Origin of the sequence: Methylovirgula sp., assembly GCF_037200945.1 — a bacterium.
GTDB lineage: Bacteria > Pseudomonadota > Alphaproteobacteria > Rhizobiales > Beijerinckiaceae > Methylovirgula.
In genome coordinates this window covers 2,533,317-2,589,812 of record NZ_JBBCGP010000001.1, presented here as the reverse complement: position 1 = coordinate 2,589,812, position 56,496 = coordinate 2,533,317, and the positions used below count along the sequence as shown (strand labels likewise).

The following is a 56,496-nucleotide window of genomic DNA, read 5'->3' as shown; positions in this document are numbered from 1 at the left end:
AGTCACGGGCGCCATTGGGTTCCAGTAATTTCCTAACGGATGAAGCCGAACTCAAGCCTCGCGACACCTTCGCTGTGGAGTTGGCGAGGATATCAAAGTCAGGGTTTGAGATACATTGAGCTAGCAGATCATTTGGCCAAGGATGGATGCTTCTGGTCAATGACTCACGCCGCAGTCCGCGGGATCCCAGAATAAAATCAAACACGGGTTGGGGCTGCCCAGCAGCTGTTGCCTGTACCGCAGTGGAATTTCCTACGGCCGCTTCGGCGTTTTCAGCGAGGGTCGAGGGTGACATGCCGAGTGCGCGCTCGAAGGCGGGGTCCGGTGTCAGGCGACGAAGCCGCTCCGCGGCGCGTCCGGCGTGATGCACGGCCGCGGCATCTTTGTCCGCTCGGATCTTCACGCCGGCCGCCGACAACAGGATCAAACCCTTGAAGAGGATACGCAATGGGTCGCCCCGACGTGCGATCTGCCAAAGACCTTCCCAGGCTTCATGCGCTTCCCAGTAATAACCGTGATTGAAGAGGTCGAGACCCCAGAGGAACGGGTCAGAGTCAAGCGTCGCCTCCACCGAAACCACAGGCTCGACTTGGTAGCTGTGCCCCGCAGGGTCGCGTACGGGATGCGGTTGCCTGCCGGGCAGGTACGCATACGGTGGAAAGCTTCTCTTCGGAAGCCAACGCGGACGCAATGTAGAACGAATGGCCATGAAAATGTATATCACGCCAATGACCACGGTCTGATGCGAAGGTTGCCTTGGATCGCAGTCTGCTTAAAAGCGGACGGCGGCGGCCCTTTTCTAATGAGCGAGACTAGCGAAAGCTATGTAGCTGGCTGAAATGCCCATTCGACCAATCGCAAGAATCGACTGTTCAAGCGCGTCCAAACAGACGATGACAGTTCGACCCGAACCCGGCGTTCTTCTGTCGCTGGAACTCTTCAATTGAACGACGTTTGAACATTTGCGTATGCGATCCTGTCGGCCGACGTCTCGATTCCCACGGAGGACGCTTTGGGCTCTTCAATCCGGTTCGTACTTCATAATCTGCCCGCCATTTTAAGCCGTCGAGGACCGTTTCCCGAGCGTTTGCTCGGCTGTCCGACCGCGCCCGGCCAGACATCCTCCGGTTGCTGTTCGACATGACCGGTGACCTGACGGACGCAAAGTCCAACTTCGCCGACGTGAGGGCGGAGTTCGCGAACGGCCGCCTTATCCGCACTATCCTCGATCGCGGCATCGCGCGAGGCGAAGTCGATCCTGACCGTCTCACGCCGCGCATCGCCGCGCTGCCGACCGACCTGGCTCGCCACGAGATGCTGATGACGTTCGAGCCGCTATCGGACGAGATCATCCGGGAGATCGTGGGCGAGATTTTTCTGCCGCTCGTCCGCCGATGATAGGCTCCCAAGCTAGGATAAGTTTGTAGGCGCCAACAAATACCTGTCAGCTTTATCCGTCGCGGGGCCGTTCCAACAATTGTACGCTCGCCGGCGAGACAGCTGATGGATCATTGAGCCCAAATTCTCAGTTACCGCGCGGCTGGCGGCAGGGATTGGGCCTGTGTGGACCGACGGCTCTCGGCTAACGATTGTGCAAAGCGGACATCTGCCTCCCCACTTTGTGAGAGGCGCCGACGGCTCCGAAAGGCGAGCACGCAGCAAAGTTTAATGCTCAAACCGAACTGTCCTGCTATTCGTGTTTTGACGACCTCAGAGGTCGGTCTCGCCGAATTGGTACATTGGCTCGTACGGCAGCGATAAGCACCGGTTCGGTTGACGCCGCTCGAACTCGTAAGCGGCGAAAGTTGGCTGTTCGTGTTCGCCGTCAGCACCCCTGAGACAAATTGAGGGTCTTCACGAAGGGAGGATTTCTGGTTCATCGTAGCCGTAAGGAGCGAAGATGAAGCAGAAATCCGGACCGGGCAAAGCGCCGGCAGAACAAGTACTGAAGGACATCCGGCGCCAGACGCGTCGGCAATACTCTGCGGAAGAGAAGATCCGCATCGTGCTGGAGGGACTGCGTGGCGAAGAGAACATCTCCGAGCTGTGCCGGCGGGAAGGCATTGCGGCCTCGATGTATTACGGCTGGTCGAAAGAGTTCCTCGAAGCCGGTAAGCGCCGGCTGGCGGGCGACACAGCTCGTGCCGCGACGTCCGGCGAGGTGAAGGATCTCCGTCGCGAAGCCACCGCATTGAAGGAGGTCGTGGCCGATCTGACCCTGGAGAACCGCCTGCTCAAAAAAAGCATGAACGGGGATGGGGAGGACGAGGCATGAGATATCCTGCATCCGAGAAGGCCGAGATCATCGAGTTGGTTGAGCAGTCGCATCTGCCTGCCAAGCGCACGCTGGAAAAGCTCGGCATTCCCCGCGCTACCTTCTACCGATGGTACGATCGCTATCGTGCGGGAGGGCCTGAGGCGTTGGCCGATCATCGCTCACGACCGGATCGCGTCTGGAACCGTATCCCGGACGACGTCCGCAGCCAGATCATCGATCTGGCGCTGGAGGTCCCTGAGCTATCGCCGCGAGAGCTGGCCGTGCGATTCACCGACGAGAGAAAGTACTTTGTCTCCGAGGCCTCGGTCTATCGGTTGTTGAAGGCACACGACCTCATCACCAGCCCGGCCTACGTGGTGATCAAGGCGGCGAACGAGTTCAAGGACAAGACCACCACTATCAACCAGCTCTGGCAGACCGACTTCACCTACCTTAAGATCACTGGCTGGGGCTGGTACTACCTCTCCACGGTGCTGGATGACTTCTCGCGCTACATCGTGGCCTGGAGGCTTGGTCCCACAATGTGCGCTTCCGACGTCACGGCCACGCTCGACCAGGCACTGGCGGCATCGGGCCTTGATCACATCACCGTTGTACACCGGCCGAGGCTTCTCAGCGACAATGGGGCGAGTTACGTGGCAGACGACCTGGCCAGGTGGCTCGAAGGCAAGGGCATGCAACATGTGCGCGGCGCACCATATCATCCTCAAACCCAGGGCAAGATCGAGCGCTGGCACCAAACCTTGAAGAACCGCATTCTACTCGACAACTATTATCTACCCGGCGATCTCGAGCGGCAGATCGGCGCCTTCGTCGAGCACTACAATCACGTCCGTTATCATGAGAGCATCGAAAACGTCACACCGGCCGACGTCTACTTCGGCAGAGCAGAGACGATCATCGCAGAACGCAAACGCATCAAGCTTGCTACCATCGCAAACCGCCGCTTGCAGCACCGACTGCAGGCCGCTTAAACTCTAACCCCTGATGAGCCAGCGCCTCTCTTCTCGAAACGCCTGATCAGTCTCAAATTATCTGACGACGGACAGTGGTCTGCTGTGGCATTCCGCATTTCGCCGCGTCGCCACGCCGGGCAACGAAGACTTTCGTTCAATGACGCTGCGCCGGGCAGGTTAGTCTTTCGATTTGCCGCCGCTCGCAAAAGTGTCGATATCGAGAGATTTGGTCATGACAAACAAAAAGCCGGACGCAGACGTTACCAGGGATTGGCAAGCAACGCAGGGTCAGAAGTCCGCCGCGACGCGCCTCCGCCTTTTCGCCTTGCTCTGCTGGATCGTCGCCATTGGCGGCGAGATCGCCGGAATCTACCTGCTCTACCAGCACAAATTCGACCATGGGAACATGCCGCTGCTGATCGGCTTGCTCGTCGGGATCGCGGTCTTCGCAATCGCCGGCAACTTGCTGTGGAAGGCGGCCAACACGCACGATCCGGCCCGCGCATCCGACACGGCCAGATTCTTCTTCCAAAACCAGCTCGGCGCGATCATCACGCTGATTGCGTTCCTCCCGCTGCTTTTCCTGATCCTGACCGACAAGGACATGGATCCGGAGACCAAGAAGATCGCTGGCGGCGTCGGCGTCGTGCTGGCCGTGATCGCGGCTCTGACCGGGGTCAGCTACCACCCCCCGTCGGTCGAGCAGTACACCCAGGACATGAACGCCTGCGCGACCCAGATCAAGACGGGGCAGCCGACCACAGCCTGTTCGCCCGACGTCGCCACCCAGGCGAAGGAAATCGCCGCGGACTCCTCCACGGTGACTGCGGCGACGAAAGACGCGGCACACCCCGCCGGTCAGGACGTCGTCTACTGGATCGCGCCGGAAAACGGCGCCAAGAAGTCCACGACGCCGCATGTCTTCCACCTTTGCTCAGGTGTGAGTCCGCTGAAAGGCAAGAGCGTGAACAGCGGCTCCGTGACCAAGGCCTACGCGCAGAACGCCGTCCGCATCACGAAGCAGATCGGGATGGAACAGAAGCAGTGCGGGTTCGCGGTTTCCCAATAAACCTGTCCGCTTTCCATCGCGCCCCGAGCAAAGAAAAGCGCCCCGAAACGATGGTTTCGGGGCGCTTCATGTTTTGATGATTTCGATGTGTGCCCGGCCTTAGCCGAACTGGTTCATCGTGTTGTGGGTGCCACCGGCCTTCAGGGCCGCCTCGCCAGCGAAGTATTCCTTATGGTCGTCGCCGATGTCGGAGCCGGCCATGTTCTGATGCCGGACGCAGGCGATACCCTGACGAATTTCCGCACGCTGAACGTTCTTCACATAGCCGAGCATGGCCTGCTCGCCGAAATATTCCTTGGCGAGATTGTCGGTCGACAGAGCTGCCGTGTGATAGGTCGGCAACGTGATCAGATGGTGGAAGATGCCGGCGCGCTTGGCTGAATCGGCCTGGAACGTACGGATACGCTCGTCAGCCTCGATCGCCAGTGGCGTGTCGTCATATTCAGCCTTCATCAGCTCGGCGCGGTTATACTGGCTCACATCCTTGCCGGCTTTCTTCAGCGCGTCATAGACCTGCCAACGGAAGTTCAGCGTCCAGTTGAAGGACGGCGAATTGTTGTAGGTCAGCTTCGCGTTCGGAACCACTTCGCGGATGCGATCGACCATCTCGGCGATCTGCTCGATATGCGGCTTCTCGGTTTCGATCCACAGCAGGTCCGCGCCGTTCTGCAGCGACGTGATGCAGTCGAGCACACAGCGATCCACACCCGTGCCGGGGCGGAACTGGTAGAGGTTGCTGGCCAGCCGCTTCGGACGCAGCAGTTTGCCGTTGCGATTGATGATGACATCGCCGTTGCGGGCATCGGCGGCCGTCACTTCCTCGCAATCCAGGAAGGCGTTGTACTGATCGCCGAGATCGCCAGGCGTGTGGCTCACGGCAATCTGCTGCGTGAGGCCGGCGCCGAGCGAGTCGGTGCGGGTCACGATGATGCCGTCTTCGACACCGAGTTCGAGGAAAGCGTGACGGCAGGCACGGATCTTCGCGAGGAAGACCTCGTGCGGCACAGTCACCTTGCCATCCTGGTGGCCGCACTGCTTTTCATCGGAGACCTGGTTTTCGATCTGCAGGGCGCAGGCGCCCGCCTCGATCATCTTCTTGGCAAGAAGGTAGGTCGCCTCGGCATTGCCGAAGCCGGCATCGATATCGGCGATGATCGGCACGACATGCGTCTGGAAATTGTCAATCTTCTCGATCAACGCCTTTTCCTTCGCCGTGTCGCCTTCCTTGCGGGCAGCGTCCAGGCTGCGGAAGATGTCATTCAGTTCGCGGGAATCCGCCTGACGCAGGAAAGTGTAGAGTTCGGCGATCAAGGCCGGCACCGAGGTCTTCTCGTGCATCGACTGATCGGGCAGCGGTCCGAACTCGGAGCGCAGCGCGGCGATCATCCAGCCGGAGAGGTACATATAGCGGCGATCGGTCGAGCCGAAATGCTTCTTGATCGAAATCATCTTCTGCTGGGCGATGAAGCCGTGCCAGACGCCGAGCGACTGGGTATACTTCGTGCTGTCCGCGTCATAGGCGGCCATGTCAGCCCGCATCAGCGCCGCAGTGTAGCGGGCGATATCCAGGCCGGTCTTGAAGCGATTCTGCAAGCGCATGCGCGCCACGGCTTCGGCGCTCACGCCGTTCCAGGTCGCCTTGTCCTTGAGGAGCGCTTCAGCCGCCTCAACCTCGGTTTGATAGGACCCCGGTCCCTGGATGGCGGGGTCGTTGATCCCGCGCGGTTGGAAGTTCATGTCGATCGATCCCTTAGTAACGAAAAAATCTGCTGCGTTTGTACGCGAAATGTCGGCGGTCACAAGCCGTTTGAAAGAAAACTTGTCACTCTTTACAAGAATATGTTGTATATCTGTAAAAACATTACACAAACGCAAGGACTGGACATGACAACCTCCGGCACCCGCTCGATTTTCATGGGGCCACGACTGCGGCGGCTTCGGCGCGAGCTGGGGCTGACCCAGGCCGACATGGCGGCCGATCTCGAGATTTCCGCCCCCTACGTCGCGCTTCTGGAGCGCAATCAGCGGCCGGTCACGGCGGATATGCTGCTTCGTCTGGCCCGCACCTACAAGATCGACCTTGCCGACCTCGCCGGCGACGGCGGCGCCGATCACACGGCGCGGATGCAGTCCATCCTGAAGGATCCGATGTTTTCTGACATCGATATCCCTCCGCTCGAAATCAGCGACCTTGCCGTCAGCTATCCCGGAATGACCGAAGCCTTCCTTCGGCTCTACACGGCGTATCGCGAAGAGCAGCTTGCGTTGGCGGAGCAAAGGGCGCCAACGATGAAGGGCGTCGCGCCACGTTGGGGTCAGGGCAAGCCTGACGCCAACGATCCCGTCGCCGACGTCAGACGATTTCTTGCCGCACGCCGCAACAACTTTGCCAATCTCGACGATGCGGCGGAACGCCTTGTCCTGGCGCCTTCGGGGCCGGCCGGATTCATCGAACGGCTTCGCCTTCGCCACAACCTTCACGTCCGTTATCTGCCACCCAGCGTCATGCTCGGATCGGTGAGGCGTCTCGACCTGCATCACAAGCAACTCCTGATTGAGGACTCGCTCGATACTGCAAGCCTCAACTTCGAGTTGGCCAAGCAGCTCGCCTATCTTGAAATGGAAGATGAAATCGATGCGGCGCTGGAGGCCGGCAAGTTCGCGAGCAAGAGCGCCGAGTTGCTGGCGCGCCGCGCCCTCGCCGCTTACGCCGCTGCCGCGATCATCATGCCCTATTCCGCCTTTGCAAAGGCCGTCGACACGCGGCGTTACGACCTCGAAGCGCTTGCGCGTCAATTCGGCACCAGCTTCGAGCAGACCGCGCATCGCGTCACAACCTTGCAGAGGCCGGGTCTCGAGAAGGTCCCGTTCTTTCTGATCCGTGTCGATCCGGCCGGCAACATTTCCAAACTGCTGGACGGCGCCGGCTTCCCGTTTGCCAAACACGGCGGCGCCTGCCCGCTGTGGTCGGTTTATGGAATCTTCAAGACGCCGCGCCAGATCGTCACGCAATGGCTGGAATTGCCCGATGGCCAGCGATTCTTTTCGATCGCGCGCACCGTGACCGCGGGAGGCGGCTCGTTCGGCGCAACTCGCGTTGAGCGGGCCATGGCGATCGGTTGTGCGGCTGAGCATGCAGGACAGCTGATTTACACCGCTGGCGGTCAGGCACTGCGTGTCGACGAGCCCACACCGATCGGCGTGGCATGCCGTGTCTGCCACCGTCCCAAATGCGCGGCACGGTCGGCGCCCCCGATCGGGCGCGAGATCCTTCCCGATGACTTCAGGACCTCGAGCGTCCCGTTTGGATTCTCCGCGGATTGAGGGTTCTGAGCTAGACGACAGCCATCGCGTATGCGTTAAGGCGTCTCAAGGAGCGTGGTGGCCAATCGAAGGAGACGAGTTGGGGGGAGCATGTTTTGCTGACGGCGTATCGCGAAGATGGAAACGATTGGCGCGTCGAGGGCGCGAAACTTCCGGACAACATCATCTGGCTCGATCTGCTTGATCCCACGCCCGAAGAACAGCAGCTTGTTGAGACGCGCGCGAAAATACGCGTCCCCTCGAAAGAGGCGCTGAGCGAGATTGAAGCCTCCAGCCGCCTGATCCTTCAACGTGGCGTCCTCTACTTGAGCACGCCGATGGTTGCGAGGGGCGAATTGCAGACGACTGAAATCTCACCGGCCGGATTTGTGCTGACTCCAAATCTTCTGGTGACCGTCAGATTCAAAGATTTTTCATCTTTTGATAGTGTCGCTGAAAGGGTACGCACCGACGAAACGCTTGATTGCAGCGTCGCGATTTTTACGGCCCTTCTCGAAGCGATCGTCGATCGCGGGGCTGATGCGCTCGAGCATCTGGGAACAGCGGTCGACAAGATTTCGAAATCGATTTTTCATGCGGATTCGTCAGGCCCCAAGCATCGCCAGCGATCAACGGCTCGCCTGCACCAGATACTCAGCGACATTGGCATAAATAGTCACCATCTGGATCAGGCACGGGACTCCCTGTTGGGCGCCGGACGGCTGGCCGCCTTTGTCGGAGACGTCGGCCGCGAGTGGATACCCGAACCCTTTCGCACCCGGTTGCATGCCATCTCCAAGGATGTGACCAGCCTGAGCGATTACGAAACACATCTGTCCGACAAAGTGCAATTCCTGCTTGACGCGACGCTGGGCTACATCTCGATCGAGCAGAATGATCTGTTCAAGGTGCTGACGATCGTCTCTGTGATTGGCGTGCCGCCGACGTTGCTAGCCGGCATCTGGGGCATGAACTTCAAGAACATGCATGAGCTGGACTGGGCGTGGGGGTATCCATTGGCGTGGCTCGCCATCATTCTAAGCGCGATATTGCCACTCATCTGGTTCAAAAGGCGCGGCTGGTTCTAGCGCTCGCTGCCATTATCGTGCACACATTCTGATGCTCGCGACCGGCGGTAAATTGAAATTGCTTTTCGGAACAGAGGCATGATAGGGCCGCCTGGCTAAGCTAGAGGCGTCCCTGATCGCGCGTGCGTGCGGCGCCGGCAGGCAGAACGGGCGAGGCGATGCCGGACATCAGCATTTCTGACAAGCTCTATGAGCCGACAAAACTCGCGGCCATCGTCGATACGATCGTCAGCGAGGGGGTGCCGCTGGCCGAAGCGCTCCGCAATGTCGGGGTGCCAGCCGACACGCTGCACAACCCCGCGACGCAGATTTCGATCAAGCAGCTTTTGACCGCCTGTCGGAACGCCGCCCGCCTGTCGCGGAACCAGCATTTTCCTTACGCCGTCGGCGAGAACGTTCACGTCTCGGCCTATGGCATGTACGGCTACGCTATTCTCTGCAGCACGAACTTTCGCCGCGCGATGGACTTTGCGACGAACTATCATCCGCTGGCAACGCCGCTCGCGGCCATTTCCTATTCGGAAGAACCGGGGCGTGCGATCTGGACGCTGGAACCGGTGGAGCACGCCGAGATCGACGAACAACTTTATCGCTTCATCGTCGAGTTGCAGATCGGAATTCATACCTCATTGCATCGCGACATCATGGGGCAGACATTCGCGCCGCGCGAAATCACGCTCGCCTATCAGCCGGGCAGCGACTTTCACCTGACCGAAGATTTGGCCGGTTGTCCTTTGCGCTTCGGCCAATCGGCAAACCGGATCATCTTCGATTCGAAATGGCTCGACGAACCGCCGCGGTTTGGAAATCGCATCACTTACGCCACCACCCTCGCCGCCTGCGACGATCTCCTCGCCGACCTGTCATTCCGCAGCGGCGCCGCGGGCAAGGTGAGAGATATCTTGCTCCGCAATCTTGCCGGCCGGAAGACACTTTCGGATGCCGCGCAGCTTCTTGGAACGACGTCCCGCACCTTGAGCCGGCAATTGCGCGATCAGGGCACATCCTTTCGCACGCTTTCGGACCAGCTGCGCAGCCAGGCCGCGATGAAGTTTCTTCGCGAAACAACGATGACAAACGAGCACATCGCGTCAGCTCTGGGCTTTGTCGACGAGGCGAATTTCCGGCATGCGTTCCAACGCTGGACTGGAAAGACGTCAAGCGAATATCGGCGCGCGCGACGACCATAGCCCGCGATTTGCATAATTTCCGCACCGACCATGCTGTAAAATGCAACCTATGTTGGCGATATAAGTAGCGCCACGCAGGTTCCTTTCGCCGCCTCTCATCCAAGACGCCGAATGCTGCGGCTCGACATCAGCGACAGCCGGACAAAAATCCATTTTGTCCCAATCGCACCGATAAACGTCCTCCCGCAACCTTCACAAATTTCCGTCCGAACGCGATGCTGCCTGCGCATCTGGCGAGCACGCGCATCCGCGCATCATTGTCCGATCGAAAATATCGTCACCCGATTTGAGAGTGGACTCATGGACGAGCGCCTTTCCGAACAATTGAGCGACCTTTCGGCCCGCGTCAGGAGCGCCAAGGACGCGATCGAAATTGCGAAAACAGAAGCAGGCGAAAAGCTCGCCGCACGCAAAGAAGAAGCGCGGGCGGCCGCGGCCGCCGCCATCGAGAAAATAAGCACCGAGATCAAATCGATGCGCGGCACGGTGGACAAAAACTGGAATGTCATTCGCGCCAAGATTGATGCCGATATCGACGCTCTGATCGCGCGCGTGACGGCAGATGAGCATGACCTCGAGGTGACTCATCTGGCGAACCGTGCCGACGAATCTGAGTGGGATGCCGGCTTCGCCATCGACTATGCCGCGGCGGCGATCGAGCAAGCCAAATTCGCCGTTCTGGATGCGATCGAGGCGCGGCTGAAAGCCGAAGATGCCCAACACGCGCGGACTTGATCGGACAAGGGAGGTTTCTGTGAAAATTGCGCATGTGTTGGCAATAACTTTTATCGGTCTGAGCATACCTTTACCGGGAAAGGCGCAGGTTGCGGGGACCACCCTCCTTGGCGTCAGCGTCGCCGAATTGCGGAGCGTCGCGCTCGGCTGGAGCGCCAAGCACCAGATTCTCGGCCAATCGGTCTACAACGACAAGAACGAGCGCGTCGGCTCGATCGACGACATCATTATCGCCGGCGATAAGGCGGTCTCTTATGCCATCGTCAATGCGGGCGGATTCCTCGCCGTTACCAAGCATGACGTCGCAATCCCCGTCTCGCAGCTCAAGCTCGTCGACGACAAATTCATCCTGACCGGCGCGACGAAAGAGGCTCTGAAGGCGAGCCCGGTGTTTGAATACACGCACTAGCAGGCGGCATTTAATGGGGGAATTCCGATGGCAAACACCGCTGGCCCGGTAAGGGCGCTCGCCGAACGTGCGTTGTTCAGTTCGCTCGCCGACAATTGGTGGCTGTTTTTATTGCGCGGCTTCGTCGCAATCGCCTTTGGCGTCCTGGCGTTTCGCTGGCCGGGCCTCACTTTGCTGACCCTCACATACCTTTGGGGCGCCTACGCGCTGCTTGACGGTATCATCGCGTTGTCAGCCGCGATATTCGGCCCCGGCGATGCCGGACCGCGCTGGTGGCTCGCACTCGCGGGATTCTGCGGCGTTCTTTCCGCCTTCATCGCGTTCTTCTGGCCCGGTATGACCACCCTAATCCTCCTGATGTTCATCGCCGGTTGGGCGATCGCCGTCGGCGGCTTGCAAATATGGGGTGCGTTCGAGCTTCGGCGGATTCTGGGCGACGCGTGGCTGCTCAGCCTCAGCGGAATATTATCGCTCGCCTTTGGCATTCTGATGATTGCGCAACCCGGCGCGGGCGCTTTATCGCTCGTCTGGATCATCGGCTGGTATGCGATACTGGTCGGCTGCAGCTTCATTGCGTTCGCCTTGCGCCTCAAGCAATATCAACGACCTGCCTGAAGCTTCGATTCGGACGAGGGTCCAGTGCGGGCGCTGTCTTCCACGTCTTCGCGTAAGCCCGCGGCAATAAAAATATCATCCAAAGAAAATGAAATGGAATCGAGTGATGCTGGCGAAGCAAAGAATATCTTTTCAGAATTCGCGTCTTGGGAATATCGCATCGCCCGCGCGGGCGCTAATGGCGACGGTCTTCATGCTTCAACTGTCGGGCGCAGTCTCTGCTGAAGAAGGCTCGTCCTGGCGACGCCACGCCTGCACGCCGGATGTCTTCCGCCTCTGTAAGGATTTTATACCCGACCATGCGCGGATCACCGCGTGCTTGCTGCGCCACCGGCGGATGCTGAGCCACGATTGCCGAATTGTGTTCTCCTCGGCGGGCTGAATCGCGCAGCGCGGTCGGCACGGCGGCCCAGAGGGCCGTCGTTTCGCCTTCACTCTCATCTGGAAGTTCATTCCAGGCTGTCCGTGCTACAATATCTCGACGGTGATGGTCGGGAGGTTTGATATGGACGACCGAGAGATTCGGGCGGCTTTAGATCGCCACTGGGCCGCCTCCGATGCCAACGACTTCGACGAAGAGCACCAGATCTATCGAGAGGACGCGGTGCTTGAATATCCGCAATCCGGCGAGCGCATCCGCGGCCGGCGGAACATTCAGTCGTCTCGCGCCGCCCAGCCGAACCAGAAGCGCTTCACAGTGCGGCGGATCATCGGTGCAGGTGACCTCTGGATCACAGAATATATCCTGACCTATGACGAGCGGCCGTCTTACACCGTGAGCATCATGGAGTTCGTCGATGGAAAGGTGGCGCGCGAGACGCAATATTTCGGCGATCCGTTTGCGCCCGGGCCTTCGCGCACCCAATGGGTCGAGCGGATGCCTTGAAACCTCCGAACCACAAGCATGGCCATCGGCTTCTGGCACGCTCCGAGCTGCCAATCGATACGGCGACGCTCGCCCGCTATCTCATTGGCAAATTGTTGGTGCGGGAATTACCGGAAGGCATCGCCAGCGGTCGTATTGTCGAAACCGAGGCCTACATCATCGGCGATGCTGCCGGGCACGCCTTCCGCGGAATGACACAGCGCAATCGTTCGCTGTTTCTCGAGCCCGGACACGCCTATGTTTATCTCGCCTACGGTGTCTCATACATGCTGAATGTCTCGAGCGAAGCGGCCGGGATTGGCGCCGGCGTCCTGATAAGGGCGATCGAGCCCCTTGAAGGTATTCCGATCATGCAGCTCAATCGCAGAATCGAGCGCGTGCGCGATTTGGCGCGAGGCCCGGGACGGCTCGCTGCGGCGTTGCGGATCGATCGTGGGCTCGATGGGCTCGATCTTTGCTGGAAAGGCCCGCTGTGGCTGGCGCATGGTGACGACGAACTTCGCGAAATCGGACAGAGTATCAGGATCGGCATTTCACAAGATGCGGATCGTCCCTTGCGATTTTATCTTCGGAACAGTCCGTTCGTCAGCGGACGAAAATCGCTCAATGAATAAGAAACTAGTGCTATCAACGCGTCGACCGGGGGTTCGAACGTGACTCCGACGTTTTAGATTTTGTAGGCGCCTCCACGCGCCGGGTTTTCCGCAAAGGCGACGGGTCTGGCCGAGAAGTCTGACGGGTTTTAAACTCATCCGAGACCCTGCGGATTGCCTCGCGAATCTCGTCTTCGCTCAAGGCAGCATAGCCCAGTATGATTGAGCGATCCCTGAAGCGGCTGGCGTGACCATATTCAAAAGCAGCCGCTGAAAAGAGCGGGTACAGCCCCACCCCGCATGTCAGCGCGCGGCGTTGCAACTCCTCTGGCGTCGGTAAACTATCCGGAATCTTCCACATCATATGCATGCCGCATTCAACACCTGACAGCGTGCTTCCCGGAAAGTGTTCGTTGATTTCTTCAATGAGCGCATCCCTCGCAGACATGTACGAACGACGAATTCGCCGAAGATGCCTGAGAAATGCGCCCTCCTTTATAAAATCGGCGATGACAGCTTGCTCCAGCCACGGCGCGCAATTGTCGAGCAACGCTTTGACGATTCTTGCCTGTTCGACCAAATGATGCGGAACGACCAGATAGCCAATTCGAATCCCCGCCCCGATCGATTTGGAGAACGTCCCCAGATAGATCACCTGGTCCTTGCGATCCAGGCCCGCGAGAGCAATCAACGGCGGCCCGTCGTAACGAAAGTCGCTATCGTAATCGTCTTCGATGATGTAGCTGCCGGTTCGGTAGGCCCAATCGAGTAAGCGCAGCCTTCGATCGAGACTCAACGTGTAACCTGTCGGAAATTGATGGGATGGCGTGACGTAAATCAGGTTGCCGACAAAGTTCTCAAGTTGAGCAACGTCGAGACCGTTTTCATCGACCTGGATCGGATGGATGCGCGCGCCGTAACTGCTAAACAGGAACGCCGCGCCCTGGTATGATGGATTTTCAACCGCCACAGTGGATTGCTGAGTTCCCGTCAGAAAAACACGGGCGAGAAGATTCAAAGCGCCCTGGATTCCCGCCGTGATGACGATTTGATCGGGCGTTGCGTCTATGCCGCGCGTGGCTCTCAAATGGTCGGCAATCGCTTCGCGCAAGGCATGAAGGCCGCGTGGATCGCCATATTCGGTCATCGCGCCGCGCGCGTAAGCGAGATGTCGCGCGATGGACCTTTGCCAAAACTGGGTCGGGAAACTCCGCGGGTTGGGACGTCCAACGAAGAAATCGTATTTCGGACGCTGCGACCGATCTTTCCAAAGCTCGGGAGATCGACCGGCGAAGCTGGGGATTTTCCCCAGTCGAATACGGGCGCCTGGAGAAATAGTTTCCGAGTGAGCATTGCGCACCAGAACACTGGCGTCGGGCAGGCGCTCGTTGACGAAGGTTCCGGCCTTTGGCTTGGAGGCAACATAACCTTCAGAGAGCAAACGTTCGTAAGCGAGCGTGACGGTAATTCTGGCAATACCAAGTTGTTCTGCAACGCCTCGCGACGAGGGCAGTCTTTCCCCGGCCCTGAGTTTTCCGCTCAAGATCATCTGGCGGATAATCTCATAAAGCTGCAACTGCAGCGGCCTGTCATCCGTCCTATCAATCGAGATTATGAATTCCATCCGCCGTCCTTGATTGGACAAGTCATCGCGGCCACGGCACCTAAACGCCGACGAGATTCGGATCGCAAATCTGGATTCATCAATTTTGTCGGAAGTGGCGCTACCGATAGGCCACAGTATTTCCGATGATCTCCGGGCAGTCAATCAGACTGCTCGGCGTGATCGGTGAATCAAATGTCTATTTATCTCAGCATGCAGCGCGTTCGATTCTCGAGCCCGGACGGATACGAGAAGTTCAAGGTCATCTTTGCCGATACGCGCAATCATCTGATGAAGCTCGCTGGCTTCCTTCATTTGACGTGGTGGGTGCATCCGGAAGACCCGACATGGTTCAACGAAGTCAGCTTCTGGCTCAACCGAGAGTCCCTGCGTGATTGGCACATGGACATTTATCACAAGCACGCAAAAGAATGGGCCGCCCGCGGGGCGATCATGGAAGACATCATCACAAATTTTGAATTACAGGGCACGCGCTTGTTGCGGGTTTGCCCATGTTGCGGGCTTGTTGAGGATAAAGCCTTCGACCTGAACCTCGAACAAAAGACTCTCGCTGAGCCATGCCCGAAGTGCAATTTCACCTTCCCGGTCATGAGCCCGACTCCGAGCAGTTTCGCGGTCTTTAAAGACATTGCATTGGCGACAGAGACGCCCGCACCAGCTGAAATTAAAAGCACGGTCCCTGCCTAGCCGTGCAAACCCTCACACGCGATCGGGATGAGGGCCGATGCCAGTCGCACATCCGGCGCATCGGTCCACGACAAAGTAGCAAACCTGCGCAGCAAGACAGCGCTACCTCAAAGGCTGCGCCATCCATTTCATGCTTCCGACTCCGCTAAAGTGGAGAGATGTAGCTTTATAGGCGATGCCTTTTTCATGCAGCGTTCGTTCTTCGTCAACTGTCGCGAGGCCGAAGAACCGATCACAGACTTCCTTGCCGGCCGATCGCCCCACTTTATCCTTCGCCTCCTCCTCTGCCGCGCCGCCATCCATGGCTATTGCGTAAGCTACAGCGTGCTCGGGCGTGTCACAAAGAATGACATTGATTTGGAACGGCGTGGCATCGGCGCCTGAGCTGGCCGAAGCCGACGATGCGGCAAGGCACGCCGCCAAAACGACCGCAGCACAAATTGATCTCATCGAAACTCTCCGGATGACGCCGACGTAGCATCTAAGCCTTCACTTAAATGCCTTGGGTAGCACGCCCATGGCTGTAAAGCGCACGGCTTTGACGGTCTACTGTGAACTTGGCGAGACGCTGAATTGCGTGAACGACGCGCCGTCGCTCGACAGCGCGGATAGAGATCATTCGTCCGGATTATATCTTGTGTATCATAGAAAAGTTCCCGTATCGGAATGACTTTGCGCCGGTCATTGGACAAATATTCCATACACAAAAACACGTGACTACACGAAAAATATCTGCATTCTCCGCGTCCGAACTTGTCTCAATTTGGATGTGGAAAATGTCGTTTCTCTTTTGGCCGAAAGCGGTTTCGATGGGCGCGCCGGCAACTTCAATAATGCTCGCGCTTTCCGCTGTCTCTACACAAGCCGCTGATGCGTCATGCGAGGGGCTTGCCTCCGCCATGCTCACCAACGCAAAAACGCCTTATCGCAGCATGAGCATTATCACCTTTGATGCGGGCGATAATGCAAAGCCCGCGACATCGCAAACCTCGGAGACAATCTCGACCGGAACCGCGGTCTTTGCGCGGTTCGGTTCGGGTAAATGGCAGGAGATACACATTCCGCTCGATAAGTTAGCGCTGGCCGTCCGACATAACGCGGAAAGCTTTTCCGGCTGCAAACGCCTTGCCGACGATAATGTAAACGGAGAGGCCGTCGCTGTGTACACGGGACACATCGCAGCTCAAAAATCTGTCGTCGAGACAAAAGTATGGGTCGAACCCAAGCGCGGGGTCATGCTTCGCTCGGAGACAGATGTTGTCCCCACGCCCCAGCCAGGCGATGTCTTCAAGGGACGCCATGTGGCGATCCGCTACAGCTACGACAATATCACGGCGCCACCGCTGGACTGATCATTGACGGGGCGCTACAGGCTCCGATCCGAACGAGGGAACCGGCCGATTCATGTCTGGAATTCGCGTGCACAGCCAGCTCTGACATGTCGGAAGTTGAATTAATTGATTGTGCGCCCGGAAAATCGCGACGGATCGAACTCGATCGCTGACATCCCGGGCAGCATAGCACTAAAAGTTTATGCGGCCGATTGCCATTTCGGCCCACCCTGCTCTTCGAGCTGGGCTTTGAAATCATCGAAGCCGAGTGTCACCGTCGGCTGTAGATTCTCGTCGAGGAATTCGTAAAGCGGCCCTTCGACCTCGCGATTGCTGAAGAAGACGATCGCGTCTTCGTCGCCACCGCCTTCCACATGCGGCTCGCCGTTGGCGACGCCTGAGACATAGCTGCCGGTCGGTCTGATCTCTTTCAATTCACCGTCCGGCCGGTAGAAGCGCAGTTCGCCTTGGATGACAAAGGTGATGTAGGGCGCTTTATGCCGATGAAGTTGAACTTTTGAATTCGCCGCAAACTTGAACAGAATATCGATGATTCGGTTTTCTTCGTCGACTTTATAGACGTAAAACTCGAGATCCGGCAGCCAATCTAGCTTGTGCCACGTGATGTTCTTATCATCGAATTTGTGTGTGCTCATTCTTCGTCCTCCTCGATACCACTACATTTCTATATCGCAGCTTCCGGGAAGGATATTGAAGTTACGTCATCTCGATCATGATGATTTTTTATAACCATCACCCGCGCTATTTTTTCCGCCGCGTATTTGGCTTCAGCCCGGACTCATTGCCTTCATATTCAATTCGACAGCAAATTTGACGAGCGCGGTCGTCGTCCCGATGTTGAGCTTCTGCTTGATCAGAGAAACGGCGTTGGCGACCGTCTTGTAGCCGAGATCAAGCTCAACAGAAATCTCGGTCAAGCTTCGACCGTTGCCAAGAAATAGGATGATTTGCCGCTCGCGTTCGCTGAGCTCACGCAATGGATCGACCGATGGCGATAGATTTTTCATGGCGAGGGTCTGGGCAACTGCCTGCCCGAGATAGATTTCGCCATTCCGGACTTTTTCAATCGCGACAAGCAATGTATTCGGATCATCATTCTTCGTGATGTAGCCGACTGCGCCCTTCTCGAGGGCCGATGTTACAAAGCTCTGCGTTCCGTACATGCTGAGCACGATGATTGATGCTTTGCCGTTGTCGGCGAGGATCTTCGGCAAGATATCAAAGCCGCTGGCGTCCGGCAGGCCGATGTCCAAAACCACCACATCCGGTTGAAACGATTTATTCGTTGCCAGCCCATCGGTGGCCGTGCTTGCCTCGACCATCTTGATATCCGGGCGACGGTTGAAGATACGTTGGCAGCCGTCCCGGACAATCGGATGGTCTTCGATGACCAGCACTTTTATGATTTCATTCGCTTCCATGTTCGCTTCCTCGGAATTTAATTTCTGTTTATTCAGCTTGCCTGCGCGACTTCATGTGACGGTAATGGCATTGAGACCTCGATGACGGTCCCCCCGCTTCGTCTATTTGACACATTCAGTCGGCCATTCAACTTGCGTACGCGCTCGCTCATGCCAAGAAAGCCGAAACCAAATCGAAAGTTCTCGGGCAATCCCACACCATTGTCTGCAATTCGAATAATGAGGCTTCCGCCCGGCCGGATGGCGAACGCGATCTCGACGCGGTCGGCTTTCGAATGCCGCGCGACATTGGTTAGGCATTCCTGCACGATGCGATAAATCGTCAGGCTCGCGTCGTCGCTTAGTTCCGGTTCGACATCCGGCGTCGTGAGGTCGCAAGAAAAGCTGCGGTGCGCCATGTTCCACGCCGCGGCCAAATGGCGCAAAGCATTAAATAGACCCATTTCGTTCAAAACGACGGGTTGAAGGCGCTCCAATATCCGGTGATTGTGCTTCTGAATGGCATCCGCAAGCGAGGAGATCGCTTCGGCACGTTCCGTAATCTCCTCGAACCTCGGGCCGATCGGGCCATCAGCCGTCGCGGCTTGGACGACGCATGAGGCAGAGGCCCTGATGCCGAACAGCGATGCGCCGAATTCATCGTGCAGCTCCCGTGCGAGCTCTTTACGCTCGGACTCCTGAATGGACATCAGCCGATCGATGAGCAACCGATTGTCCGACTCGGTGCGCGCGAGCGATTTGGCCAACCGGTTGAATTGGTCGCCAACCCGTTGCAATTCCGCGACGCGGATTTCGCCGACCTCATCGAACTGTCCCCGCTGCAATCGGTTCAGCCCTTCGACCAATCCACGCAATGGACGCAGCGTATAGTTTACGGCGAGCCAGGTGAGGACGACAATGCCAACCGATATCGCGGAGAGGAGGCTGATGAGAAAGACGAGATCATCCCAGACTTCGCCCACTTCGTCAGCGGGCTCCGCCGTCATGACGATCTCGCCACGCCGCGTACCTTGATAAACGACCGGGAAGGATTCGCTCACCCGGCGCGGCGCGAAGAAATCCACGAACCAATTCGGGGCGCTCTTGGCCAAAGACGGCGTAATCGGATCGGTGATTCGCGAGCCGGGCGATGGACGATAACCGACACGGATATGACGAACGTGGGAAAGCTCTTCAAGCAGACGGTTCAGCGCCAGATCGGGGTCATTCGAAAAACGGATGTCGTCGAGCGCATATGAAATGAGATGGCTGCCGATCGTCAAACCGGAGGCCGTCTCCGCGTCGACGCGATCCGGAGCATTGATCAGCGTCGCGCCAATTGCCACGACAATTCCGAGCAACAGGAAAACGGGCGGAATAAGTATAAGCCGCGTACGCAGCGAAGCTGAAGCTTCGGTAAACTGAAACATCATCAACTTGCAATCATGGTATGCGCGCCTGGTCCATCTGGCGCCTGCAACAACATACATTTAGCTCATGACGCTCGCTTCGACGCTGTCTTCTTTCGGCAAAATGACATCCCATTTTTTCTCATGGGATACGAGACGAAGGGAATTTTGTGAGAGAAAATATCCCGACGCGGCGGGATAAATTTAATGATCTGCAAGTATATATCATGCATAGTTTGGAACTTTCGAAGTATACCATCACCTAACGAAATAATTCATTGCGCATCTCTTCGTTCGCGGAGCATAGAAGCATTGCTCTTTAGAACGCTGCGGAGAGATCATGAAAATGCGAATTGGTGGTGGGCGCGCGAACGCCTGCCTGTTTGGAGGATTGAGTTTTTGCGCGGGGTTGGTCCTCGCGCAGTCGGACGGTGCGTTTGCTCACGGCGCAGCGCCTAAAAAGATCGAAGAAAAGATTGAGATCGCCGCCAAGCCGGACGTGGTGTGGGGCATCATCAAGGACTTCGCAAAGATCTCGACGTGGAATCCCGCCGTCGTCAGCAGCGTCGCCGCTTCCGACCCGGATCAAGGTCAGGAGCGGATTCTGACATTGAAAAGCGGCGGCAAGATCACCGACGCGCAAACAGATTATGAAGCTAAAACGATGACCTATTCCTATCGCCGCGTCGATGACGATGTGAAGGTCTTCCCGGTGAGCTTCTATTCCGCTACGATCACCGTGACGCCCACGGCGACGGGTTCAGAAGTCGATTGGATCGGCCGCTTCTATCGTGGCGATACGAGCAATGAGCCGCCGCCCGGTCTCGACGATCCGGATGCGATCAAGGCGATGACTGATTTCTTCGATACCGGCCTGAAAAATCTCAAGACACTCGCCGAAAAGAAGTGATCGCCCGGCGCGTTTTAACGCTTGGCCTGACGCTTGCGGCAGTCAACCCATTGGCTGCCGCAGAGCGCGTTTTCGCGACAAGCCAGGACAGCAACAAAGTCACCGAAATTGCCGGCGGCCGGACGCTCGACTTCGCGAGCCTGCCCGGACCCGCCACGATCGCCGCCACGCCCGATGGGCGGCGATTGTTTCTGACTCACCCCGACCACGGCACGATCAGTGTCGTGGATATATCAAGCCGGAAGACGATCGCACATTTCACCTATCCCGGCGTGCCATTCGGTATCACCTTCGATGCCGCCGAAAATCGCCTTCTGGTTGCCGACTGGAATCGCGATCTCCTCTCGAGCCTCGATCCGGTCAGCGGAAAGGTTCTTCGTGAAGTCCACACCGGGCGCTCACCGGCGCACATCGTCCTGGACTCCGATCATCGCAAAATCTTCGTCTGTGAGCGTGAAGGCAACGACGTCGGCGTCTATGATTCCCGGACCCTTGCGACAATCAAACATATTCAGGTCGGCACGGCGCCCTATGCCATCGCTTACGCGCCTGCGACGAAGCGCGTCTATGTCGCCAATGTCCGCAGCAACAATGTCAGCGTGATCGACGCAGATAGCCTGAACGTCGTCGGCTCGGCTCACGTTGGCCCGATGCCCTATGGCGTGGCTCTTACGCCCGATGGCAAGAGATTGCTTGTCACCATCCAGGCGAAAAATACGCTTCTGTTGCTGGACGCGGCAGGCCTGAAAACGCTCGCCGAAATCAAGGTCGGACGCTACCCCGAAGATGTCGTGACCAGCGCGGACGGCAAAACTGCCTATGTCACGGACTGGTTTTCCGATGCGATCTCGACCATCGACCTCGCGCATGGCAGGGAGACGCGCCAGATCGCGGTCGCACCCGGCCCGCGCGACCTCGTCGTCGTGCCATGACCTAGTTTTTGAGTGCCAACGGCGGCAGCGGCGGCGGCACTGCGTTGCGGATCGCCGGCAAGGATTGCAGGTAGAGCGCGATCGCGCTGGCGTCATCGTCGGTCATGGCGCTGAACTGGGTGCGCCAGGGCATGGCAGACGAGAGAATGCGTCCGTCGGGCGTCCGGCCGGTTTTGATTGCCTTCGCGATGTCAGACACAGTCCAATCGCCGAGTCCCGTCGCTTTGTCTGGCGTGACATTGGGCGGAAAAAAAGCGGCCAAGGTTACCGGCAATCGGATGATCACCGCCGGACATCAGCCGGGATTCCGCAACCCCGCCATCATGCAGGCGCGGCGTATGGCAGCCGATGCAGCCGGTGATCCGAGCAAGATAGGCGCCGCGTGCGGCAGGCATCGACGTTGCGCTCAAAGCCGGCAAAACGCTGGCGATACTTATCGCAGCGGCAGCGCAAAGCCATCGTTGCGAGAACATAATCTTCAAAATACTCATTAGACCTGCTCACCCGGCCGCAACCGGCACCACATGCTGGCGTCGCCGCCACCAGTTCTGGCGCCCGAGCCAGGAAATAAGCGGCAGGACGATATAAACGCAACCGAGGCAGATGAGACCCAACGCCGCCGCAAGTGGCCCGCGCGAAACCGTCGTAGTCACGGGATGCGAAGTCGCGTGAGTTCGGAGAGCCTCGATGAAGTCCTGCGCATCGGTGAGATGCCTGTAGGCCATTCCGGTCTTTTGCGCGAGACTTTTGAGATAGGGCTCGCGCACCGACGATAGTTGTTCGTTGTTATTGACATGCACATCGCCGAACGGCGCATTGCGCGGATTATATCCGGGACGATTAACGGCATCGGGCGGCGGGATTCCGAAGCGGCTTTCTTGCAGCACGTCGTCCTCGCCATAGAAACCGATCTCGCGGCCACTGCTGTCATATTTGGGGATCGGCGACAGCCCGTAGCCGCCGACGCCGACGACGAGCCCCTTTACGGCGCCCGGCTTGCCGTCGAACGTCGGGCCGCCGCTCCAGGGCAGCGGCGGCGCTTCCTGCCCGTCGGTCATAAACACGAGGTCGGAGTGAAGATCGTCGGCCAAAGCGATGGCGCGATAGAGTCCCTCAGCGATATGGCTGTCGCCCTCCCAGCCCTCGCGCCAATCAAACGCCGAGATGGATTCCATGATCGGCGAAAAATTTGCGCAGATCTCGATCGGATTGAAGAGCAAGAATATCCGTCGTTCGGCAAAGAGCGCCACGCCGACATGCGATTGGCATGGCAGATCAACGAGCGTTTTCCGCAGCACCGCCTTGATATGATCGAGCCGGCTGATGGGATGGCCGTTCTCGCTGTAATCGCGCGTGTTCATGCTGCCAGTGATATCGACTGTGAAGAGGACATCGACGCCGTTGGTCTGCTGGCTGGTCGATGGCAAAATCAACGCGGCCGTGAAGCACACAAAAGCCGCGAGCAGCAGCCAAAAGCGTGCGTCGCGGAAGCACGGTCGTCTCACGGCTCCCCCTGCGGCGTGTTCGGCAGCTCTGTCCATATGGGACGCGGCCCTTGCCGACGCGGGTCGGGCGTATTCACGAAGCTCGGATATTGGCGCACAAGCCGCGCAGCAACATCGAAATTGTAGCGCGCATCCCAGTCGTCTGGATCGAGCCGCATCGCCTCGATGTAATCTTCCTGCGCCAAACCGACGAGCGCCCCCGCCGCGTCGAAATCCGCCATGTCGATCTTGTCGAATGCCGCCAACAGGCGGCCATTGCCCAAATCATAATGCAGATCCGCCCGCGCTTTATCGCTGCCGCGCAGATCAAAGAGGCTCACAAGGGCCTGCGCCTCATCGAGCTGACCGTGGGTCGCCAGGAAATAGGCACGGGCGAACAGAAGCTTCGGCGCTGCGTTCTGCGCGACAGCGACATCGTGATTATGCGCTAGCGCCGCGATGATCCGGTTACGTGCGGCATCCCTGCCCCAAACGGCAAAAGCCGCGACCGTGCAAACGGCGAGTACAACCACCAGCGAAACGAGCACAAATGTTTTGATGCGTCGCCACAATGCGCTGATTTGCAGGAAAACCATGCGGGCGGGGTGAGCGAGAGCCAAGGTGGTCATATCACGTTCACCTGTCCGCCAAAACTGGAGGAGCGGCGGAATTCCGTCTCCGCGAGCTTGGCCAGGACCAAGAGAAGAGATGCGAAGGCGGCAATGCCGTAGAAGATTGGCGTCACATCCTTGCGCGGAATTTCTTCGTAATAGGTCACCGGCCGTGTCTCGAGCCGGTTGATTTCGGCGACGGCGTTTTGAATGGCATGCGGGCTATCAGCCCAGAACACCCGATACGTCACGCCGAGCGTTTTGAAGAAGAGATCCATGTGCCGCTCGGGCTTCGTATGCGGCGAATCTTCGTCGCCCCGCGGCGGCGCCGAAAAGACATCTTCATTACCTTTATGTGTGCGCAGGAAGAGCCAATAAAGATGCGCATGTTCGCGCTGAAAGGCCTTACGCAAGGCGTCTTGCAGACTGAAATCGAAGAATCCGGCGCCGCCATATTCTCCGTCCGATGCAAAAAGAACGACTGGCGATGTTGCTTCGGGGTCGTGGCCGATCATATTGAGCGCGAGTTGCAAGCCGAGGCCGACATTGGTGCCCTCGATGCCCGGTCGCCGCAGCGCGGTGATCGCCGCCTTGACGGCATCACGATGGCCGGTGATCGGAAGGACGAAAATCGGCGCACTCGAAAAGGCAACGACACCGAATTGGTCGTGCGGGCTTCGGTTGACGAAATCCATCAGCATCCGCGTTGCGAGCTGGGTTTTAGATTCCTTGCCGGACCCAACCTCGTCATCATCCATGGTGAAATCCATGCTGAGGCTCCGGTCCATGACGAGCACGACATGCGCGCCTGTGGCGACAAGTTTCACATTTTCAGCGAGCCGGTAAGGCTGGGCAAGCGCGATTGCGCCGGCTGCAACGGCAAGCGCAGCGGCGGCCTTGATGAGGAAGCCGATCAGCGACGACAGGGTGTCATGCGGCACGGCATCAAGGGAAGGAAACGGCGCGCGCCGCAAAGCCGAGACGAGGAACGGCACTGGTGCCAGCAGCAGCAACCACAGAAAATCCGGCTTCGCGACCATGTAATTCACGATGCGGACCTTTCCGTCGCTGCGAGTTGATCGCTGAACTGGCGAAGCTCCGCCGCGCTGAAGGCACCCATGCCGGCAGCCGGTTTATCGCTGAAGAAAACACTCTGTGAACTTGCAAAGAAACGGCTGAACTGCTCCCCCAGCCGCGCAAACGCTGGATGTTGCGCGAGAAAGACCGGGACATCTTCGGAAAAGACGGCACGGGCCGCCGTCGAATCCACGGCGCGATGCAGGACGACGAGCGCCTGCCGGTAGGCCGAACCCGTCTCAGCGCCGGCAAACAATTTACGGATCGTCCGCGACGCCTCGGTAAATGGCCGACGCGCGCGAGCCCCGAATGGCCACCAGGCGAGATGATAAGCGAGCAGCGCGAGGGCAATCAGCATTGCCGCGAGAAGCCCAAAGGCGAGATAGCTCTCACGCTGAAGATTGTAATAAGGCGGCGGCGCATCCGGCTGCATATATGCACCGCCAGAGGCCTTGGCGGGTGGCAAAATCTCACGCAATGGCGAAATGCCGAAAGACCAGGCCGCTACCTGCGCCGGATAGATGTGATCGCCGGATTTAAACGACAGAGTGAAGCCTGGCACGTCCAATTGGCGCGCGTCGAGCGCCGGGTAGAATGTCTGATAGGCGAAATAGAGGTGGTATAGCATCGCGCCGTGATCGTTCGCGGTTTCGACGCGACTGCTCGAAAGTTCGAGCCATTGGTTGATCGGACCTGGCTGCGGTACCGATGCCGGTACGAGTTCGACTCCGTCATCGACGCGGACGTCGACCTCGTCTTCGAGCACATCGCCGACGAAATGGCCGAACAGACGCGGCGTCACGAGCTTAACAGATTGGACCTGAGCCTGCGCCGCGAGCGACGCACCCAGAAAGACCAAAACCGCGGTTAAGGCCCTCTGCATGGCGCGCTCATACTTCGAGGAGATGGCGCGACAGCGCATCGGCATCGAACCTATCCTTCAACTCGAATGCCGGACGCCCGTAGCGGAGAAAGAGCCCGTCGAGTGCTTGCCGCCGTGCCGCCGCCTCCGCACGCCAACGCTGGCGCAAGGCCGGGCGCATGAAAACGACCCTGCTGGCGCCACTCTCTAGGTCGCGTACATCGATCAAACCGAATGGTGGCAATTCATTTCCTTCGGCGGAATCCGAGACAAGAATCGGCACGATGTCGTGGCGCGAAAGCGATTCCAGAATTTTCTCGATCTCGGCCAGCGGCATACGGAAATCGGAGATGAGGAAGACAAGCTTGCGCTTACCGGCAAGATAGGTCGCCGTCCGTAGGAGACCTGCGGCGCTCCGGCGCTCCGGCGCAAAATCCGCGAACCGGCGGGCGATCTCGGGCTCGATACCCCTGTTGCGTGTCGCCGGAATAAAGAAATCCTGGCGCACCTCGGTATCACAGCCAATGATGCCGAAAGCGTCGCCCAGTTCATGCGCCGAGTGCGCCAGCGAAAGACAAAGGTCGCCAACGAGCGCCATCTTCCACGCCGTGCCCTCGAAGCTCATCGATCGCGACAGATCGACAATAGCATAAAGCGCGATCGCGAGCCTTTGCTCGAAGCGGCGGACATAGATGTTCTCAAACGGATCGCGCAATGTGAGCCGCAGATCAATCCGGCGCGGATCGGGTTGGCGCAGGTAGGTGACCTGATCGAGAAAGACGCCCTGCCCGCCGGCATTGCGGCCACGGTGCGCGCCAATGACAATCCCTTCGGCACGCTCGCGCGGCCGATAGGAAACCGTCGCGGCCGCACTTGTCATGGCGTCGGCACCGCCGCAAAAATCGCGGCGCAGAGATCGCGTGTCAGGCCTTCCTGCCGCAATTCATAGACGGGATCGAGGAAGATGCGATGCGCGATGATTTCCTGGAAGAGCGAGCGGATATCCTCCGGCACGACGGCGTCGCGGCCGTGCAGCCAGGCATGGACGCGGGCACCGCGAACCAAGTAGCTCAAGCCGCGCGGGCTGCCGCCGCCACGGATCAGCCGCGTCATGTCGACACCGGGCAATGAGACCCCAAAAGAATCCGGCGTCTGTATCGCCGACCAGAGGTCGAGCACGTATTTCTGGAGCGTCGAGCTAGCGTGCACACCACTCTGAATAGCCGCAGCGATGGCCGGCAATTGCCGGAAATCGATGACGCCTTCTTTCACCGTCGCGACCAGCGCATCGACGTCATGGAAGCGCGGGTCGAAAATAAGCTCCTGACGGATTTGCGGATCGCTCGGCGTCCTGACGCTGACTTCCATGAAGAAGCGGTCGCGCGCCGCTGCGGGCAGATCGAACGTCTCTTCCTTTTCGATACGGTTGCGATCGGCGAAGACCTGCAGATAGGGAAAATTATAATCCCGGTTGAACGCGTTGGCGCTGCGTTCGGCCATGAGACGCAAGAGGAGCGAATGAACCTGCGGCCGGGCGCGATTGATCTCGTTGAAAAAGAAGATCGACAGATTTTCGCCGTGCCGCAACACCGGCCCGGGATCGACTTTCGGTCGCCCCTCTTCATTCAGATAGGTATAATAGATGAGGTCGCTCGGCATGAGATCGACCGAGCCTTCGACGCGCTCGTAGGCCCCGCCGATCGCACGCGCCACGGCACGCAAGAGCGTTGTCTTGCCGACACCGACATCGCCTTCAAGCAGGACATGACCGCGCGCGAAAACAGCAACGGTCAGGAGACGGATGACCCGTTCCTGGCCGATGACCGCCTTCGCGACTTCCTTCTCGAAGATCAGCGCCTGCTGCTGCCAGGACTCAAGATTCGAATCGGCACTGCGGATCGTAGCTGCCGTCATGAGAATCATCACTATTTGAATTTGCCGCGAACAATGCGGAGAAGCGTATATTCCCCGCTCGCGACGCAAGTATTAGCTTGCGCCGCGGCGAAGTACGCCAATGCGATCGGACGATCTCAGTTCGTCGATAGCCCGACGATTATTCCGGGATCTGATCGACGTCGTAGACCCACTTGCCGGTCTTGTGGAAATACGCGGTGCGCTTGGCATTGCGTGCTTCCATGGCGCGCTCGGAATTGCCCTGCTTGGCAACTTCATGCGGCTCTTCGAGGCCCTTTACGTCGTACTTCGAGCCAGCAAGCTTCTCCGGGTAACCAGGCTGCGCCTCCCAGCATACGCCGGCTTCCTTGCAGTGCTGACCGTCATAGGCCAGCGCGCCAAGGCTGGTGCCGAGCGACAAAACGGCGACGCCACCCAGAAGAGTCACAAAGCGATTAAACGACCGATACGTTTTCATGCGTTTTCCTCCACTTTCCTCGCTTTCACGCGAGTACAAACCGATTGAAGCAACGCGTGGCCTGAACGGCTCACTGCGATTCTTTGTCTTCTTGGTCTTGTTCTTTCTTTTCTTGCACTGCCGTCGCCTGGCACTGGCCGGGCGTCGAAATCGGAAGAGCCGCGATACGTTTGCCTTCCGCCAGCGTATAGGGCTTGTAATTCTTCTTCTGCGCGTCAGTGAGCCAGAAGGCCTGATTGACCGGATCCTTATAGAGGTGCCGTACCCAGGCGATCACCTGCATGAATTGATCGAGCGTCAGATCGCCGTTGTGCGGCCCCATCATCGCGCGCGCGCCGCCGTAAACCGTCTCAAAGACGCCCTGGTCATGCACGTTCTTTGGATAGGTCCAGTAGTCGTCGTTCAAGCCGGGGCCGATCTTACCCTCGCCGATTTCACCGTGACATCCCGAGCAATCCGATAGAAAGAGGCTCTCCCCAAGTCGCAGACAGCTCGGGTCGTCGATGTAAGGATCGACCCCCGTCTGCAAAAACTTCAAAACGCCGGGCGTGTCGCGTTCGGTCGGCAGCGAGGTGCTAAGATCGATCGGCGAGCCATCCACCGTCGTCCGAAGATCGAGGGAGGTCGGCGGCACCGGCTCCGGCTCGGCCGCATAAGCAGCGCTGCCAATACCGATCACCAGGCCACCGTAAATCGCGAGCATTTTCTTGATATTCATGTCTGAGAGAATCCGTTGTTTTCGAAGGGAGCTAGGCATCGGCGAGACATCCGACGCCCTGGTTTGATCAGGAATGGGGCTTCAACAGCGGGATTCCCTCATCCTTAAGGATGGCATCAATATCGGGAGCTGCTTTCACGAGGGCCGCGTTGAGTTGCGCGCCCAATGCCGCATCATCCTTGCGAACGCCCATCGACTGGTCGAAAGTCTGCGGCACTTTCTGGCCGTCGGCATTGACTGTGTCGTCATCAACTGGCGTCATCGTGAGCGGAACCGAAGATTCCCTGACGAGGCGCGCAACCTCGGGCGCAAACGCCGCGGCGATCTGCGCATTGCCGCTGGCGACTTCGCCAACCATCCGGGCCGGATCGACCTGGATATATTCGTTGCGCGCGGAGCGGAAATTCACCAGCGACTTTTCGTAATTGAAGTCATCGTCATATTTGCCGATCTTTTTCAGCATTTCTTCGCCCGGCGTGTAGAAGCCAACAGCGATATGATCGAACTTCAGGAGACGCGGGTCGCCCCAGGAATGAAGGTCGAGATGGTCGGCGTTGCGCGTCACGAAGACATAGCCCGCACGATAATAAGGCTTGGTAGCGAGCACACGCGGATCGCTCGTATCGAGCCCGATGATCACGTCGCAGAGATTCTTGTTGAGATATTCCTGCACGAGATAAATCGCCGGGCGGCTCGACCAGATGAATTGCACCTGGCGGCCCATCGCATCGGCGACCGCAAGTGCGATCTTGTTCTCAAAACCGCCGCCACCCTTGATCGAATATGGCGGCTGATTGGCGGCACAAACACGCAGGATATCGCCGCCCGTTGTTACCGGCGCCGCCGCGGGCGCGGCCGAGACCAGACCGCTTGAGAGGCAAAAAGCGGCGCCGCTCAGGACTGGAAGGCAAAGCCTTCTCGCACGCGACGCAAGGGAGGAAACTGTCATGACACGCCATTTCGCTGGACTAAGGGCCTGTGCGAACTCGGCTTGTTGAGCCCGCGATTTCTAAAAAACTCCCGCTCCACCGGGAAGCTGCCAAGTGGAACGGGAGGCAGGAAGGCTTAGTCGCCGCCTTGTTTCACAGTGCTGTATTCGTCAAGATTGACGTCTTCGGTGTAGGGGCTCTTGCCGTTAAGCGAGAAGACCATCACGCCGCCGCCCTGCTGCGTCCAATGCTGCAGGTTCTTGAACGCGCCGACTGCGCCGAGACCCGCCGTCGGATCTTGCAGGTCGAACACCATGCCGACCGCCGGCCATCCGCCGACGCCATAGTAAATGGCGACGTATTGGACGCCTTTGTGCTCATAGGTCATCGGATAGCCAATGACACCGGACGGAAGCTTGAACTTCCAGAGCAGCTCGCCGGTATCGGCATTACGGGCCTTGATGTAGCCATCAAGCGTTCCGTAGAACACCAAATTGCCAGCCGTCGAAAGCGAACCGCCCCAAGCGGCGAAGCGCTCCTGAACCTGCCATTTGAACGACTTATGGACCGCGTCATAGGCCTTAACCTGGCCAAGACCGAGCGCGGCCTGACGATCGCCCTTCGGACCCGGATACATATGCAGGGTCGCGCCGACGAAGAACTGACCGGCACGATAGGGAAGCATGAAGGGTTCCCAATCCATGCAGATATGGTTCGCGTTGACGTAGAACAGCTGTTTCGTCGGATCGTAGGAATCGTGCGCCTGGTCATGATAACCCATCGCCGAAGGGCACACGTCATGGGCCTGATGGTCCATATAGGTCGCATATTCCGGATCGCGTATCGGCTGGCCGTTCTTGAAGTTGACGTCCTTGAACTCGTTCATCGTCGCGTCGATCTTCCCGACGGTGAAGAGATCACCATTGGTGCGATCGAGCGAGTAGATGAAACCATTACGATCCGGATGGAAGAGCAACTTGTGAACGTTGCCACTGTCATCCTTTTCGTCGCTAAGGATCATCACGTCGACGCCGGCATAATCCCACTCGTCATGCGGAGTCTTCTGATAACCGAACTTTGCCGCGCCGGTGTCGACATCGCGACCCCAGATCGTCATCGTCCACTTGTTATCACCCGGGCGCATCGTGGCATTCCACGGCGAAGGATTGCCGCTGCCGTAATAGACAAGGTTGGTGCCCGGATCATAAGCGTACCAACCCCAATTGGTACCGCCGCCGATCTTCCAGGTGTTTTCCTGCCAGGTCTTTGACGTACCCAGGCCGAACCGGCCGTATTGCGGGTTGTGGCTGTTAAAGTCCGTGCCGAGCTTCATCTCGTCGTCCGGACCGGTTTCGTAGGCACGCCATATCTGCGCGCCGTCACGCACGTTGTAAGCAGTGACATAGCCGCGCACGCCGAGCTCGGCGCCCGACGAGCCAACTAGAACTTCGTCCTTGATGACATATGGCGCGATGGTCAGCGTGGAACCGACGTGAATGTCGGAATTCTCGACCTTCCAATAGAGATCGCCCGTCTCCGCGTTCAACGCGACAACGTTGCCGTCAAGCTGGTTGGAAAGAATGAGAGACGGAGTCTTGTCGTCGCCCGGCCAGTAAGCGACGCCGCGATTCACGAGGTCGCAACACGCAACCGAGCGCGCCGCCGGATTCTGCTTGGGGTGATACTGCCAAAGGATCTTGCCCGGATTGTCGAGATCGAGAGCAAAAACGGCGTTCGGGAACGGCGTGTTGATGTACATCTTGCCGTTGACGACGAGCGGCGTGCCTTCGTGGCCGTTCAGAACACCGGTCGAGAACGACCAGGCGACGCGCAGATCCTTGACGTTATCGGTGCTGATCTGCGTGTCCGGGCTATAGTTGTCGGCGTTGTAATCGCGACCCGGCATGACGTAATTTTCGTTGCTCTTCGAAAGCTCGATGAGCTTGTCGTTGGCGCTCGCCAGCGGCGCGCAAAACTGTAGCGCCGCAAGCGCCGCTACCAGCGACACCGACGTCAATACCCTACGCTTAACTATGCTATTGTGCATGAGCTTCTCCTCACCTTCCCAACTATTGCGTGCTTAATATCCGCGCCCGGCCCCAGCGACCGGAAAACGACACGGATAAAAAGTATAGTTGGAGAATTTTTGTTGATATTATTGTTTATTACTCGCGCTTCCGCCGAGAACGGTCGCGGTAATCCATTGCCGTGTTGTATACCCAGCTATGATGTTGAATATCAAGAACAATTAGTCTTGAGTTTACCAGAGTAATCCTCGCAGAGATGTCTCTATTTCTGGCCGAGTCAGGAATAAATCTAGACTGGGGTCCGCGCGCTCCCTCCGCGGTCGCGGGAAAGAACGGCATTCGTTGCCTGGGGCATCACGCAGAGGAAAACCCGGTGCGGTTTCCAAGAACCTTTTGAGCTGGCGTGAATTCTGCTTAAAGTGACAAAAGGGAGTTATGCTCCCAACTTCGGGAATTAGTTCCTGCGATAATTGGAGAAGAACATGATTGCTGCCGCGATTATCGCGTTTGCATTGCCGGTTCTCCCCGCCAGCGACGCGCAACCAAGCGAGACGCGGCTTTTTGCGGTCAACCGCTACCTTTGTGAATCAGCCGAATATGCCGTGGACTTTGCAGCCGCTGTCGCTGGCGACCAAGAAGAGGAATTTGCCAAAAACACGGTCGGCAAGATCGCCAAACGCGAGGTCTGCGGCCGCTATGTCGGTATCGCCTCGATCGAGGATCAAAGGGTCGTCGTCAACGACGGCTTTATGTACAAACTGACGGCGCTGCGTTTCCACGGGGATGGCAAATTAGCGTGGGTGGCTGAGCGCGTCTTTGCGGTCGAGGGACATCCTAATTCTTGGCGTCTCTGACCCAGAAGCATCAACCTTGCGAAGCCCGTAAACTGAAACGCCAAGGTGGTGATCCACGGCGCTTGTAAAAGCAGCCGATCATTATAATGCAGGGCACTGCGGCGAGTCTTGTTGGCGCGTTGAAACGACGCGCGAGTGGCGGATCGCTCCCCCTCCCCTTTCTGTCTCATCACACTTAAATTAGCGCCGGGATTTCCACGGAGAGCAATAGACCATGATCGTTTTCGTCACCGGCGCGAGCGCGGGATTCGGGGCTGCGATAGCGCGGCGTTTCGCCAAGGAGGGCCATAGCATCGTGGTGACGGGGCGCCGGCAGGAGCGTCTCGATGCCCTCGCGGATGAACTCGGCCGCGACAAAATCCTTCCCCTCGTCTTCGACGTCCGCGACCGGCACGCGGTCGAGCGGGCGTTCGCCGAACTCCCCGCCGCCTTCGCCGAGATCGACGTGCTCGTGAACAATGCCGGGCTCGCACTCGGTCTCGAGCCGGCGCAAAGGGCCGATCTCGATGAATGGGACGCGATGGTCGACACTAATGTGAAAGGGCTGATGTATGTGACGCGCGCCGTCCTCCCCGGCTTCGTCGCGCGCGATCGCGGCCTGATCGTTAACCTCGGCTCGACCGCGGCCCGCTATCCCTATCCCGGCGGCAACGTCTATGGCGCCACGAAAGCCTTCGTACATCAATTCTCGCTGAACCTGCGTGCCGACCTCATCGGCACGCGCGTGCGCGTGACTGATATTCAGCCCGGTCTTGTCGGCGGCACGGAATTCTCGGCAGTCCGCTTCCACGGCGATGCGGATCGCGTCACGAAGCTCTACGAGGGCGCTGATCCTCTGACGCCCGAGGATATCGCAGAAGCAGTTTATTGGGTCGCGACGCTCCCGCCGCGCGTCAATATCAACGCAATCGAGATGATGCCTGTGACACAGGCGTCCGGTCCGCTCGCGGTGCATCGCTACTAGTCAAGGCGCTCACGGCGCGGCAGGTGCTCGCCCCTGCCGCGCCGTTTTTCGCAAAAAGCGCTCAGGCGAAATAGCTGTCGTCCAACAGCATATCCTCGAAGAACGCGCCATAGCCCGCCGTCGGATGGCGAATGTGGATTTCCAGAACCCACAGCAGCGGCGACGGCTTGAAATCGACTTCCGCCATCGGACCGTCGTAAATCGCGGCATGGGGGAAATCCGAGAGCCGGTGGCCGGACAGATCCAGATTAAGTTCCCAGCCCATTGCCTTCGCTTGCTCGGTCGCAAAGTCATAGAGTTCACGGCCGCTCATGCGGGTGTCCTCCCATTTCTTGCGCACGATATGGAAGAGCTTCTTGGCGTCCCTGGCGCATCGCGCCTGATCCGGCACATCACCGACGGTGAACGTATCGCCGCCGTCGCCCTCGAACTCGCCCCAGACCGGGCCGATATCGATGAGGAAGATGTCGTTGTCCTTCAGCACGATGCCAGGATCTGACGGAGCGCCGAAGGTCTTCAGTGTATTGGTTCCGAAGCGCACGTAGACATCGTGCCAGCCACGCACCATGTCGCCTTCCGCGAGAAGATCCTTGGCCATCGCCACGGCATCCTCTTCCACCATACCCGGCTTGCAGGCCGCGGCGATCGCATGGATGGTGTTGCGGGTCTTGGCCCGCATTTCCAGCATCTTGTCCTTAAGGAAGGCCGGCCCGACGGCTTCCAATTCGCTTTGCTTTTCGAGGACTTCGGTCATGCTTGGTCTCCTGTTAGGATTTCGCGACGACGGGATGGGTTTGAAGGCGGAGTCCTGAGAGCGACTCCGCCATAGCGATCTGACAGGCGAGACGATGCCGCTGCGTATCCTCGCCACGGCCGAGGTAGCCGATCAGCCGAACTTCCTGAGCGGAGGCCGGCTGAAGCGCATCGACCCCTTCTTCCACCGTCACCCGGCATGCACCGCAGATGCCACGGCCCTTGCAGACGGTCGCCAGCGCCACGCCCGTTCGATGACAGGCGGCGAGCACGCTTTCGCCCGGCATAGCCGCGACAGCCACCCCATCCAGAAAAAACTCAAACAAAACAGTCCGTTCTTCGGTGAGTAGGCAGAGGCTGTCGTCGCTGTTGGTCATCCAACATTTTTGGAACGGAACTGGGCCGCTATAAACGGCCAGTCTCATTATTTCTGCTGGGCCAGACACGCCCGGAGTGACGAACCTGTCCGGAAATATTTCGGGCGTTTAACCCGCGGCACAACTTTCGTCTGTCAGCCCGAGCCGGGTTTTTAGCTCTGTGCGCTTTTGCTCCAGGATATCCTGGGCTTTGGCCGGCGAGTCGACGATACGCGCCATCGCGATCGTGCCGGACATTTCCGCTAGTAGCGCTGTGGCGTGTTTCATCGCTTCTTGCTCGTCGCTTCCATCCCGGAGGAAGAATGATGCGACGCCGCGCTGTAAGCGTTCCATCCCCGTTGCAAAATGCTTACGGACGGTCGTCCCGAGCCTGGGCATGTCCGCAGCCAGCGCCGGCAATGCACAGCCATTCTCGACTTTTTCGCAATGAGCAAAAGACAGATAGGAATCGATATAGCCCGCGAGCCCTTGTCTCGGCGCCAGCTCTTCGTATCTGGCCGTAAATACGCGGAGGCGCTCTTCAAATATCTCGTCGAGCGCGGCGGCGATGAGCGCCTCCTTCGATTTGAAATGTGCGTAAAAGCCGCCGTGCGTCAGCCCAACCTCGGCCATGATCGCCGCGACGCCAAGCCGATGCGGGCCGTCGCGCCGAAGCGCGCGCGCAGCCACGGCCAGCAATTGCTGGCGCGTCTGGTCCTTATGGTCGGTCGCATAGCGCATCAGATTGGCAATATCGAATTTCGCATCCGGTTACGAGCCGTCAAACCCGCTTGAACTCCAACGCATCTGATTATATGACTATCCTCATATAATGCAACGCCATTGGTTTTATCCGTGGCATCGGCGCGGCTCGAAGTCGGGTGATTATCGTGGATGACTCTGTGGCGGCGCGTACCGCCCTAAGCGAGCCACGTGCTCGCGCGAAGATATCGGTAAAGCGGTTGGTCCTCTATGCCGGGATCATGGCTGCACTCACAACTGCCGGCTGGTATGGCTATGACTGGTGGCGCGCCGGCCGGTTCATCGAAAGCACCGACGACGCCTATGTCGGCGGCGATATCACCCCTATTGCGCCGCATGTCAGTGGCTTCATCGCCAAGATCGCGGTGACCGATAATCAGCATGTCGCGGCGGGACAGTTACTAGTTGAGCTCGATGATCGCGACTATCGCGCTGCGGCCGATCACGCACAGGCCGTCCTGGATCAGCACAAAGCCGCGTTGAATGGTCTGCACGCGCAATATGCGCTCCAACAATCCACGATCGCCAAGGTCGCTGCCGATCTCGACGCTAAAAAAGCGCAGGCGATCTTCGCCAAGGACGATGCCGCGCGCTACCGGCACCTGGCGTTGACCGACGCCGGGACCAGTCAGGACGCGCAAAGATCGGTTGCGCTAGATCAGCAGTCGCGTGCCGCCGTCGCCTCAGCGCAAGCAAGCCTTGAGGCCGCAAAGCAACAGCTCGCCGTTCTGGATGCCAATATCGGCGAGGCGCAGGCCGCCGTCGCACAAGCGACGGCAGACCTCGACACGGCCCATCTCAATCTCGGCTACACCGTGATCCGTTCGCCAATCGAGGGCTTCGTCGGCAACCGTGCCGCCCAGATAGGGTCTTACGTTGCGCAAGGTGCTTATCTTCTTACTATTGTCCCGGCGCGGGGGCTTTGGGTCGATGCCAATTTCAAGGAAGATCAGCTCGCCCATATGGGGCCGCGTCAACGCGCCAATGTGATTGCCGACATCCTTCCCGGCCACGTTTTCCACGGCCATGTCGAGAGTCTTTCGCCGGGAACGGGCGCGGTCTTCAGCGTCATCCCGCCGGAAAACGCGACCGGCAATTTCACCAAGATCGTGCAGCGCCTCCCCGTCCGGATTGCGCTCGACCCGGATGATTCTTCGCTTGTTCGCATCCAGCCGGGCCTTTCGACGACGGTCAGCATCGATACGCGTACGCAAGGCGACGCGCATTGACCCAGGCAGCGCCGGACAATTGGCTGAAAAGTCTGCTGCCTTTCGTCGTGATGTGCATCGGCATGTTCATCGCGCTGCTCGATATCCAGATCGTCGCCTCGTCGCTTCAGGACATCGGCGGCGGCCTCTCCGCGGCGCAGGACGAGATAAGCTGGGTGCAGACGGCCTATCTGATCGCGGAGATCATCGTCATTCCGCTGTCGGGCTGGCTGACGCGCGTCTTCTCGACGAAATGGCTTTTTACGTTCTCGGCGGCGGGCTTTACATTTGCGAGCGTGCTTTGCGGGCTCGCCTGGAACATCGAGAGCATGATCATCTTCCGCGCGCTGCAAGGGCTGCTTGGCGCGTCGATGATTCCGACAGTCTTTACGTCGTCGTTTCACTATTTTCAGGGACCGCGGCGCGTCTATTCGGCGGCAGTCATTGGGACGATCGCCTCTGTCGCCCCGACGTTGGGACCGGTGATTGGTGGCTGGATCACCGATACGCTCAACTGGCACTGGCTCTTCTACGTCAATCTTGTGCCCGGTATCGCGATTACGCTCCTCGTGCCTTTTCTGGTCGACATCGACAAACCGGACTTTTCACTGCTGGGCGAAGCGGACTATCCCGGCATCGTCCTGATGGCGGTGTTCCTCGGAACGCTTGAATATGTTCTCGAGGAAGGGACCCGCTGGAACTGGTTCGACGATTCCACCATCCGACTCTGCGCCTGCATCAGCGCTGTTTCGGGCCTGCTCTTTATCGCACGCAGCCTCACCTTTTCTCGGCCAGTCGTGGATCTGCGCGCCTTTACGAATCGCAACTTCGCGGTTGGCTGTGTGCTCTCGTTCATCACCGGCATCGGTATCTTCGCCACGATCTATCTGACGCCGCTGTTCCTCGGTTATGTCCGAGGCTTCAGCGCCTGGCAGACAGGAGAAGCGATCTTCTCCACGGGCGTCGCCTCGATGCTCGGCGTGCCGCTGTACATTTTTTTCGCGCGGCGCTTTGACACCCGCTGGCTGATGATGCTTGGCCTCGCGTCCTTCGGCATCGCCATGTGGACCTATAGTTTGGTGACGCACGATTGGGGCGGCGACCAGTTTCTAATACCGCAGATTTTGCGCGGTCTGCCGCAGGTCTTCGCGGTTGCGCCGAGCGTCACTCTTGGCCTCGGTAGCCTGCCGCCGGAAAGGCTGAAATATGCGAGCGGCCTGTTCAACATGATGCGCAATCTCGGCGGGGCGGTTGGCATCGCGGTCTGCGGTGCCATCGTCAACATCCGCACCAATTTTCATTTTTTGGGGATCGCGTCGAACCTGACACCGGCGAATGGTGCCATGACCCGGCTCGTCGATACATTGAGCGTGCATTATGCGGCGAGTCCGGCCGCGCAACATGCCGGGCATGTCGTTGCGCTAAAGCGCCTCTGGCTGCTTGCCTACCGCGAAGCTTCGACCCTTGCCTATGCGGACGCGTTTCGCGCCGTCATGATTGCATTTTTATTCGGCACTCTTTTGGTCCCGCTCATGCGGAACGTCGCACCATCCAAGGCGCCCGCGGCGCCGTCGCATTAGACAAATCGGCAACGCGCTTCAAAAGACAGTGATTCCGAACAATAGAACGCGCCTCGCTAAACTTGGGTTCGACGTGTAGAAAGCCCCCGTCATGGCGCGCCAGCGCCGGTTTCGAGGAGTACCCACGTGAGCAAGCTCATCGTCCTTTATAAGAAACCCGCCGATCCTGCTCATTTCGATAAGCATTTTCGCGAGGTCCACGTGCCGCTCGTGAAAAAAATGCCGGGGCTGCGCGCGACGTCCTTCGGTCCGGCGAGTACGCTCGACGGTGGCGAAGGTGCTTTTTTCTGGATCTTCATCGGCACGTTCGACAGCCTGAAGGCCATCCATGAGGCTCTGGCTTCGCCGGAAGGGCAGAAGGTCGTCGCAGACATTCCAAATTATTCACCCGACGCGCCGACGATCCTTCACCTTGAGTCCACTGACGGCTGAGACCGGCTTTTCCGTCTCGTTTACGCAGCCGGTTCCTCAGATTGAGGAATCGGGTGCGGGGTGCGCCCCTGCCTCGCCCATAAAAACAAACACAGCACCGCGACGGGCACGCCGATGAGCGAGGTGCTGGCAAAGAATTTCGCGAAGCCGATCTGGTGAACCGCGAAACCCGAGAGTCCGCCGAAAAATTTGCCGAGCAGCGCATAGAGCGAACTGAGCAGCGCATATTGGCTGGCGGCATAGGCCGGGGATGTCAGCGACGACATATAGGCGATGAGCGCCGCGCCAGCGAAATTTCCGGCAAAATTCTCGACGCTGACGGAGAGCGCGAGCAGCGGCAGACTTTTGCCCGTCGCCGCGAGCAGCGCGAGGCAGAGATGCGAGGCCGCCGCGGCGATCCCGCCGACGAGGAGTGCCGGCATCAGTCCGATGCGCGTGATCGTGAAGCCGCCGGCGAAAGCCCCGGCGATACCGATCCAGATGCCGTAGACCTTCGACATCGTCGCGATCTGGCTCTTGGAAAAACCAAGGCCAATATAAAGCGGATTGGCCATCACGCCGCTGAGGAAATCCGGCAGCCGATAGAGCGCGACCAGAAGCAGGATCACCGCGAGCAATGGGCCGAAGCGGCGCGCTAGATCGACCGCGGGCGCGATGAAATTCATCGCGAACGATTGCGTCTTATCGCGCGCGCGCTCCGGCAGGCGCGGCGACAGGATGCCGGCGATGACACCGACAAGCATCAGCACCGCCATGACAAGATACGCCGCGCGCCAGCCCGAGTAATCCGCAATATAAAGCGCCCCTGCCCCGGCCGCGAGAAGGCCGAGTCGATAGCCAAAATTATAGGTCGCGGCCATCACGCCCTGGCGCTCAGGCGGCGCGGAATCGATGCGCCAGCCATCGATGACGATATCCTGCGTCGCGGCGGCAAAGGCGGTAAAGACGGCGAAGAGGATGAGACCCTTGAACGAATGGGCCGGATCGGCGAAGGCGAGCGCGACGAGGCCGCAGGCAATGCCGACCTGCGCGACCAGCAGCCAGGCCCGCCGCCGCCCGAGGAGTCGTGCGAGATATGGCACATCGACTTCATCGATGATCGGCGCCCAGAAAAATTTTAGCGAATAGCAAAGGCCGACCCAGCTGATGAGTCCGATCTCTTCGATCGGCACCTTGGCTTCAGCGAGCCGCGCCGCCTGTGTTCCAAGAATAAGCAGGAACGGCAATCCCGACGAAAAGCCGAGCGCCAGCATCAACGCCAAAGTGGGGTCGGTGACGATCTCTCGGAATTTCGGGCGGACTTTCATCGGCTCAGTTTAGGTTCGCGAGGCGCCGAAGCAAGCGGAGCCCTAGGCGGCTTGCTTCACGCCACCGACGAGAAGAACTTCTGGCGCGCCGGCTGCGCCAAGTTCAGCACGTGCCGTCTGCGTTGCCGTATCATCGCGCTCGCCCGCGGTCGCGAGAACGACGAAGTCGGCATAAGGCGCAAGTGCTTTCGTCATCGGATTGCCGGGGAAAGGCGGCGCCGCGAGGACGACGAAATCGTAGGTCCGCGACAAAGCATCGAGCACAATATCGAGATCGTCGGGGTTGAAAGTATCCTTTGAGCCGAATGGCACGAAATGCAGCCGCGACGCGGCGTCGCGATGAATAACATCGGCAAAGCTGGCCTCGCCGTCAAGAAGATCGGTGAGGCCCATCATCTTCCCGTCCTGCGCTTCCGGCCCGATGAGCTTGGTAAGTTCGTCGTCGCGCGAATCGAGATCGACGATGACCGGCCGCCCATCACGCGCCAGCGTGCGTGCAAAACTGATCAGCGCGTCCGTCGCCTCTTTACTTTTATTGAGACGGGTCGCGACAATGTTGACGCCCTGCGGCGTCGTGGATTTGGCGGCAACCTTGTCATTCGGGTCGTCCGGCGTGGTCGCCGCGACGAGTTCCTCATCATCCGGCTCGGCGACGCGCGCGCTGGCAAAACGCTTCAGCCGTTCTATTGTCGAGACCGCCGGGCGCCGTTTCTGTTCCGCCACGCGCACCGGCATCTCAGGCACGTCATCGCCTGCCGCATCCGATAAGGGGCGATCCGCCAAAAGCTCGCGCCCAACGACGATGCCAAGAGACAGAACAAACGCTGCAAGGGTAGCGAGACCGAGGACCTGCGGCTTCTTGGGGAACGAGGGCTGATCCGGCGCCGTCGCCGCAGCGATGATGCGTGCATCGGCCGGCGTCGCACCGGACTGACGGGAGACGGCCTCCTGGTATTTCGTTGTCGCGCTTTGGAGCTGCTCGCGATAACCCGCTTCCACCTGCTCAAGTGCGCGGAGCTGGACGCTATTCGTATTAGCGGTCTCGACAGCCTGCTTCTGCTGATCGAGCGCGGTCTGGATATTCGCGACGCGCGAAGCAGCGATCTTGGAATCGTTTTCAAGCGAGATCGCGATATTGTCGCCGGCAAGCCGCAATTGCGCGTTGAGATCTTCGATCTCGGCTTTCAGTTCGAGAATACGGGGATGCCGCGGCCCAAGCGTCCCCGCTTCGAGCGCCAACTGGGCATTCGCCGTGACGCGCTGCTCGGAGATGCGACGAATCAGATCGTTATTGGCGACATCCGGAATCTCGGACACGCGGCCCTTGCGAAGCAATTGCCGGATCAGCGCCGCCTTTGCCTGGCTGTTCGCCTCGTCCGTGCGAGCACGCGTGAGATCTGTGTTGAGATCAGCGAGTTGCTGCGCAGTGATCGTCATATTGTTCGCGCCCGCAAGCAAGCCCGAAGCCGCACGGTAACGTTCGACCTCATCGGAGGCGCGCGCCAATTTCTCGTTGAGCACGCTGATCTGACTGTTGAGCGCGTCGCCTACATCCTTGGCCAGATCGCGCTTGGCATCAGTTTGCCGCTCCAGATAGACAGCGGCGACCTCGTTGGCGACTTTGGCAGCAAACACCGGGTCGTGCGCCCAAAAGTCGACCATCAAGACCTGGGTCTTGATGGGTGAGTAAGCCGTCAGCCTGTCCGAAAACGTCGCGATGGTCCGATCTTCCGCGGAGACCCGCGTTGGATCACGCGCTAGCCCGAAGAGTACCAGCGTGCGCTGGATGACCCCAAGCCCCTTCGAAACCGGATCGAGCTCTGGATTGCCGACCAAATCAAGCTTCTCGATAACCTCCTGCGCGACATCGCGCGATGTGATCAACGAGACCTGACTGCCAATCCATGTCTCGTCGATCGCCGGCGCGGTTTCCATCCCCTCCGTGCGCTGCGCGCGCGTGAGATAACTTTCCTGATTCTCGAGAAGGATTTGCGCATCTGCGGTGTATCGCGGTTTCGCCACCGTGACATAGGCAAGCGCGAGAAGGAACGCCAGCAGCGTGGGGATCAAAACCCAATATTTCCGGGCGTAAAGCGCAGCGCCGAGCGCACCGAGCGACATATCGTGCGACGCGTCGTCCACCATCATGTCAGGCTCGTATGCCTCTTTCATCCGCTGCTCCGAAGACCGCAATCGCGACGCCAAAATGGCGCGCATGGGCGTTCTGCATTCAGTATGAAGCCCGGTTATGGTTGAAACACTGTTAATGTCACGGAGAAAACGCCGCCCGAGAGTTAAGCTTTGTTAACCATAACAAAGTACAAAAACCTCCACGAACCTGCGGTTTTTATGGAATCCCCAAGTGGTGGTGGCCTCCGACATGCGGCGCTTCTTTGTCTCGTTATGCCTCCTCGTCTTATGTCTTGTGCTTGGCGCCTGCGCAGCGACAACTTATTCGGCTGCCCTGGATACTGATCCCAATGCCCCCTATACGCTCGGGAGCGGCGATCGTCTTCGCATCATCGTGTTTGGCCAGGAAAGTTTGAGCAACTCCTATGCCATTGACGGCGCTGGCCATATTTCGATGCCGTTAATCGGCACGGTCGGGGCGACGGGAGAAACTTCCACATCGCTTGCGCGTAAAATCGAAGCGCGGCTCCGCGACGGCTTCATTCGCGATCCGCACGTTTCGGCGGAGGTCGAAGCCTTCAGGCCGTTCTTCGTTCTGGGCGAGGTCACGACGCCGGGACAATATCCTTATGTTAACGGTATGACGGCAGAAACCGCTGTTGCGATCGCTGGCGGCTTCACCCCACGGGCCTATAAGGATACAGTTGATCTCACGCGCGCCATTGATGGACATCCGCTCACCGCGTCGGTCCCGATTCTTCACATGATCAAACCCGGCGATACGATCGTCGTACGCGAGCGATATTTTTAAAGAGGCCTCAAGCCGATGTCGATGCAGCAAATGGTGCCGGAGCGAAAGCTGCGCATCCTGCATGTTTTCCGCGCGCCTTTGGGCGGCCTCTTTCGGCATGTTATCGACCTTGCCCGCGAGCAAGTTGCGCGGGGACACGCGGTTGGTTTGATCGCGGATTCGTTCACTGGCGGGTCGCGCGCGAATGAAGTGCTCGGCGATCTCGCGCCGTCCCTGGAACTTGGCCTTCGCCGCATCCCGATGCACCGGCCAGCGCACATCCTCGACGCCGTCGCCGCGTGGCGCGTCGCGCGTCATGCCGACCAATTGGACGTCGATGTTATTCACGGTCATGGTTCGAAGGGCGGCGCCTATACGCGGCTCCCCGCCCTTTTGCCGACCAAAAGGAAAGCAATCCACGCCTATACGCCCCACGGTGGCAGTTTCAATTACCGGGGAAGCCCGCTGGTCGAACGCGGCTACATGATGGCAGAGCGGCTGCTTACCGCCGGGACCGACGTGTTCCTTTTCGAAAGCGCGTTTATCGCCCAGCAATTCCGACGCCGTGTCGGGCCGACGACCAAACTTACACGGATTGTCTATAACGGGCTCAGCCCGACGGAATTTCTACCTACCGAACCACGCGCCGATGCCGCGGAATTCGTGTATATTGGCGAATTGCGCGCGGCGAAGGGAATCGACACACTTATCGATGCTCTCGCCCTGCTCTCCAAAACCGGAATCCAACCGCGCCTCGTGCTCGTCGGCACAGGTCCCGACGAAGGCGAACTCATCGCACGAGCCGAGACGCGCGGTGTCTCCGCGCAGGTAACATTCGCAGGCCTCGTCCCCGCGCGCCTGGCATTTCCACTCGGGCGCATACTCGTCGTGCCGAGTCGCGCGGAATCTCTGCCGTATATTGTGCTCGAGGCAACCGCCGCACAAATGCTGATCGTGACGACGGACGTCGGCGGCATCAGCGAGATATTCGGCCCATTCCGCGATCGTCTGATCGCACCTGACGATCCTGAGATACTCGCCGACACGTTGCAGAAAATGCTCGTCCGTTCTCCGACTGAGTTAAGGGCAGACAGCCAGGCACTCGCGAGCTTCGTGAAGACCAAATTCAAAATCAGCGACATGGCAGATTCCGTTCTCGCCGGCTACGCCGAGGCGATTGCGAACCGCGATCGCCGTGGGGCCACAGCCGCGTCCTTTGCCCTTCCCTCTTCATGAGATCGCGGACACATGGTGAAATTCTCGCTGTCTGATCTGCAAAAGACTGAGCCGGTGGACAAAGCTCCTCCGGCCGCCGACATGAGCAGCGAAGCACTTGCCGCTGCAGCACGCGCGATGCAGAGCAGCAACTCTGTGCCAGGCCTTTCGCGCGTCGTTCTCGAAGGTCTTGTTCGCTGTGTCGAATTTCTGCTGATCGCCGCCGCCGGCTTTGCCATACATTTCTTTTATATCGCGCGGACGCAAGGCTATGCGCAGCCCTATCTGATCGGCGTGCCGTGTGTCGCGGCGGCCGCCGTGCTCGCCTTGCAAAGTGCCGAGCTTTATAAGATCAGCGCACTCCGGCGCTTTCCCGCCGACAGTTTCCGGCTGGCCGGTGCCCTCACGTTCGTCTTTGCCGCCACCCTGGTGTTGATCTTCTTCCTGAAGCTCGACGAGGTTTTCTCTCGCGTCTTTATGCTCGCCTGGTATGGCAGCAGCCTTGTTGCGCTTTGCGGCGAACGCGCCGCGCTCGCCTTGCTTGTCGATCGCTTGATCCAGACCGGTCGCCTCGCCCGTCGTACCGTTCTCGTCGGCGGCGGCACGGCCGCCGATGCGCTGCTCAATCAACTGGCGGCGCAGCCACAACCCGATCTCCAGATCCTTGGCATATTCGATGACCGGACCGACGAACGCTCACCGCCTGTCGTCGCAGGCTTTCCCAAATTGGGGACGGTTGACGATCTCCTTGCCTTCAGCCGCCGGACGCGCATCGATCTGATCATCTTCACGTTGCCGATCACCGCCGAGCAGCGCATTCTCCAGATGCTGCGCAAACTCTGGGTGCTGCCGATAGATATCCGACTCGCGGCGCATATGAACAAACTGCACTTCCGGCCGCATTCCTATTCCTACATCGGCAGTGTTCCGCTCATCGACATATTCGACAAGCCGATCGCCGGTTGGGACGTCATCGTCAAATATGCGTTCGACAAAATCGTCGGCGCTCTGTGCCTTATCCTGCTTGCGCCGGTGATGGCCATCGTCGCGCTGGCAGTGAAACTCGACTCCAAAGGGCCGGCGCTGTTCCGTCAAAAACGCTACGGCTTCAACAACGAAATCGTCGAGGTCTACAAGTTCCGGTCGATGCGCGCCGATATGCTCGATTTCGCCGCCACAAAGCTTGTGACAAAGGACGATCCCCGGGTCACACGTGTCGGCCGCTTCATTCGAAAGACCTCCCTCGACGAATTGCCGCAACTCTTTAACGTCGTCTTCAAGGGCAATCTTTCCCTCGTCGGGCCGCGACCGCACGCGCTTCACGCCAAAGCAGCCGAACGTCAATACGACGAAGTGGTCGATGGCTATTTCGCGCGCCATCGCGTGAGCCCCGGAATTACCGGCTGGGCACAGATTCACGGCTGGCGGGGCGAGACGGATACGCCCGAAAAAATTCAGGGCCGCGTCGAATGCGATCTTTACTACATCGAGAACTGGTCGATCCTGCTCGACATCTACATTTTGCTCGCGACGCCCTTCGCGCTTCTACGCACGAAGAATGCGTATTGATCTGACAGATTTGGATCACTGAAACGCAAATCCCAGAAGCCGCTCGCGAGTCCCGGCATTTTCACAATCGGGCCGATTTGAAACAAAACGCGTGCCGTCTTTTTTGACGCAGCCGATCAGGGCCATCGTACCTGACTGATGATGACGGAAGACATATCCCGCCGTCCGCCGGCGCGCGCTGCCTTCAGGCGGGCATTTGCCGGCCTCGGCGAGAAAACCAACGCCCGTTTGCGGCGAGAAACATTCATCCAATTCTACGCTGTCGGAATCATCGGGAGCTGCCGTCATCAAATATCCCAGGCCGCGATCATAGGTATAGGAATGTCCGGCGGAAATTGCCGGTCCCCTCGTCGTCCAGGTCACGCGTTGCGGCGTGACCCACCTTGCCAATGCCGTCCGCACTTGCGGAGAACGAGGCACCGGAGACCGATCGATCCGGCCCTCCTGCATGACAAGATATCTCTGCGTGAAGTCCTGCCCGGGCGGAATGTACATATAAGCCAGGAAAAATTTGTGCGAGATGTTGTTGAGGCCTTTGTCGGCGATCATCGCCGGATAGGCATATAGCTCTGTCAGCGCCGGGCGCTTCCATGTACCAGTGTCGTAAGGAATGAGCGGCTCCGGAAGCGTGTCGAAGTCCACTTTGTTTTTCGAAACCGACAGTTGGAGCGATGTGTCGGCCGCATTCAGCAAGATTACAGCGCCAATGCCGGTCCAATAGGCCGCGCTCATTCCAGCCGTCGGAATCAACGGCGCCGCCATTCCTCCCAAGCCCGGCTCATGCCAGCCGACACCATCCCATTCCATCCATTTTCCGGGCGTCGGGGCATCGTGCGGCGCCCGAGCGGCGATGTTCTTCCAGTCCCGCGGGCGCAGACAATAAGCGTACCAATAGCCATCGTGGCCATCGACCGCCGTGCAGTCTCCAATACCGCTCGGTGCATTTGGCACATCACCTTCATCGCCGGTGATGATCTGACCGAGCACTTTCCAGGTCAGCCCTTCATCGTGCGACACCGCGATCGACATTGATTTGTGCGTCTCGCCTGCATTGTAATTGCAATGCTGCTCGTCGTGTATCATTCCGTAAAGGAGGTCTCGAACGGGCATGAGAGTCGTGAGCCATTGCCCGCATTCCGAAGGCGAGTTCTTGGGTCCGGGTTTGAGAACCACTTTCGACGCGCCGCCCAGATCAAGCGGCGTCTTACCATCGATTGCGATGGTCTCCGCATTAGCCGCAAAACCGCGAAATGTGCCGTTCGGTAGCTGAATGATGCTAACGGGTGCGTCAGGCTCGTTTTGCGAAGGTCCGCGCACCACAATCGGATGTTCGAGCTTCAGTTCGATGCAAGTCGAGCACAGGTCGGTGCAGCATGCGGCGCCGGGGGCACCAATCATTAAAGGCAATGCAATGAAACATTGCCGACCGAGGCCCAGGCGACGAAGATGTATGCGCGCGCTATGATACAATTGGCGTAGCGCGGCCCGCAGGTTTTCTGGCCGCAATGATGCGCCTTGATTCATGAGCGGGCCTCGGAATTGCAACGAAGTTCCGGGGGTTGAGCCCCCACAAGACGCCGGTCAGGAGCCACATAAACCTCCACCTCTCCCCTTCGTGCAGCATCGAACACGAAATAATCGAGAGCCAACCGAAGAATATCATCAGGCACAGGCCATTACGCGACTGTTTCCAGGTGTTCCAAGCCTGCATGCCCGAGAGAATTAAGAGCAGTGTCCAGGCAAGGCCGCCGATCCAGCCAAAATAGAGGAAACAGGCTATCCACACATTGTGAATGGGCTCCGGGAAATAATTTTCGATCTGAAGCAACCCTATACCGAAAGGGTGATCGAGAATCATCGGTATCGCGAGAAGATACCTGTTGTATCGCCCGAAATGGCCGAGGTCGTACTCCTCAGCGACCGTAAAGCGACCCGATAGCATGTGCGATACTGTGTCGTTGAGAACGGCGAAGAGCAAAACGACGACGACCAGTGGCACCAGAAACGCGAGCGACGACAGAGTTGCCCGCAATAATTGGTGTCTGTTCAAAATGCCCAGATATATTCCGCTCCAGAGCGCCGCCGAGACGATCGCCGCACGGGAGAAGGATAGGAACACGGCCACCGACAAAAGCAGAAGGGCCGCAGAAAACAAAATCCGCCTGCGTTTCTCGGCAATCATGAAAAGCGAGCCTAATATGCCCGGAACCAGAAATACGCCGAACATATCGGGGTCATCGAGAAACGCGCGCGGCCGGTCGGCCCAGGTGAGATCGGGATTGTGAGCCACAAATCCCAGAACGCCGATCACCGCGGCGATGACGTTGGACAGGATATAAACATCGACGAAGATCCGGAGCTCGCGCTCCGTCCAATCGGTCGCCACAAGGCAGCTCGTAATGCCGATAAATGCGACCGACGTTAGTGCGAACATCTCGAAGACGACACGCGGATCGGCGGTCAAGGATATGGACGATATATAAACCGAGGAAAGCCAGACCAGAATGAGACAAATAAAGAAGAACGTCCTTGTATTTATCAACTGGTTGCAGAAAACGGTCATCAGCAATGTGCCGAAGAAAAGAACATCGACCGGCGATGGCCTTGCCCACGTGTAGTTGATTGCGATAACGGCCAGAAGGAAGACATTCATGCGCCACCGCGACCAGGCCGCACGTCGGCGGCTTAAGGCGGTAGACGAGGCGCCCTCGACTATCGATGCCCGGCCGCTCTGCGAGATGTCCAACGGGAGCTCCAAAAGTCCAGGGCGCGTCTTGCGGTCCATCAGCGATCAAAAAGAGGATGGCAGGCGAACCGCAGCCCCTTATTGACGGCAGCCATTATCGTCCGATTCCCTCGCCTCATGGCGAGTTTTTCAGAGGCCTATTAAAAGACCTTTAACCATATACCTGCGCTGCGGGGGAGATGCATGATGTATAAATGGGCAAGCATAGTGATAGGCCTCGCCGCACTGAGCGGCGCGGCAGGAATCATGGAATCGGCCGCGAGTGCGCATACGATCTCCGACCCGCTGCTGAAAACATCCGCGAATATGCTCATCGTCAATGCCGCATCGGTGATTGCCATCAGCGGCTATGCATCCAGCCGATTGCAGCGTTGGGCCCTGTTTGGCGCCGCCACGCTCCTCGCCGGGAGCCTTCTGTTTTGCGGCGAACTCAGCACGCACGTTTTTCTGGGGCAAAGGTCTTTTGCTTTGGCGGCCCCCATCGGCGGCACGTTGATGATTGCCGGCTGGGTGATCGCTGCGGCAAGTGCCTTCACCAGTGCCTTCCGGCGGCGTGACAAAATCTAGCCGCCTGCCAAGCCCCAGTTCGCCGTGACATTAGCTGGGGCACGTCTCGAATTGACGCAGATCGGCCAATTTCCCAAAGCGCCCTGCTCGCATAGCAAGCGTAGCCGCGCTATAGGTCCACGATGAACGACACGATCCAATTGCAAACGGCCCCGCGCATACTCGTCGTCGAAGACGAACCTTTCATCGCGATGCTGCTGGAAGACATGCTGGACGAGCTGGGCTTCACGATCACCGCGTCATTCCCGCAGGTCGCCGAAGCGGAGAAATATCTTGCGGGGGCGGATGTCGATATCGCTTTGCTCGACGTCAATGTCGGCATGGAGAAGATCGATCCCGTGGCCGATCTTTTAGCCGCGCGGGGCTGCCCCTTCATCTTCACGACGGGTTATGGGCAAAAAGGCGTTCCGGAAAATCACGCCGGTCGGCCAGTTCTGCAAAAGCCCTTCAAGATCGACGATCTGGCCAATGCCCTTCAGAGTCAGCTAACTCCGAAAATCTAAGCGCGCCTCCTGCGCGGCCTTAAACCACTCCCACTATCAATGCCGATCCCCGATCAGTTCCAACCATTCCTAATCGGCGGAGTGGGGGGCGGTGGAGGTGGAGGAGGAGGCGGCGGTGGCGGTGGCGGAGTAACTGGCGGCGGAACTACTGGCGGAGGCGCTGGCGGCTGTGCTGCATGAAGTTGCGCGTTCGCGCTGTTCCATTGTTGCTGCTGCGACCGGTTGCCGACGAAGTTTTGGCCAAGATTGACGACGCCCAATGTGTCGAGACCCGGCATCGAATCCGGATCGTTGGGCAGCGGTGCACCAGCCAACCCGTATTGAGCTGCGTTTGAATCCGTCAACGAACTTTCGTGATGATTGCTGTGGCGGCCCGACAGGGTCTTATATTCTCTATCGAGCGCCTCCAGAGATGTGCGGCCGGGCGCGGCGATATAATCGTCGTGGCTGCGGACATGCACTGTGAAGCCCGAGCGAAGCAGAAGCTGATGATTGCGGCCGTTGGCGACGTCGATATGGCCGTAATGCGACATAACCGACACGCCGTCCGCTCCGACACTTACGGTCATCATGCCACCGCGCACGCCGATCGTGGCAACGGGCGTCAGCACCTTCACGCCGGAGCTGTGGCTGATTTCGCCGCCGATGAAGCGTAACACGCCCTGCGCCATCGTCGCCGTCAGCACGCCTTTGCCCGTGGCCGGGTCGTAGACATATTTGTCAATGATCAAGGTCGAATTGCGCCCGATCGACATGGTGGTGCGATCGAGGAAGGTGATATTCGCCGATCCCTCGCCCGATGTCTGAATGAGCTCGTCGGCGATGACGCGTGCACCAAGGATGAGGTTGCGAGTCTTCTCGCCGGGCGGCGTGGCAAGCGAGGTCGGCGAGACGGCGCCGACATTGCCGACAATTTGCGCCGGGGCTTCGGCAAGCGAAAACGCCAGCGCCAACGCCGTGGCAGACGTCAGCGTTGTGGTGCGCAAAGCCAGCCATTTAAATTTCGCGTTCATCTTCTCGCCTCAGAAACGCGCCGTCGGCCCAAACAGGATCGTCACGTCGTCATTGGTGAAATTCTGCAAATTCGAATTCGTGCGCGCATATTGCACCGTTCCGGACACGCCGAAGCTCGCCGTGACAGGCATATCGAGCATCACACCGCCGTAATAGGCGAAATCGCACCGACGAACGCTGGCGTTGACGGCCGGATCCGGCGCATCGAATCTGTCCCACAGTGCGCTGATATAAGGCATGACCGTCCATTGCAGCGGGATGAGCGGAAACGGCGGGTTGAATTCGACATTGAGGCCCGCCGTCACGCCACCCTGGTTGAAGCTTTGCCAGGCGTTGAAGGCGTTTGCGCGCGAATAAATTGGCTGCACTTGCAAGGAGATGAGATCGGTGAAGCGGTAAGTTCCAGCAATTGAGAAGGAAAGAAAATCACCCGTTCCCAGCGCGGTGATCTGAGTGGCGCCGGGATTGTGAACCGAGATATGGCGCCACTCGAAATCCGGCGCGACCGACCAGTCCCGCGCCGTATCGATGCCGAGCGAAACGCCGGCGCCGCCCGAATTCAGGTAGGACGTACCGCCCACCCAGGAGACATTGCCGATCGCGTAAGGCTTGATCGTCACGCCCGGCCAGTTGACGGGATCGAGCGCCAGCCGCGGCCCGATGCTCGCTTCCATATAGGCGAGATCGAATTGATGTAATGAAAATTGCCCGGTGCCGTAGCCGATGAAATTGGTTTCGATCGTGTCGCCGCGCTGGTTTTCGAAATCGTAAATGTTGCTGATCTTGGCGAGACCGAAGCCCTCACCGTCGCTCTTTTGCGCGACGCCTGAACCTTGCGGCGCGTTCTGGCCGAAGATGCTGACGAATCCCGAATCCGGCAGCGCCGCGACATTCGACTGGTAGCCGAGGCCTGTCTGTAAAAAGCCGCTCCAGCGCACGGGCGAGAGCTGCTTTTCAACCTCGGGCAGGTAGACGGTCAGCCGCGCGCGCAATTTCGGATCAAGGTCCGGCGCCGCGGCCGCGGCTTTGAAATAATGAATGGCGTTATCGTAGGAGCCGAGCCGGAAATAAAGCGTGCCAAGTTCGAAATCCGCCCGCGCCAAATTTGGCGCAAACGCAAGCACACGCTCCAATGCGCCGATTGCGCCCTCGTAATCACCGAGCGCTGACGAGACACGCACATATTCAAACGTCAGGTCGAAATTCTTCGGTTCACGCAGCACCGCGGTAAGCAACCGTGCCTGGGCCGCGGCAAGCGTATGACGGTCAGGCTGGCCGTCAGCCTGCGCTGCGAAGCCAAGGCCCGCCCACAAACCAATCACCGCCAGACCCGTAAGGACCCTTCGCACAGCAGTGCCCCCAACGCTTACTTCCGTCCGAATCCAGCAGATTGGACCTTTTATACCTGTGCAATAACTCTAACCGGCTGCGGGGCTCCAGCAAGGGAAATTGCCCGCAAAGGTTGGTCCAGCTGGCGTAATCTCACGGGCTGTGGCCAGCGTGCATCTGTTTTATAAATGCTCTAATTTCAATGGGTTAAATCGTTATTGACTTGGCCTCCCAAACTCGAAAGGAAGTCAAACATTATCAATCTGCACGCGTATTCCGAATGAGCGCCCCAGCAGTTTGGCGGATCGACGATTGCGACCGATGATCATAAAGATGATGGATTCGAGGCGCTTAAGAGTAAACGTCGAATTATAGCTCGAAGCATCTACGCTGAACGCGTTTTGCCCTATCCTGAGCGTCCCGAGACTATTCTGCGCAGCTTCGCTGATTTATGAGCCCCAGTTCGTCCATGATCGAAATCGTTTCGCGCGCGCGGGCAAGGCACTGGCCGCGTAAAGGCTCGGGGAAACTTGCGCTCGCCGGTGCGGCTGCTGCGTTGGTCATCGCCGCGGCTTTGGTGATCACGCAGCAAGTGCTGCCGCAAAATGTCTTGCGTCAACAAATCGTGGGGCAGATTCAGCGTTCGACCGGCTTTTCGGTGCAGATCAATGGGCCCGCGCGGCTTCGCTTTTTCCTGCTGCCGCGGATCGTCGTTCAATCCCTTCACGTCGCCGACCGATCCGGGGCCATAGATCTCGAAGCGCCTGAGGTCGTGGGCTACCTCCGATTATTGCCCCTTCTCGTCGGCCGCTTTGAGATCGGCCACGCCGTGCTTTATCGGCCGAAGCTCAAAGTCGATTTCGGCCGGGCTCCGGTCAGCGAAGGTGGCGTCGTTCAGCAGGCGCTCCGCGCGAGCAGCACAGACAATGTGCGTTTGCAGGCTCCACTCGGCAAGATTTCCGTCGTCGAGGGCGAGGCTTTCATCAAGACCAAAAACATCCCCAACGGGATTTCCGTCGATACAATCAACATGCAGGCTAATTGGCCGCGCCTGAGCGCTTCGGCGGATTTTAACGGGCAGATCAATTTCCGTGGCGCGCCCGTGCGTCTACAGGGCTGGCTCGAAACGCCGCTCGACATTCTGCGTGGTAGCGAATCCGCCGCGATCCTTCAAATCAGATCGCCGATCTTGAACTTATGGTCATCGGGACGCTTCGCCGGCGGAGCGAGATTGCAATATAACGGCTCGGTTTCCGCGACGGCGCCGTCGTTGCGTAAATTGGCCGAGACGATTGGTTATTCGTTCTCGAAACATGGAACCTTCGCCAATCTTGACGTCTCGTGCGACGTCGATTTTGAAAATGGCGACGCGGCTTTCACCAATCTTGCTCTGCATCTCGACGGTAACGATTACGAGGGAAACCTCGAAATACGCGATGTCGCCCACACACCGCATTTTTCGGGCACACTGGCGAGCGACTTTCTCGACGTCACGCCCTTCCTGATCGGACAGCCTGACACTGCGCTGCCCGATGGGCTTGGTGATGGCACACCGTTTGACCTGGGGCCGCTGAACCTCGCCGATCTCGACCTTCGGGTGTCCGCGGCACGGTTGCGGCTCTATGATCTTGAGGTCGAGAACGCGGCCCTTTCACTTTTGACCAAGCCAGGCCTCATCGACCTCGCCCTTGCCGAAGCCACCTCGAACAACGGCCTGATCAAAGGCCGCTTTGCACTCTCCGAAAAGGACCATGTTTTCAGTCTGCACGTCAGTGGCAGCGGCAATGGGATCGACGCGCAGCCCATGGTTTTCGGCGGTCAGCGACCCCTATCGGGATCGCTGAATGCTCTGGTCGAGCTTGATAGTTCAGGCGCTGATGTTGATGCACTTGCCCGGTCGCTCAGCGGTCAGGCGGCCGTTTCGGCGAATGGCGGCACCGTCGCGGGAATTGATCTTGTTCCGACGCTCGTGGGCGCGGATAGCCGCAAGCCTGGCGACAGGATCGCCGTCGTGAAGGGCACAACGAGCTTCGATCATCTCGCATTTGATCTGACGCTCGCGCATGGCATCGCGACGTTCAATAGCGGAAAAATCACCGGCACCAATCTGCAGATCGATACAATGGGCACAATCGATGTGGGGCATCGCCATCTCGATATTTCATCACTTGCCCAGATCACTGAGACGGCGGGCAAACGGGCGCAGACATCGCCTCTATGGTTAGAACTCAAGGGTCCCTGGTCCAGCCCCGGTCTGTACCGGCGGGCAGCGATCGATTTGCCCCCGAAGCCAGCACACCCGAACGATGCACTCCCCCAAATGACGACTCCCCCGCCGCCCGCGGAGGAATGATCAGCGGTCTTCGCGCAAGGCCTCGGCAAGCCGTGCTTCCAAAACTTGCGGTTTGGAAAGAACCAAAGCGCCGCGCGTCTTCTCGAGCAAACCCTCCTGCGCCATGGTCGAAAGTTCGCGCGTCACCTGCTCGCGCCGGCAGCCGATCCGCGCCGCAAGCACATGATGAAAGGGCGGCGGCGTGACGGAGCGCTCTCCCGGTTTGCCCGGCCGCGGACCGGCCATGCGCAGGAGCTCGGAATAAAGCCGATGCTTCAAATCGAAGATTGAATGTTCGGTGAGCCGCGCATTCAGCTCGCGCACGCGCGCGGTCAAAAGATGCAAGACGCGATCGCAAACCGTCGGCGACGCGAAAATGACTTCGCGAAAAACAGCCGCCGCATGATGCAAAGTTCGGCGCGCGTCAAAGCCCGTGACATTGGCCGACCGCTTCGTGCTGTCGATGGCCGAAAGCTCGCCAAAGAATTGGCCGGCGCGCATTTCCGCGAGGATGACTTCCTTGCCGGCCTGCGTGCGGATCAGGATTCGCACCTCACCGGCGATGATGAAATAAACGTCGGAGGTTTCGTCCTCATAATCGATGACGACTTCACCTTCATCGTATCGCCGCCAGGTGCAGCGACGATCGAAGCGTTCGAAGTCCAGATCCGTTAAATCTTTAAAAAAAAGGAACGCGGGCAAGGCTCTGCATTATCTGGGTCCCCGACGCAACCAAAACAGTCGGCACCATCTTTAATCCGCACGGACTTTGGCGATAGCTCTGCAACGCCAAAGCCCACGGATTTCGCAGCTTAACCTTAGTCCGCAGCCAGGTTGGCCGCCCGCAGGGTGTTCGACATAAGCATCGCGATGGTCATCGGCCCGACCCCGCCCGGAACCGGAGTGATGGCCCCTGCCCGCGACAGCGCCGATTTAAAGGCAACATCGCCAACGAGACGCGATTTGGGTTTGCCCTGCGCATCGACCCCTTCACCGGGAACACGGTTGATCCCCACGTCGATGACGATGGCGCCGGGCTTGATCCATTCGCCGAGCACCATTTCCGGCCGGCCGACCGCGGCAACGACGATATCGGCACGCCCGACGATCGCCGGCAAATCACGGCTGCGCGAATGGGCGATGGTCACGGTCGCATTTTGCGAGAGCAGCAATTGCGCCATCGGTTTGCCCACGATGTTGGAGCGGCCAACGACGACGGCGTCCCGCGCCGGCGATGCTGACGCCAAGCGCCTTTGCCGCCCGTTCAAGGAGAACCATCGAGCCCGCCGGCGTGCATGGCACGAGCGCGCGCTCAAGGTCGCCGATCGAGAGAAGACCGGCATTGAACGGATGAAACCCGTCCACGTCCTTGAGCGGCGACACGCGTTCGAGCACGCGCGTCGCATTGATCGAAGGCGGCAGCGGCAGTTGGATCAGGATGCCGTGGATTTTCGGATCGGCGTTCAGGTGATCGATGAGCACCAGCAATTCTTCTTCGCTGGTCGTGTCGGGGAGATCATGCTGGATGGAATGGAAGCCGACGGTTTTGGCGGCCTTGCCCTTGGAGCGGACATAGACCTGGCTGGCCGGATTTTCGCCGACGAGGACAACCGCGAGACCGGGCTGAATCTTCGGTGCCCCGCGCCGCGGTCGCTGCGGCGACCTCCGCCAGCACGATTTCCGAAGCAATCTTCCCGTCTATCAGCAGCGCCTTCTCGCCCGAAGGCCGCAAGAAATCCGTCTGAAAAGCCGCCGCGTCCGTCGCCAAAGCCATTTTAAAGCGTCTCCCTCAATAGAATTTCCGCTTATCTGTCAGGTTTCTGCACGGCTGCCAAGCTGGACGAACCGCTCTCAGGGTGCGGCTTTATAGCGATAATGGGCCCCATGGCGGGCACTGGCGCCGGGCGGAAGGACGCGCATCGACGGTTTGGCGGAAAGATCGCCGGTGAAATCCTCGGGGTCGCCGAACCCCGTCCATTGCTCGATACAGAGGTAGCCGTTCCCCGGCCGGCACCAGATTCCGAAATGCGGAAAGTCCTCGCTTTCGACCTCGATCGCCGCGCCATCTGGCGCCTCGAACCGGACACTCCGGCTCTTCGCATCAAGGAAGCAGAGCGCGTCGTTCGAGAAGAGCGCTGCAGCGAGCGGCAGCACTTCGCCCTCCATGGGCAGCCGCCGGGTCTCGCGGGCAATGAGGCCGCCCGGCGCGATTTTCGGCACCATTGGATTTTCGGGCTCGGCAAAGACAAGCCGTAATCTTCTGGTTGCCCTCCTGCGAAGGGCCAGCGGAAACCCGGATGCAGCCCGCACGCATAGGGCATCGGCCGGTCGCCGGTATTGGTGATTGTGACCGTCGTGGAGAGCGACGCCGCGCCGGCCGCATAAGCCACGGCGAAGCGGAAATCGAACGGATAAAGCGCCCGTGTTTCGGCGTCGCTCGTCAGTTCGAATTGAACCCGGTCGGCCTCCTGCGCAGCCAAATGAAACACCCGATGGCGGGCAAACCCGTGAAGCGCGAGTGGATAGGTTTGCCCGTCGACACGCGCCTCGCCGTTGCGCGTCCAGCCGAC

Annotated in this window: 56 protein-coding genes and 2 pseudogenes (2 of these 58 running past the window's edge); 27 read left to right on the top strand and 31 right to left on the bottom strand. The window is 58.9% G+C overall.

The features are described 5' to 3' along the window. Positions 1–709, bottom strand: partial view of a DUF309 domain-containing protein gene (locus WDN02_RS12675; protein WP_337293839.1) — the 5' portion only. It extends 2 nt beyond the left edge of the window; the window shows 709 of its 711 coding nt (coding positions 1–709); the start codon lies at positions 707–709; its stop codon straddles the left edge of the window (only 1 of its three bases is visible, at position 1). Positions 710–1,095: 386 nt separating this feature from the next. On the opposite strand from WDN02_RS12675, the gene WDN02_RS12670 reads away from it, so the two are divergent. The 3 genes from WDN02_RS12670 to WDN02_RS12660 all read left to right on the top strand — a co-directional run bounded on the left by WDN02_RS12670 (position 1,096) and on the right by WDN02_RS12660 (position 4,303). Further along, complete coding sequence (locus WDN02_RS12670) at positions 1,096–1,398, top strand: TetR-like C-terminal domain-containing protein (RefSeq protein WP_337294934.1); 303 nt, start codon at positions 1,096–1,098, stop codon at positions 1,396–1,398. Between the two features lie 502 nt (positions 1,399–1,900). Further along, a protein-coding gene (locus WDN02_RS12665) for an IS3 family transposase (protein WP_337291674.1) occupies positions 1,901–3,252 on the top strand; the annotation gives its coding sequence in 2 pieces (ribosomal slippage) (positions 1,901–2,237 and positions 2,237–3,252; 1,353 coding nt in all). 214 nt (positions 3,253–3,466) lie between these two features. Then, positions 3,467–4,303, top strand: coding sequence for a hypothetical protein (locus tag WDN02_RS12660; RefSeq protein WP_337293838.1), 837 nt, complete (start codon positions 3,467–3,469; stop codon positions 4,301–4,303). A 99-nt stretch (positions 4,304–4,402) separates the two neighbouring features. Here the strand turns inward: WDN02_RS12660 and WDN02_RS12655 are convergent, their stop codons facing one another. Beyond that, positions 4,403–6,040, bottom strand: coding sequence for an isocitrate lyase (locus tag WDN02_RS12655; protein WP_337293837.1), 1,638 nt, complete (start codon positions 6,038–6,040; stop codon positions 4,403–4,405). Positions 6,041–6,187: 147 nt separating this feature from the next. Here WDN02_RS12655 and WDN02_RS12650 point away from each other — a divergent pair, with 147 nt between their 5' ends. The 8 genes from WDN02_RS12650 to WDN02_RS12615 all read left to right on the top strand — a co-directional run bounded on the left by WDN02_RS12650 (position 6,188) and on the right by WDN02_RS12615 (position 13,143). Continuing rightward, positions 6,188–7,627 (top strand): short-chain fatty acyl-CoA regulator family protein, encoded by a 1,440-nt coding sequence (locus WDN02_RS12650; RefSeq protein ID WP_337293836.1) that lies wholly within the window; start codon positions 6,188–6,190, stop codon positions 7,625–7,627. A gap of 95 nt (positions 7,628–7,722) precedes the next feature. Continuing rightward, positions 7,723–8,694 (top strand): magnesium transporter CorA family protein, encoded by a 972-nt coding sequence (locus WDN02_RS12645; RefSeq protein ID WP_337293835.1) that lies wholly within the window; start codon positions 7,723–7,725, stop codon positions 8,692–8,694. 158 nt (positions 8,695–8,852) lie between these two features. Continuing rightward, entirely contained in the window at positions 8,853–9,884 is a 1,032-nt protein-coding gene (locus WDN02_RS12640) for an AraC family transcriptional regulator (RefSeq protein WP_337293834.1), read from the top strand. Positions 9,885–10,184: 300 nt separating this feature from the next. After that, the gene (locus tag WDN02_RS12635; RefSeq protein ID WP_337293833.1) at positions 10,185–10,619 is read left to right on the top strand and encodes a hypothetical protein; all 435 of its coding nucleotides are present in this window, start codon (positions 10,185–10,187) and stop codon (positions 10,617–10,619) included. Between the two features lie 19 nt (positions 10,620–10,638). Continuing rightward, entirely contained in the window at positions 10,639–11,028 is a 390-nt protein-coding gene (locus tag WDN02_RS12630) for a PRC-barrel domain-containing protein (protein ID WP_337293832.1), read from the top strand. Positions 11,029–11,055: 27 nt separating this feature from the next. Continuing rightward, positions 11,056–11,643, top strand: coding sequence for an HdeD family acid-resistance protein (locus WDN02_RS12625; RefSeq protein WP_337293831.1), 588 nt, complete (start codon positions 11,056–11,058; stop codon positions 11,641–11,643). Positions 11,644–12,148: 505 nt separating this feature from the next. After that, the gene (locus WDN02_RS12620; protein WP_337293830.1) at positions 12,149–12,529 is read left to right on the top strand and encodes a nuclear transport factor 2 family protein; all 381 of its coding nucleotides are present in this window, start codon (positions 12,149–12,151) and stop codon (positions 12,527–12,529) included. Beyond that, a complete protein-coding gene (locus WDN02_RS12615; protein ID WP_337293829.1) occupies positions 12,508–13,143 on the top strand; it encodes a DNA-3-methyladenine glycosylase in 636 nt (211 codons plus the stop codon). The genes WDN02_RS12620 and WDN02_RS12615 overlap by 22 nt, the downstream gene beginning before the upstream one ends. 13 nt (positions 13,144–13,156) lie before the next feature. Here WDN02_RS12615 and WDN02_RS12610 read toward each other — a convergent pair whose 3' ends face one another. Then, positions 13,157–14,746, bottom strand: coding sequence for a PLP-dependent aminotransferase family protein (locus WDN02_RS12610; protein ID WP_337293828.1), 1,590 nt, complete (start codon positions 14,744–14,746; stop codon positions 13,157–13,159). 174 nt (positions 14,747–14,920) lie between these two features. On the opposite strand from WDN02_RS12610, the gene WDN02_RS12605 reads away from it, so the two are divergent. The 3 genes from WDN02_RS12605 to WDN02_RS12595 all read left to right on the top strand — a co-directional run bounded on the left by WDN02_RS12605 (position 14,921) and on the right by WDN02_RS12595 (position 16,785). Next, on the top strand, positions 14,921–15,433 hold the full coding sequence (locus WDN02_RS12605) for a hypothetical protein (protein WP_337293827.1): 513 nt from the start codon (positions 14,921–14,923) through the stop codon (positions 15,431–15,433). A gap of 27 nt (positions 15,434–15,460) precedes the next feature. Then, entirely contained in the window at positions 15,461–15,817 is a 357-nt protein-coding gene (locus WDN02_RS12600) for a hypothetical protein (protein ID WP_337293826.1), read from the top strand. A 251-nt stretch (positions 15,818–16,068) separates the two neighbouring features. Next, a complete protein-coding gene (locus WDN02_RS12595; RefSeq protein ID WP_337293825.1) occupies positions 16,069–16,785 on the top strand; it encodes a hypothetical protein in 717 nt (238 codons plus the stop codon). 179 nt (positions 16,786–16,964) lie between these two features. Here the strand turns inward: WDN02_RS12595 and WDN02_RS12590 are convergent, their stop codons facing one another. The 3 genes from WDN02_RS12590 to WDN02_RS12580 all read right to left on the bottom strand — a co-directional run bounded on the left by WDN02_RS12590 (position 16,965) and on the right by WDN02_RS12580 (position 19,618). Then, a complete protein-coding gene (locus tag WDN02_RS12590) occupies positions 16,965–17,420 on the bottom strand; it encodes a regulator (protein WP_337293824.1) in 456 nt (151 codons plus the stop codon). Between the two features lie 132 nt (positions 17,421–17,552). Next, positions 17,553–18,182: a response regulator transcription factor gene (locus WDN02_RS12585; protein ID WP_337293823.1), complete on the bottom strand. Its 630-nt coding sequence runs from the start codon at positions 18,180–18,182 to the stop codon at positions 17,553–17,555. A 56-nt stretch (positions 18,183–18,238) separates the two neighbouring features. Further along, a complete protein-coding gene (locus tag WDN02_RS12580) occupies positions 18,239–19,618 on the bottom strand; it encodes an ATP-binding protein (protein WP_337293822.1) in 1,380 nt (459 codons plus the stop codon). A gap of 316 nt (positions 19,619–19,934) precedes the next feature. On the opposite strand from WDN02_RS12580, the gene WDN02_RS12575 reads away from it, so the two are divergent. Together WDN02_RS12575 and WDN02_RS12570 are read left to right on the top strand one after the other, a co-directional pair. Next, the gene (locus WDN02_RS12575; protein ID WP_337293821.1) at positions 19,935–20,504 is read left to right on the top strand and encodes an SRPBCC family protein; all 570 of its coding nucleotides are present in this window, start codon (positions 19,935–19,937) and stop codon (positions 20,502–20,504) included. Next, complete coding sequence (locus WDN02_RS12570; RefSeq protein WP_337293820.1) at positions 20,501–21,436, top strand: beta-propeller fold lactonase family protein; 936 nt, start codon at positions 20,501–20,503, stop codon at positions 21,434–21,436. The genes WDN02_RS12575 and WDN02_RS12570 overlap by 4 nt, the downstream gene beginning before the upstream one ends. Position 21,437: 1 nt before the next feature. Here WDN02_RS12570 and WDN02_RS12565 read toward each other — a convergent pair whose 3' ends face one another. The 12 genes from WDN02_RS12565 to WDN02_RS12510 form a co-directional block, all read right to left on the bottom strand. Then, the gene (locus WDN02_RS12565; protein WP_337293819.1) at positions 21,438–21,635 is read right to left on the bottom strand and encodes a hypothetical protein; all 198 of its coding nucleotides are present in this window, start codon (positions 21,633–21,635) and stop codon (positions 21,438–21,440) included. Beyond that, entirely contained in the window at positions 21,628–21,927 is a 300-nt protein-coding gene (locus tag WDN02_RS12560; protein WP_337293818.1) for a hypothetical protein, read from the bottom strand. The genes WDN02_RS12565 and WDN02_RS12560 overlap by 8 nt, the downstream gene beginning before the upstream one ends. Positions 21,928–21,936: 9 nt before the next feature. Further along, complete coding sequence (locus WDN02_RS12555) at positions 21,937–22,941, bottom strand: vWA domain-containing protein (RefSeq protein ID WP_337293817.1); 1,005 nt, start codon at positions 22,939–22,941, stop codon at positions 21,937–21,939. Continuing rightward, positions 22,938–23,549 (bottom strand): MxaK protein, encoded by a 612-nt coding sequence (locus WDN02_RS12550; RefSeq protein ID WP_337293816.1) that lies wholly within the window; start codon positions 23,547–23,549, stop codon positions 22,938–22,940. The genes WDN02_RS12555 and WDN02_RS12550 overlap by 4 nt, the downstream gene beginning before the upstream one ends. After that, complete coding sequence (locus tag WDN02_RS12545) at positions 23,546–24,571, bottom strand: VWA domain-containing protein (protein WP_337294933.1); 1,026 nt, start codon at positions 24,569–24,571, stop codon at positions 23,546–23,548. The genes WDN02_RS12550 and WDN02_RS12545 overlap by 4 nt, the downstream gene beginning before the upstream one ends. A gap of 5 nt (positions 24,572–24,576) precedes the next feature. Continuing rightward, entirely contained in the window at positions 24,577–25,491 is a 915-nt protein-coding gene (locus WDN02_RS12540) for a nonribosomal peptide synthetase MxaA (RefSeq protein WP_337293815.1), read from the bottom strand. Positions 25,492–25,498: 7 nt separating this feature from the next. Then, a complete protein-coding gene (locus WDN02_RS12535) occupies positions 25,499–26,350 on the bottom strand; it encodes an MxaS protein (protein WP_337293814.1) in 852 nt (283 codons plus the stop codon). Then, positions 26,347–27,384 (bottom strand): MoxR family ATPase, encoded by a 1,038-nt coding sequence (locus tag WDN02_RS12530; protein ID WP_337293813.1) that lies wholly within the window; start codon positions 27,382–27,384, stop codon positions 26,347–26,349. The genes WDN02_RS12535 and WDN02_RS12530 overlap by 4 nt, the downstream gene beginning before the upstream one ends. Positions 27,385–27,523: 139 nt before the next feature. Further along, a complete protein-coding gene (locus tag WDN02_RS12525) occupies positions 27,524–27,841 on the bottom strand; it encodes a methanol dehydrogenase (protein ID WP_337293812.1) in 318 nt (105 codons plus the stop codon). Between the two features lie 70 nt (positions 27,842–27,911). After that, positions 27,912–28,559: a cytochrome c(L), periplasmic gene (gene moxG, locus WDN02_RS12520; RefSeq protein ID WP_337293811.1), complete on the bottom strand. Its 648-nt coding sequence runs from the start codon at positions 28,557–28,559 to the stop codon at positions 27,912–27,914. A 67-nt stretch (positions 28,560–28,626) separates the two neighbouring features. Further along, the gene (gene moxJ, locus WDN02_RS12515; RefSeq protein ID WP_337293810.1) at positions 28,627–29,508 is read right to left on the bottom strand and encodes a methanol oxidation system protein MoxJ; all 882 of its coding nucleotides are present in this window, start codon (positions 29,506–29,508) and stop codon (positions 28,627–28,629) included. Positions 29,509–29,624: 116 nt separating this feature from the next. Continuing rightward, a complete protein-coding gene (locus WDN02_RS12510; RefSeq protein ID WP_337293809.1) occupies positions 29,625–31,535 on the bottom strand; it encodes a methanol/ethanol family PQQ-dependent dehydrogenase in 1,911 nt (636 codons plus the stop codon). Positions 31,536–31,997: 462 nt separating this feature from the next. Here WDN02_RS12510 and WDN02_RS12505 point away from each other — a divergent pair, with 462 nt between their 5' ends. Beyond that, entirely contained in the window at positions 31,998–32,369 is a 372-nt protein-coding gene (locus WDN02_RS12505; RefSeq protein WP_337293808.1) for a hypothetical protein, read from the top strand. A 214-nt stretch (positions 32,370–32,583) separates the two neighbouring features. Next, positions 32,584–33,333 carry an SDR family NAD(P)-dependent oxidoreductase gene (locus WDN02_RS12500; protein ID WP_337293807.1) on the top strand — a complete coding sequence of 250 codons (750 nt, stop codon included), beginning with the start codon at positions 32,584–32,586 and terminating at the stop codon, positions 33,331–33,333. A gap of 61 nt (positions 33,334–33,394) precedes the next feature. On the opposite strand, the gene WDN02_RS12495 is transcribed toward WDN02_RS12500, so the two are convergent. The 3 genes from WDN02_RS12495 to WDN02_RS12485 all read right to left on the bottom strand — a co-directional run bounded on the left by WDN02_RS12495 (position 33,395) and on the right by WDN02_RS12485 (position 35,183). Then, on the bottom strand, positions 33,395–34,087 hold the full coding sequence (locus WDN02_RS12495; protein ID WP_337293806.1) for a M24 family metallopeptidase: 693 nt from the start codon (positions 34,085–34,087) through the stop codon (positions 33,395–33,397). A 13-nt stretch (positions 34,088–34,100) separates the two neighbouring features. Beyond that, entirely contained in the window at positions 34,101–34,463 is a 363-nt protein-coding gene (locus WDN02_RS12490; RefSeq protein ID WP_337293805.1) for a 2Fe-2S iron-sulfur cluster-binding protein, read from the bottom strand. Positions 34,464–34,571: 108 nt separating this feature from the next. Continuing rightward, positions 34,572–35,183 (bottom strand): TetR/AcrR family transcriptional regulator, encoded by a 612-nt coding sequence (locus tag WDN02_RS12485; protein WP_337293804.1) that lies wholly within the window; start codon positions 35,181–35,183, stop codon positions 34,572–34,574. A 161-nt stretch (positions 35,184–35,344) separates the two neighbouring features. Here WDN02_RS12485 and WDN02_RS12480 point away from each other — a divergent pair, with 161 nt between their 5' ends. The 3 genes from WDN02_RS12480 to WDN02_RS12470 all read left to right on the top strand — a co-directional run bounded on the left by WDN02_RS12480 (position 35,345) and on the right by WDN02_RS12470 (position 38,424). Further along, the gene (locus WDN02_RS12480; RefSeq protein WP_337293803.1) at positions 35,345–36,433 is read left to right on the top strand and encodes an HlyD family secretion protein; all 1,089 of its coding nucleotides are present in this window, start codon (positions 35,345–35,347) and stop codon (positions 36,431–36,433) included. After that, positions 36,430–37,992 carry a DHA2 family efflux MFS transporter permease subunit gene (locus WDN02_RS12475; protein ID WP_337293802.1) on the top strand — a complete coding sequence of 521 codons (1,563 nt, stop codon included), beginning with the start codon at positions 36,430–36,432 and terminating at the stop codon, positions 37,990–37,992. The genes WDN02_RS12480 and WDN02_RS12475 overlap by 4 nt, the downstream gene beginning before the upstream one ends. Positions 37,993–38,118: 126 nt before the next feature. Further along, complete coding sequence (locus tag WDN02_RS12470; protein WP_337293801.1) at positions 38,119–38,424, top strand: EthD family reductase; 306 nt, start codon at positions 38,119–38,121, stop codon at positions 38,422–38,424. A 20-nt stretch (positions 38,425–38,444) separates the two neighbouring features. Here the strand turns inward: WDN02_RS12470 and WDN02_RS12465 are convergent, their stop codons facing one another. After that, a complete protein-coding gene (locus tag WDN02_RS12465; protein ID WP_337293800.1) occupies positions 38,445–39,731 on the bottom strand; it encodes an MFS transporter in 1,287 nt (428 codons plus the stop codon). 42 nt (positions 39,732–39,773) lie between these two features. Then, positions 39,774–41,903, bottom strand: coding sequence for an exopolysaccharide transport family protein (locus WDN02_RS12460; protein WP_337293799.1), 2,130 nt, complete (start codon positions 41,901–41,903; stop codon positions 39,774–39,776). A 193-nt stretch (positions 41,904–42,096) separates the two neighbouring features. Between WDN02_RS12460 and WDN02_RS12455 the strand changes: the two genes are divergently transcribed. The 3 genes from WDN02_RS12455 to WDN02_RS12445 are packed head-to-tail and all read left to right on the top strand — an operon-like array spanning position 42,097 to position 45,435. After that, entirely contained in the window at positions 42,097–42,672 is a 576-nt protein-coding gene (locus WDN02_RS12455) for a polysaccharide biosynthesis/export family protein (protein ID WP_337293798.1), read from the top strand. 15 nt (positions 42,673–42,687) lie between these two features. Next, the gene (locus tag WDN02_RS12450) at positions 42,688–43,887 is read left to right on the top strand and encodes a glycosyltransferase family 4 protein (RefSeq protein WP_337293797.1); all 1,200 of its coding nucleotides are present in this window, start codon (positions 42,688–42,690) and stop codon (positions 43,885–43,887) included. 12 nt (positions 43,888–43,899) lie between these two features. Beyond that, positions 43,900–45,435 carry an undecaprenyl-phosphate glucose phosphotransferase gene (locus tag WDN02_RS12445; protein ID WP_337293796.1) on the top strand — a complete coding sequence of 512 codons (1,536 nt, stop codon included), beginning with the start codon at positions 43,900–43,902 and terminating at the stop codon, positions 45,433–45,435. 15 nt (positions 45,436–45,450) lie between these two features. Here the strand turns inward: WDN02_RS12445 and WDN02_RS12440 are convergent, their stop codons facing one another. After that, the gene (locus tag WDN02_RS12440) at positions 45,451–46,833 is read right to left on the bottom strand and encodes a hypothetical protein (protein WP_337293795.1); all 1,383 of its coding nucleotides are present in this window, start codon (positions 46,831–46,833) and stop codon (positions 45,451–45,453) included. Between the two features lie 61 nt (positions 46,834–46,894). Continuing rightward, positions 46,895–47,998 carry an O-antigen ligase family protein gene (locus WDN02_RS12435; RefSeq protein ID WP_337294932.1) on the bottom strand — a complete coding sequence of 368 codons (1,104 nt, stop codon included), beginning with the start codon at positions 47,996–47,998 and terminating at the stop codon, positions 46,895–46,897. A gap of 366 nt (positions 47,999–48,364) precedes the next feature. Here WDN02_RS12435 and WDN02_RS12430 point away from each other — a divergent pair, with 366 nt between their 5' ends. Together WDN02_RS12430 and WDN02_RS12425 are read left to right on the top strand one after the other, a co-directional pair. Then, on the top strand, positions 48,365–48,748 hold the full coding sequence (locus WDN02_RS12430) for a DUF423 domain-containing protein (protein WP_337293794.1): 384 nt from the start codon (positions 48,365–48,367) through the stop codon (positions 48,746–48,748). A gap of 122 nt (positions 48,749–48,870) precedes the next feature. Beyond that, entirely contained in the window at positions 48,871–49,251 is a 381-nt protein-coding gene (locus tag WDN02_RS12425; protein ID WP_337293793.1) for a response regulator, read from the top strand. A gap of 53 nt (positions 49,252–49,304) precedes the next feature. On the opposite strand, the gene WDN02_RS12420 is transcribed toward WDN02_RS12425, so the two are convergent. Both WDN02_RS12420 and WDN02_RS12415 read right to left on the bottom strand, forming a co-directional pair. After that, positions 49,305–50,264 carry a FecR domain-containing protein gene (locus tag WDN02_RS12420; RefSeq protein ID WP_337293792.1) on the bottom strand — a complete coding sequence of 320 codons (960 nt, stop codon included), beginning with the start codon at positions 50,262–50,264 and terminating at the stop codon, positions 49,305–49,307. A gap of 9 nt (positions 50,265–50,273) precedes the next feature. Next, positions 50,274–51,614: a tetratricopeptide repeat protein gene (locus tag WDN02_RS12415; RefSeq protein WP_337293791.1), complete on the bottom strand. Its 1,341-nt coding sequence runs from the start codon at positions 51,612–51,614 to the stop codon at positions 50,274–50,276. 449 nt (positions 51,615–52,063) lie between these two features. Here WDN02_RS12415 and WDN02_RS12410 point away from each other — a divergent pair, with 449 nt between their 5' ends. Then, positions 52,064–53,947 carry an AsmA family protein gene (locus WDN02_RS12410; protein ID WP_337293790.1) on the top strand — a complete coding sequence of 628 codons (1,884 nt, stop codon included), beginning with the start codon at positions 52,064–52,066 and terminating at the stop codon, positions 53,945–53,947. On the opposite strand, the gene WDN02_RS12405 is transcribed toward WDN02_RS12410, so the two are convergent. From WDN02_RS12405 to WDN02_RS12390, 4 genes and pseudogenes are all read right to left on the bottom strand, one after another. After that, a complete protein-coding gene (locus WDN02_RS12405) occupies positions 53,948–54,628 on the bottom strand; it encodes a Crp/Fnr family transcriptional regulator (RefSeq protein WP_337293789.1) in 681 nt (226 codons plus the stop codon). Between the two features lie 116 nt (positions 54,629–54,744). Further along, a pseudogene (gene folD, locus WDN02_RS12400) lies at positions 54,745–55,700 on the bottom strand (bifunctional methylenetetrahydrofolate dehydrogenase/methenyltetrahydrofolate cyclohydrolase FolD). A 77-nt stretch (positions 55,701–55,777) separates the two neighbouring features. Next, positions 55,778–56,149: a hypothetical protein gene (locus WDN02_RS12395; protein WP_337294994.1), complete on the bottom strand. Its 372-nt coding sequence runs from the start codon at positions 56,147–56,149 to the stop codon at positions 55,778–55,780. 101 nt (positions 56,150–56,250) lie between these two features. Further along, a pseudogene (locus WDN02_RS12390) lies at positions 56,251–56,496 on the bottom strand (aldose 1-epimerase family protein) (its annotated part continues 87 nt past the right edge of the window); the annotation flags it as partial.

Coding starts and splice junctions, on each gene's coding strand:
- WDN02_RS12615 (WP_337293829.1), top strand. CDS start 12,508: ATGGGTCGAGCGGATGCCTTGAAACCTCCGAACCACAAGCATGGCCAT.
- WDN02_RS12545 (WP_337294933.1), bottom strand. CDS start 24,571: ATGGTCGCGAAGCCGGATTTTCTGTGGTTGCTGCTGCTGGCACCAGTG.
- WDN02_RS12540 (WP_337293815.1), bottom strand. CDS start 25,491: ATGCAGAGGGCCTTAACCGCGGTTTTGGTCTTTCTGGGTGCGTCGCTC.
- WDN02_RS12550 (WP_337293816.1), bottom strand. CDS start 23,549: ATGACCACCTTGGCTCTCGCTCACCCCGCCCGCATGGTTTTCCTGCAA.
- WDN02_RS12620 (WP_337293830.1), top strand. CDS start 12,149: ATGGACGACCGAGAGATTCGGGCGGCTTTAGATCGCCACTGGGCCGCC.
- WDN02_RS12440 (WP_337293795.1), bottom strand. CDS start 46,833: ATGATTGGTGCCCCCGGCGCCGCATGCTGCACCGACCTGTGCTCGACT.
- WDN02_RS12660 (WP_337293838.1), top strand. CDS start 3,467: ATGACAAACAAAAAGCCGGACGCAGACGTTACCAGGGATTGGCAAGCA.
- WDN02_RS12635 (WP_337293833.1), top strand. CDS start 10,185: ATGGACGAGCGCCTTTCCGAACAATTGAGCGACCTTTCGGCCCGCGTC.
- WDN02_RS12625 (WP_337293831.1), top strand. CDS start 11,056: ATGGCAAACACCGCTGGCCCGGTAAGGGCGCTCGCCGAACGTGCGTTG.
- WDN02_RS12435 (WP_337294932.1), bottom strand. CDS start 47,998: ATGACCGTTTTCTGCAACCAGTTGATAAATACAAGGACGTTCTTCTTT.
- WDN02_RS12640 (WP_337293834.1), top strand. CDS start 8,853: ATGCCGGACATCAGCATTTCTGACAAGCTCTATGAGCCGACAAAACTC.
- WDN02_RS12410 (WP_337293790.1), top strand. CDS start 52,064: ATGATCGAAATCGTTTCGCGCGCGCGGGCAAGGCACTGGCCGCGTAAA.
- moxG (WP_337293811.1), bottom strand. CDS start 28,559: ATGAATATCAAGAAAATGCTCGCGATTTACGGTGGCCTGGTGATCGGT.
- WDN02_RS12605 (WP_337293827.1), top strand. CDS start 14,921: ATGTCTATTTATCTCAGCATGCAGCGCGTTCGATTCTCGAGCCCGGAC.
- WDN02_RS12575 (WP_337293821.1), top strand. CDS start 19,935: ATGAAAATGCGAATTGGTGGTGGGCGCGCGAACGCCTGCCTGTTTGGA.
- WDN02_RS12610 (WP_337293828.1), bottom strand. CDS start 14,746: ATGGAATTCATAATCTCGATTGATAGGACGGATGACAGGCCGCTGCAG.
- WDN02_RS12430 (WP_337293794.1), top strand. CDS start 48,365: ATGATGTATAAATGGGCAAGCATAGTGATAGGCCTCGCCGCACTGAGC.
- WDN02_RS12450 (WP_337293797.1), top strand. CDS start 42,688: ATGTCGATGCAGCAAATGGTGCCGGAGCGAAAGCTGCGCATCCTGCAT.
- moxJ (WP_337293810.1), bottom strand. CDS start 29,508: ATGACAGTTTCCTCCCTTGCGTCGCGTGCGAGAAGGCTTTGCCTTCCA.
- WDN02_RS12655 (WP_337293837.1), bottom strand. CDS start 6,040: ATGAACTTCCAACCGCGCGGGATCAACGACCCCGCCATCCAGGGACCG.
- WDN02_RS12495 (WP_337293806.1), bottom strand. CDS start 34,087: ATGACCGAAGTCCTCGAAAAGCAAAGCGAATTGGAAGCCGTCGGGCCG.
- WDN02_RS12445 (WP_337293796.1), top strand. CDS start 43,900: ATGGTGAAATTCTCGCTGTCTGATCTGCAAAAGACTGAGCCGGTGGAC.
- WDN02_RS12505 (WP_337293808.1), top strand. CDS start 31,998: ATGATTGCTGCCGCGATTATCGCGTTTGCATTGCCGGTTCTCCCCGCC.
- WDN02_RS12460 (WP_337293799.1), bottom strand. CDS start 41,903: ATGAAAGAGGCATACGAGCCTGACATGATGGTGGACGACGCGTCGCAC.
- WDN02_RS12535 (WP_337293814.1), bottom strand. CDS start 26,350: ATGACAAGTGCGGCCGCGACGGTTTCCTATCGGCCGCGCGAGCGTGCC.
- WDN02_RS12560 (WP_337293818.1), bottom strand. CDS start 21,927: ATGAGTATTTTGAAGATTATGTTCTCGCAACGATGGCTTTGCGCTGCC.
- WDN02_RS12465 (WP_337293800.1), bottom strand. CDS start 39,731: ATGAAAGTCCGCCCGAAATTCCGAGAGATCGTCACCGACCCCACTTTG.
- WDN02_RS12525 (WP_337293812.1), bottom strand. CDS start 27,841: ATGAAAACGTATCGGTCGTTTAATCGCTTTGTGACTCTTCTGGGTGGC.
- WDN02_RS12395 (WP_337294994.1), bottom strand. CDS start 56,149: ATGGTGCCGAAAATCGCGCCGGGCGGCCTCATTGCCCGCGAGACCCGG.
- WDN02_RS12590 (WP_337293824.1), bottom strand. CDS start 17,420: ATGAGCACACACAAATTCGATGATAAGAACATCACGTGGCACAAGCTA.
- WDN02_RS12600 (WP_337293826.1), top strand. CDS start 15,461: ATGAGGGCCGATGCCAGTCGCACATCCGGCGCATCGGTCCACGACAAA.
- WDN02_RS12580 (WP_337293822.1), bottom strand. CDS start 19,618: ATGATGTTTCAGTTTACCGAAGCTTCAGCTTCGCTGCGTACGCGGCTT.
- WDN02_RS12510 (WP_337293809.1), bottom strand. CDS start 31,535: ATGCACAATAGCATAGTTAAGCGTAGGGTATTGACGTCGGTGTCGCTG.
- WDN02_RS12420 (WP_337293792.1), bottom strand. CDS start 50,264: ATGAACGCGAAATTTAAATGGCTGGCTTTGCGCACCACAACGCTGACG.
- WDN02_RS12490 (WP_337293805.1), bottom strand. CDS start 34,463: ATGACCAACAGCGACGACAGCCTCTGCCTACTCACCGAAGAACGGACT.
- WDN02_RS12425 (WP_337293793.1), top strand. CDS start 48,871: ATGAACGACACGATCCAATTGCAAACGGCCCCGCGCATACTCGTCGTC.
- WDN02_RS12485 (WP_337293804.1), bottom strand. CDS start 35,183: ATGCGCTATGCGACCGACCATAAGGACCAGACGCGCCAGCAATTGCTG.
- WDN02_RS12500 (WP_337293807.1), top strand. CDS start 32,584: ATGATCGTTTTCGTCACCGGCGCGAGCGCGGGATTCGGGGCTGCGATA.
- WDN02_RS12530 (WP_337293813.1), bottom strand. CDS start 27,384: ATGACGGCAGCTACGATCCGCAGTGCCGATTCGAATCTTGAGTCCTGG.
- WDN02_RS12650 (WP_337293836.1), top strand. CDS start 6,188: ATGACAACCTCCGGCACCCGCTCGATTTTCATGGGGCCACGACTGCGG.